This window comes from Pseudomonas sp. NBRC 100443 (assembly GCF_030268185.1).
In the GTDB taxonomy this organism is placed as follows: domain Bacteria; phylum Pseudomonadota; class Gammaproteobacteria; order Pseudomonadales; family Pseudomonadaceae; genus Pseudomonas; species Pseudomonas citronellolis.
Genome location: NZ_BSQE01000036.1, coordinates 1 through 55,498, shown reverse-complemented (window position 1 = coordinate 55,498; position 55,498 = coordinate 1). Strand labels below are relative to the sequence as shown.

Genomic DNA, 55,498 nt, shown 5'->3' with positions numbered 1-55,498 from the left:
GATTCGGGATATTCGACCGATGGCTTTTCTGACTGGAATGCGTTCATGGGAGCCCTCGCTGCAGCAACCTGCGTGTGCAGACGACTCTAAGGACTGGCCCTGCGCATGACGAACGATGATTTCTGTCACACGATTAAGCCCTACTTAACCATCATGACTGGACACCGGTGTCACCTGGGAACGAATCCAGTCGAAGGCATCCCTGAGCAGTTCAGCCTTTCCGTTGTCAGGACGGAATACGAAGTAAGCGCTGAGTGGCGTCGTCAGCGGCGGCAGCACTGCCACCAGGCGGTTGTCCGGCCAGAGTTTCGAAAACGGTGTCCCCGCCGGCAGGAAGCCCAGCGCGATCCCCAGACCCCGTTCCGCCGCATGCAGGGCAGCCAGGTCGGAATCCACCAGCAGGTCCCCTTTGCTCGGGACGGTGGGAACCTTGGCGAGACTCGCCAGAGACTCCCAGCCGAACTGCTCATGCCTGCGGCGGATCAACGTGTGGTGCTCCAGGTCTTCCAGTCGGTTCACCGGATGCCGCGCCAGCAGAGAGGGGACCGCGAGCAGCACTGCCTCGCATCCGCACAGCAGCCAGGATTCCAGTCCGGGCCAATGGCCGTGGCCGACACGGATGGCAGCATCGACCGACTCCTTTTCGAAATCGACCAACTCCATGCTGGCTTCGAGCGAAAGGCTCACCCCCGGATGGCGGGCCTGGAAAACCTCGACGTGGGGAAGCAGGAACTCATGTGCAATGAGGGGCGTCATGCTCAACCGCAGCGTCGGCCTGTCGAAACGATGGGCGAATTCGGCGTGCCCCTGTCGATATGTCGCCAGCGTCTGCGAGGCTACCCGAGCAAACTGGTGGCCCGCATCCGTGAGTTCCAGGCGCCGAGTCAGGCGCCGGAACAGTGGCAGCCCCAACTGATTTTCCAGCTGTTTGATCTGCTGGCTGATCGCCGAAGTCGTCAGGTGCAGTTCCTGGGCGGCCTTGCTGAAACTCAGAAGTCTGGCCGAGGCTTCAAATGCCGGAAGAAGTTGAAGCGGAGGCGGACGTCGCATCGATGTCATGGAGAGCTGCTTCAGAAGGTTCGGCTATGGAATGGATGCCTTGTTCCCGCGCATCGGAAACAAGGTCAGCCTACGTTGGCATCGGAACCGCAGGCAACCAGTCAAGACCATCAACGCTGGATTGAGACTGCTCTGGGTCGCAATCCATCACTACCGTTAACGGGCCCAACGAGATGGAGTCAGAGCGTGGTCAGCACGTTCCGACAAGCTGGTCAGGCGCCCCAAGCGAAGACACCTGGCTCCCACTGGCTTCACTCGCAAAGACTGTCCGTCCTCGATCAGGTAGTGGCAGGCGTCGACGACGTTCTGCTTACCTGTACTGTCGCGATGCTTGAACATCCCTACCCCGCACCGCTCCTTGTACCGTGCCTTGTCATGGTTGCAGCTGTGGAAGTACCCCCAGCCATCCGTGATCCTCTCCCACAGCTTGCCAATCGCTTTAGCCTTGGCGATGTCCATGAGCACCTTCCGGCCATCGAAGAAGAAGGCTGCATGGATGTGATAGCCCATGTCCTCCCCTTGCTCCACAGCGCAGATATAGCCCGTCTCGTGTTGGAAGACCGGATCGTATTCCCTAGCTCGGATCAGCCTGTCCAGGTCCTCGAAGACGTCCTCTACCTTCAGGCGAGCACGTGCTGCTTCCCGGTAGTACAGATTCACCCTCACCACTACGGTACGAGAGCGGCTAGCCATCACCCGCTCTACGTACTCGATGACTGCTTGCCGATTGCGTTTCTCCCGGCATACACGGTCATGCTTCCCACGCTTGAACCACTTGGTCTGCACGTGCTCCCGGATCCTCTCCACGAGCCAATTGTAGGTCTGGGCCTCTGACAGGAGCCCTCCCTCGCTCTCATCCATGCACGTCATCCCGAACATCCCGAACTCGATGCCGATGTCGTAGCACGCTTCCTTGAACGCAAGCAGGTGTTCACTCAGGGCATACGTCTCGTCATGCACCAGGTGATACATCTGCCGAATGTGGTCGAAGTACCGAGAGAGCCTGGTTCTCTCGACAACCTCATCCCCCTGTGCGTCGTAGCTGATCCTGAATGCAGGACAGTCATGACGGATGACTGCATTCACGAGTCGTTCGATCTGGATAGCGATGTCGGATTGGGAGAGGTGTTTCGCTGCTTGATTGGTCATGGTGTGTACCTGGTTGGTTTAAGGCATACCAAGTACGGAGTGGGTATTTTTAAACTGGAGAGGTGGGTAGCTAGGTTCCTGTTGTAGCTAGCCATTAGTGAGTAGAGGTGGATGGATTAGTGATAGGTTATTGGAGATGGTTAGCGATGGAGTAGATGAATGGATTAGATAGATTGATAGAGATGGTTAGTAGCTATCTATATCAATAAACCCCACTATCCTGCTTGCAAAACACCAAGCGCCATCGAGCATCCAGACGAAGAATGTCAAGCGTAGTCGGGAGAAATCACAGAGCCGGGCACTGGGAGTTATCTGAGAGATAGCACCAGTCCAACAGGTGCTTGCTGCTCCCCTCGATGCCGTCCAGAGCCCCTACAGGCAGGAGATGCTATTGCTCTATGGTGTAGTGGGCATCCGAGCCTATGGGTAGAAATCTAGAGATAGAAAGATCAGGAGTGGCTCAAATCCAAGGGTAGTGAATAGCTAGTAAAAGCATATTACCCACACCGCACAGGATCCTTTCAGCTACGCCGTGATCGAAGGGTGTTTCTCACCGGGCACACCGGGAAATTCTTCTCTGCACTTACTCCGGAAATAAACCATCGACCATCCATCTTGATACAGCCAGCAATCAAACTGCGTACCCTCCCGATGGCCCCGGCAATGAGGAGCAACATTGACGGCCCACCAGGAGGGCTAAGGCATACTGCCGCCCATTCGGCATAAACGCCATGACCAGCCGCAGCCGGTCATGGCGCCGATGCTTAATGATTAGCCGGCCACACCCAAGCGGCCAAATCGGACGGGAGAGTCACTGACCGAGTCGCGCTCCTCGATCCTGGCCAAGATCCAGTCGTAAACTTCGCTATCGACCCAACCGACACAACGGTCACCCAGAGAGACGGGTTTCGGGAAGGTGCCCTCCCCGATGTACTTGTAGATGGTCGACCGTGCCAGGCCGGTCGAATCGATGACTTCTTTCAGGCGGATGATCCTCATGAGCAGGCTCCTCTATTAGCTCAGAAGATCTGCACACCGGGGATTTTTTTACTGCGCCCGAACCTTTCTCGCCTTGGGCGGCAAGGTGGCCAACCCGAACCGCAATCGACTCTTCAGGGTTATTTCGGTCTCATCATTCGCCAGCCCTACTTTCAAACTTCCCCGAGGGCCCTCGAAAAACACCGTGAAGCGGCCGAGATCCACAGGCGCCGGCTGGAGCATGAGCGTAATGGCTCTGTATCCGGTCCGCCGCTTCGCCGGAAGAATTCGAACATCCGCCGACTCGAAGTCCACCCAGTTAGCCTGGCCAAATCGCTCCCGGTACTCACGTGCGATATCCATCGCCAGCGAGTAGATGCTCTCGCAGGTTTGCTCGGCATCACCACCTGCTCCATCTTTCAGCTTACTCGGAGCTTCGCTGCTGGCTCCCTCCTCTGACTCAATATCGGTTTCACTTACCGCCCCAAGCTGTGGCTCCCTGATGAAGTCCTTCTTAATAGACGTCATCAGCTCCGCGTCTTCAATCTGCACCCCAGAACCCAAATCTTGCCAGTGGCGAGATAGCAGATGAGAGGCGTACCTGGAGAGCAGATGTTGGAACAGGGAAAAGACTCCCCATTCCTGCCCAGCCAAGAGCTGGAGAAGGCTGCTGGGTGTCCTTACTCCGTCGGACTCGCCCCTCATGGCTTTCGCACAATCGCCTTGAAGAAGGTCAGCATGGATAAACCTCTTAGCCTCCGGGTCACGTGCGATGTGTATGGCAATACTTCCCTGCGGCCCGAGGGCATCGATATTCAGGAAGTAGGTGCTGTTGACTTTGCGCAAGGCGAAAACCTTGCTCGAAAGCCCCGCCACATAACGACGAATCAGCCCAAGGTGCATCAGGCGAAAGAGGCGATTTTTAACTTGCGTAGGCTTCATGCCCGTGAGCTGGGCCAGTTCAGGGAATCCGATCTGTACCTCACCAAACTGATCAGAGCGAGAGAGCAAAACCGCAAAAAGCAGACGATTACGGATGCTCAGCCGCCCACGACCACCTGGCGGCGGATGCCTCTTCTTTTTAGGCTTCTCCGCAGCCATCTTCCCCCCTCCTTTTTCGTCTTTTTCGTCTTGCTCGCCTTGTTCGTCTTGTTCGTCTTGTTCGTCTTGCTCGCCTTGTTCGTCTTGCTCGTCTTGTTCGTCTTGTTCGTCACCCTCATCAGGCTCACGTCCGAGCACAGGAAAAGCCATGTCCGCGCCCGAGAACAGCACCTGCAACAGCTCGGCATGTTGAGGGTAGGAGTCATCCCCTATCAATGCGTCCACATGACACGAACCTAGCGTGTAGGCAACCGATGCCCGCCCTGCGCTTCCCGCTCGTGGGACAACATGACGCTTCATGACACCGGCATCGACTAGCTCGTTCAACGCGGCAGAGACGACTTTCTCCTCCACATGGAGCGTCTTCGCAAACGGCTTCACGCTCCGCTTTCTCGCTGAATCTCGCCAGTACCCTGGATCTCTGGCTATGACTTCTAATATGAAGCGAGTATCAGGTGAAAAAGAAGAATCTGCATCCAATAGGCTTTCGAAGAGAAGAGCCATTTCAAATTTCTCTCCAATTCACGGTTTTTACACCCTGTATTATTCATACATACGAGCAGTATCAACTCATATAACACATCAAAACACAACCGACTAAACATCAAAACGTTACTAATAACGGTTTTGTATCGTATTGCATATCGAAACCGTAACGGTTATTTTCAAAAATTCTAGCTAGGCGTGAGTCGCCCTCTTTGGAGGATGTAATGTCAGAGAATGAGAAACCGCTGAGGTGGCTGCGCCGGCAGGATGGTGAGTGGGAGTGGGCAGCTGACTACCTGGTGCAACGACTCGATTCCGAGTACATAAAGTCGATAGCGCCCAATCCGACCAATCGACTGGGAACCTACGAAAACGTGGTTTCTGCCATCGGAAAAATCCGGAAGAATGACCCTGAGCTTGTCATCAGACTGCAGGGCGCTGTACGGCAACGTCGGTACCGGTCCGATAGCAACGGCAGGAAGCCGCTGACGTTCACCCTTAGCAAAGAAACCATCTCTAGGTTGAAGCATCTTGCCAAGCGGCATGAGACAAGCGAAACGGCCGTAATCACCGCGCTTATAGATAAGGCAGGGCAAGCGGCCGAAGCCGAGAAGAACTACGAAAAACAGCTCAAGGAATCAATTTCAAGGGAGCGCAAAATTGCCGGCCAGATAACGGCGTCCATGAGCGCTCAACGGGACGAAGCACTAAAACACGTAGAGCGATACCTGAGGCTTCTCGCCCAGTGGGAGCGGAAGTACCCTGACGGAATACCCTCTTCTGACAGCGACGACGACATCAACGAGCGTATTGAGGCCAGAATGAAGGACCTTAAAAGCGCGCTGGCCTACATGGACCTCAGAGACCGCCTGACCACTGAACGCCCGACCTAACGAGCCGTGAAAGCTAGAGACCTGCACCAAGCCGTGTCAGGTGCCTCCAGTTCAAATCCAGCTAAGAGGTATTCCAAATGGCATTCCACAGAATTTCTTAACCGGGTTTTTTATTTAAATTTCATGCAGATAGAAAGTCATTTCAGATTACCCCGGCCCACCAAACAGACAGATCAGGCACTTGGCGACTCACGCAAGTGCCTTTTTTGTGCCTGCGATTCTTGCTCTGGCTGGTCCGTCGACGACATTTCGTCCAACAGGGCCTTGGCTTTGGCCTCAAGGCGGGCCTGAGCTTGCTGCGACATCTTAGCCTTGAGCTCAGAAAACTTTCTGGCCATCAGAACCTCCTTCCACACCACTTCCTGACAGACGCCGATTAGCGCTGCTTGCTAATCAACACTTTCACTTGGCCGGCAAACCTTGTCGTTGAAGCGTTCGGCGTTCAGCCGCCCCAAATCGACCAAGCGAATGCCAGCGATAGTCCGGCTCGGCAACACCCCAGCCTCGATCCACTCGGCTACCACCTCATCAGGCAAAACACACATCCCGCCAAAGGCTTCGATGGTGCACAGGTCGAGATTCAGGTCTGGTTGGTTCATAGCACTCCCCCTTGTGGGCGTTCTTCCATCTCCATGGCTTTTTGCTGCACTATTCGGGCGTGATTCAGCGGCGCCGGGCTCCTCAACCCAGAAGGCTTACCTCACCCGTTTTTGTAATATACGAAAGGTACAGAGGTATTTGTATATTACAAATGTAAAATACCATTTCACATGGATTCGATAGACGACCGAGTGAGAGCGCTTGTCGACAGGACAGGCCTGGACGAACTGGTGAAGCGCACCGAGATCAGCGGCACCCGCTGGCGAACGGTCCGCTACGACAAGCGAACCCGGATCAGCACCCAAGAGGTAGAGGCGCTGGTGCGTTTGTATCCGCAGTACGCACTTTGGTTGGCGAGTGGGCAGGTAGCGCCTGAGGTTGGGCAGACGAGGCCGAATGGCGAGGAGTTTGAGCGGAATGCATGAGTTACTGGGGTCCGAGGGAGTTGCAAGAACCAGAATAGAGAAAATAAATCCTTTCAGACAGTTCCAAGGAGAGGCTCTCACTGATGCTGGAAAAGTTTATTTATTTCTGGACGTCTTCATTAATCCAACGACCTCATTAATTATTCCCCTACATGCAAGCAACCATCAATCTCAGAATATCTATCCACGCTCATAATTTTTAGAAAAACGAGTCAACTTAATTAAATTTACAGCCCTCAAAACGGCACATAGAAAAATGATCAAAGCTATTACCACGGCCGAGTCCGGCGATGAACTTCCATTCGAAGTAAACTTCATCGAACAAGCGGAGTACATTGATACCGAAAGCTTCGCGGAACTTACCATTGAGCATCCTAGAGAAGAGTCAATTTTACGCAAACTGATGGGGGGTGGTGCAAAGCTGCTCATTGGCCCTCGTGGTTGCGGCAAAAGCACTCTCATGCTTAAAGCATTCCATCAAATGCTGAATGCAGTTGGTCCGCAGGCATTGCCTGTCTATGTCAACTTCAAATTAGCCTTAAAAATAGAACCATTATATAGCAAAAGCGCAAACGCCCCATTCTGGTTCAAAGGGTGGTTAACATTGAAGGTTATTGAGGCCCTTCGATCGACGTTAGATAAGTTTGAGAGTATAAGCCTTCCAGAGTCGCTCCCCAAAAAAGACTTCATCGAACGAACGTTGGTTAAGATCGAGGCTGGTGCTATCGACAGCATTGAAATTGAGAGCTTTAGCATCGCATTCCTTCAACACACAATCCATGAAATTTTAGATCGAAACAATATAAACCGATGCGTTCTTCTTATCGATGACGCAGCGCACGCGTTCTCAGAAAAACAGCAGGAAGATTTTTTCGACTTCTTCCGCGCAGTCAAATCAAAATCAATATCCCCTAAAGCCGCAGTTTATCCAGGCATCACCTCACACTCTCCCTCATTTCAAGTTGGGCATGATGCGGAACAAATTGATGTTTGGGTGAAACCTTCAGGCGAAGACTATGAGACTTTCATGCTAGAACTAGCAAGAAAGCGTTTTAAAGGAACTCAAATCAGCCTTATAGATGAGAATAAAGATGACATAGCCTTCCTTGCGTACTGCTCCTTCGGTATCCCTCGAGCTTTTCTCGGAATGCTGCGAGCCATCTATAACTCTCCCGAATCTTACTTCAATACTGACGGATCTCTTTCAAAAGCAAAAGTTCTATCCTTGTCTCGAAGCGGTAAAGAAATGTCCCATAGGGTCTACTCCTCGCTGGAGGCAAAACTCCCTTCACTAAAAAGCTACGTCCAAAATGGCGACTTCATATATCGGACCTTATTAGATAGCATCAAGGATTTTAACGCGGGCAAAGACAGGGCCGAACAGACTATGCAGTTCGGGATTAGGAGTCCTCTAGACCCAAATCTTGAAAAAGTCATGAGCTTCTATCAATACGCAGGCCTTATAATGCCTATTGGCGAGTTCTCAAGAGGAGAAAACGGCATCTTTTCAGTTTATGAACTACACATTGGGGACCTTGTAACTGATAATGCCATTGTTAGCAGAAGAACTAAATCTATCTCTCTCTTTTTGGAAGTATTGAGAGCTAAAAAGCACTCTCTTTGGCCAAGGACATTTTCTAATAAGATACTAGAAGCCTCAAAACTTAGCGGCTCTGACTTCAAGATATCCCTCCCTCAATGTCAAGCTTGCGGGAAGGAGCGGTCTACCCCTGAAGCACATTTTTGCTCTTATTGCGGAGCACGTCTGAAGTCATCATCAGCGTACGAGCATCTTGCAGACCAGGACATATCCGTACTAGATATTTCCACGGCAATCAAAGACCGGATTAAAAAGCACTCACAAATAAGGAAAGTTAGAGATATTCTAATTGATAGCAGCAGAGAGCAGTTGATGTCAATTAAGTACATCAAAAAAGCCAGAGCAGTGAAAATCGTCGGCGCCGCCGAAGAATACGTATCGTAATGGTGCAATTATGAATGTAGAGGATTACGTTTGTAGTGCCCCCCCGACCGCAACGCTATCTAATTTAGCAGTTTGCATGCAGCAAGTGGAGATACCCTCTCCAATAGATTATTACTTCAAGAGCTCTAGAGAAATACTTAACTATGGAACCATAGCAAATCTAAGCCAAATGAATAGACTTGGTGGACTCCTTCTATTAGGGCTAATATCTTCAGTCGAAGGATATTTTCGATCCATTCTTTCTGCTGCACTAGACATTTGTCCTGTTTGCAAAAAAACTTCCGCCGAAAAACAGATTAATTTAGGCGGTGCCCTATGGCATGGAAAGGATGAGTTCAGACGAAGTGCATTCGAACATATGTCCTTCGCCTCTGCAAAAGAACTAACTTCAGCTGCCAAAAGCTATCTTGGATACGACATGAAGGGAAGCACCTTCAACAGCATACTTGATGAGTTTGATGTCATCTGCCATCTCAGACATGGCTTAGTACATAACTCTGGAATACTTCCAGGAAGAAATGCTGTACAAATAAAAATCAAATCTTGCGCCAAACCAGTAGAAATTCAAATTGATTTCGCATTTCTTCAAAGTGCTGCTGCCACGCTTGAATCGTTAGTTTTCACTATGAACAGAGCACTATTTTCAGAAATGTGCAGTAGGTGGGCAGGCCCTTGGCGTAGTCATCCAGACTGGGATCCAGCAGATGAAAGGAAAAAATTTCTACAAATATGGAATATCTTTGCGTGCAAGCAAGAACTACAAACCCGAGCAGGGAAGTCTAGAATAACGCCCGCCAACTGCATGGCCCGGGTGAAAGCCGATCATAATATATAATTGGATACGAAAACTGATAACGGAACAGCCCGACGGCTACTCGGGCTGGCTCAGTATGACGTCAACAAAAATTTCGAAATTATTGAAACGATAAGAGATAAACCTAAGTTCTTCATCCGCGGCTAGTGTTTGGGAAGCTCTAGAACGACGCTATACATGATTCAAATCCCCCTAAACAGATCAAGCACTTGGTGACTCTTACAGGAACCTTTTTGTGGCTGCTCTATCGCTGGCCTCCTCCTCCTCCCACCTAGTTCCCACATGCTGAAACGCTCTGCTTGCCGCTGAACTGCGCAGCGAAAAGCCTCCTCAGATCGACCAGACAGATACCGGCAATGCTCCGACTCGGCAACACGCCAGCCTCGATCCACTCGGCTACCACCTCGTCAGGCAAAACACACATCCGACCAAAAGCTTCGATGGTGCACAGGTCGAGATTCAGATCTGGTTGGTTCATAACACCCACTCCCTAATGGCTTTCTTCCACACCCATAGCCTTTGCTGCACTATGGCGGCTTATGGACGACTTATTTCATGAACTATGTTCATGCACATAGTCAAAATACCTTCCAGGCCTATGATTTGTACATAGTCCAAAACAATCAGTTACCAATTGAATGAGCATCACCGAGAGAGCACTTCGACTGATAAGCCAGAGCAACCTGAGCGAACTGACGCGCGCAGGCGACACGGACTACAACCGCTGGGTCAGCATCAAACGCGGGAGGGCGCGGGTTGGCGCCGATGAGGTGGAAATCCTCGGTAAGGTCTACCCGCACTACCGCTGGTGGCTGAGCACCGGTGAGGTGCTTCCGGAGATCGGGCAGACAAGTCCCGATCACGACCAGGCCAACCCTGCGGGCTAGGGATTTCCACAAGGTTCGATCACAGGAAGTGCAGCAAGGAACGCAGTTGGTATGGCAAAGCGCGAAATCGACGAGCAACTGAAAAGCCTCAGCCTCGACATGGACGAGGAAATAGACGATCGCAACGAACGTCTTGGCCGCAGGCTGGCTCCTACCCGCCGCGCCCATCAGCCGATGGACCCCAGCCACGCCATCATCCTGGCCGCCTTAATCATCGTGGGCGGTATCTGGGGCGGAAAGCTGCTTTACGACTACATCCAGGAGCAGCGCATCAAGGCCGCGCTCAATGACGCCGGCCTCTACCTGCAGCAAGCCATGCGCCAGGCCGAACGGGATTCGCAAAGAGCCCAAGCCGAGTTGCGCCAACGAGTAGCGCAGGAAGAAGAGGCGCTGCGACAGCAGAAAGCCGAACAACTCGCCCAGGCTCAGGCGGAACAAGCCAGGGTGGCGCAGGAGAAACGCTTCGCCTCAGCGCAGTGTCAATTCTGGTGGCAGCAGCATGAGCAGCATCCAACCGAGAGAACTGCGCAGAAAAAGGCTGAGGCGTGCGCAGGCGGTAATTGAAAGCGGACGTACTTCGGCATCGAGTTCGATCCACATGAATCGGCCGCCCTCCTCTTCCGCTTTCGCGCCCTTCTCGAACGAAGTATCCGAACCGATACCAAGCCGCTAACAAACCCCACTAAAGGTTTCCCCGCGAAGGCCGCCATGCCGGGTATCCATTACGATCCGGAGCCTTTCGATGTCCAGCATCTCGTCCGTCAGCAACATGAATCTCCGCTTCACTTCCAACTCAAACTCATCCACCGCCACCGCGTCGACGAGTGACGACAGCAGCACCGCCTCCAGTGCAACGAGCACATCCCAAACCAATGCAAGCGGTTCGGCGCAGGGTGCTGGCGGGGCCGGTGGCGCCGGGGGGAGCGGCAGCAGTTCCAGCAGCACCTCGGATAGCACGCTGGAGAAACTCAAGGAGGCTGTGGAACAGGCGCAAAAGGAGCTGCAGGAAGCCGAACAGGAACTAGCCAAGGTCAGCCAGAGCGGCGGCAACCAGACCGAGGAGGAGAAGCAGGCCCGCCAGGTTCAGGAGCAAGCTGCCCGGGCGCGGGTTGCGACCGCCAGCGCTGCGGTGGCGACGGCCTATGCCGCCTACTCCGAGGCGCTGACGGAGTCCGGCAGCAGCACCAGCGGGACCGGGGTGAATACCACGGCTTGAAAGCGAAAAAGGGGGGAGTATTCCCTTCTGGCACAGCCTGGGGCAGCGACACCGCCGCCAGCTCTGGCATAATCCCCCCATTCAGCCGATGGACTCGGCGCTCGCTTTCATCAACGACACGGAGGTCGCCATGCGCGCCATCAAGACCGTTCTGTTCCACCTGCTCTACACCTTCCGCGGCCTGGTACGGCTGGTCTGCAAGCTCCTTTCCGGGCTGTTCCTGTTCGGCTTCATCTTCGGCCTGTTCGCCATCGCCGACCGCGACGGCATGGTTGGCGGCACCTTGAGCATGCTGGTGTTCTGCGTCGGCTTTGGTGCGCTGGCGTTCTACTACGACGTGCTGCTGCTCAAGCTGAAGCCTGAAGGCATCGACCTGGTGCTGCTGCAGTAAGCGCTGCGCCGCTTCCAGAAGCCCTCGCCTCGTCGGGGGCTTTTTGTTGCCGGGCCTGTAATTACACACTGTGTTCCATCCCTCCCCCGCCACGAGGCAAGGCCATGGAAGTGCTCTGCGTCCTCATCCTGCTTTCGACGAGCTACTGGTATTTCAAGACCGCGCCCGCCGGCACCCCGATGGCCTTGCGGCTGATTTCGTCTGCCCATGGGGCGTGCGCGCTGTTGCTGTTTTTGCTCGCGCTCGTCATCGGGTTCGGCGGTTGGCATCGGGAGGTGAATGGGCAACTGTTCGCCTGGCTGCAGTTGCTTCCCCTGGCCTTGATAGCCTTGTCCTTCTGGTCGTTCCGCGGCCCCAGGACGCTTCATTGGCTGCAACTGCTCAACATCCCGGCCACGCTGTGGCTGGCGCTGATCGACGGCATGCTGGTCAGCGGGAAATGGCTTTAGGCGTAGCCACCGACCTCAACGCATCCGCTTCACCACCTCCATCAACTGCCCGCGCAGCCACTGGTTCCCGGCCTCGCCATCGGCGTGCCGTGACCAGTAGAGGTTCAGCGTCACCGGCGGCAGTTCCAGGGGCATTGGCAGCAGGCGGTTGCCCAGGCCGCGGTTGAGCAGTTCGGCGTAGCGCCTGGCCATGGTCAGCAGGCAATCGCTTTGCGACACCAGCAGCGCGGCCGACAGGTAGTGTTGGCAATGCTGGCGCACCTGGCGGGTCAGGCCGAGTTGGCCGAGCGCCAGGTCTTCTATGCAGATGCCGCGGCGCCGCGAGGTGACGGCGACGTGTTCGGCGGCCAGGTAGCGTTCCGCCGTCAATTCGCCGGTGAAGGCCGGGCCGGCCATTACGCACAGGTCGTCGCGCCACAGTTGCCGGTGGCGCAGGGTGGCGTCGGTGGGGCGGGCGATTTCGATGGCGAAGTCGATGCGGCCGGCGGCCAGTTCCTGTTTCAGCTCCGCCCAGTGCACGCTGCTGCTGCGCACGCCGACCTGCGGGGCAACGCGCTGCAGGTGGTCGAGGATGCTCGGCAGCACCACCGGCTCCAGTTGCTCGGGCATGTTCAGGTGGAAGGTGCGCTGGTCGCGCTGCGGGTCGAAGTCCTGGCGGCGGATCACGCTACGGCGCAGGCCGTTCAAGGCGTGCTGGATGTCCGGCGCCAGTTGCTCGGCCAGCGGCGTCGGCGCCACGCCGCGGCCGTGGCGGACGAACAGCGGGTCGCCGATCTGCTCGCGCAGGCGCGCCAGGGCGTGGCTGACCGCCGACTGGCTCAGGTGCAGGACGTCCGCCGCGCGGGTCAGGTTGCGTTCGCGGTAGACCACCTCGAAGACGCGGAACAGGTTCAGGTCCAGACGACCGAGCGTCGACCATTCATGTGCTTGATTCATGCCGATCACCCTCTATCCCCAGCCGCTCCAGCCTAGCAGTGATCCCCACCGGCACAACCATGCATAGCGTTCATGGATATCGATGAATAGGCGTCAGTTCTTTCGCTCCCCCCGGCTTTTTAAGATGCGGCTCAACAAGAACGACAAGAGTGCCCGCCATGAACGAAGCCCGTTACCTCCAGGCGCTGCATCGCCTCCAGGCCGCCGCCTGGCCAGCCGGCACGCCGCGTGAGCCGCATTACCCGCATGGGCAGCAGCCGCTTGGCGAATACCTGCGCACCTGGGCGCGCCTGAAGCCGGAGGCGCCCGCGCTGGACTTCTACGGCCACAGCCTGGCCTGGGCCGAGCTGGACCGCCTGGCCGACCGCTGCGCCGCGTTGCTGGCCGAGCTGGGCGTGCGCCCCGGCGAGCGCGTCGCCGTGTTCCTGCCCAATTGCCCGCAGTTGCACGTCGCCTTCTACGGCATCCTGCGCGCGGGGGCGGTTTACGTGCCGGTCAGCCCGTTGTCGAAGGCGCTGGAGCTGGGCTACCAGCTCAACGACAGCGGCGCCGAAACCCTGCTGTGCTTCGACCAGTTGCTGCCGGTCGTGCGCCAGGTGCGTGGTGAAACACCGTTGCGCCGGCTGCTGGCCACCAGCCTCAGCGAGCTGTGCCCGGCCACGCCGAGCCTGCCGCCGCCCGACATGCTGCTGGCGCCGAAACTGGCCGGGGATGACTTCATCGACTTCCTCCCGGCCCTGGAGGCCTGCCGGGGACCGGTGCCGCAGCACCAGGCGCGGCTCGACGAGGTGGCGGCGCTCAACTACACCGGCGGCACCACCGGCCTGCCCAAGGGCTGCGTGCATACCCACGGCGACATGCTCTACACCTGCGCCAGCTACCTGTCGGTGGCGAACCGGCTGGAGCAGGACAGCGTACTGCTGAACTTCCTGCCGGAGTTCTGGATCGCCGGGGAGAACGGCGGCCTGCTGTTCCCGATGTTCACCGGCTCCCGCCTGGTGCTGCTGGCGCGCTGGGACGCCGAGGCCTTCATGACCGCCGTGCAGCGCTACCGCGTCAGCCACTGCACCCTGCTGGTCGACAGCGCGGCCGAAGTGCTGGAGCACCCGCGGGTCGGCGAATACGACTTCTCCTCGCTGCGGGTGTCGGGCGCCATTTCCTTCATCAAGAAGCTGACGCCCAGCTACCGCCGACGCTGGCGCGAGCTGACCGGCACCACGCTGGTGGAAACCAGCTTCGGCATGACCGAGACCCACACCTGCGACACCTTCATCGTCGGCTTCCAGCAGGACGATTTCGACCTCAACAGCGCGCCGACCTTCGTCGGCCTGCCGGTGCCGGGCACCGACTTCAAGGTCTGCGATTTCGAAACCGGGGAGCTGCTGCCCCTGGGCGCTGAAGGCGAGCTGTGCATCCGCAGCCCGTCGCTGCTCAAGGGCTACTGGAACCGCCCCGAGGCCAGCGCCGAGGTGCTGCGCGACGGCTGGCTGCACACCGGCGACCTCGGCCAGATCACCGAGCAGGGCTTCATCCGCTACCTCGGCCGGCGCAAGGAGATGATCAAGGTGAACGGCATGAGCGTGTTCCCCAGCGAGCTGGAGGCGCTGCTCGGCCAGCACCCGGCGGTGCTCGCCAGCGCGGTGCTGGCCCGCCCCGACGCGCGCCGCGGCCAGCAGCCGGTGGCCTTCGTGGTGCTCAAGCCGGGCGCCGGCGAAAGCGCCGAGAGCCTGCTCGCCTGGTGCCGCGAGGCCATGGCCGTTTACAAGGTGCCGGAGGTCCGCGTGGTCGCCAGCCTGCCGATGACCGCCACCGGCAAGATCAAGAAGAACGAACTGGAGCCTCTGCTGTGACCCCGCCCTTCGCCAAGCTGCTGATCGCCAACCGCGGCGAAATCGCCATCCGCATCGCCCAGGCCTGCGCCGACCTGGGCATCCGCAGCGTCGCGGTGTTCGCCGAGGACGACGCCGCCAGCCTGCACACGCGCAAGGCGGACCTGGCCGTGCCGCTCAAGGGGCGCGGCGTGCCCGCCTACCTGGACATGGAGCAGTTGATCGCCATCGCCCGCGAGCAGGGCTGTGACGCGGTGCACCCGGGCTACGGCTTTCTCGCCGAGAACCCCGGGTTCGCCCGCCGTAGCCAAGCCGCCGGGCTGACCTTCGTCGGGCCGGCCGCCGAGGTGCTGGAGCTGTTCGGCGACAAGGCCACCGCCCGCGCCCTGGCCGAGCGCTGCGGCGCCCCGCTGGTGGCCGGCCTGAACCACGCCATCGACCTGGCCGAGGCGCAGGCGTTCGCCGCGCAGCACGGCGCGGTGATGCTCAAGGCCCTGGCCGGCGGTGGCGGCCGGGGGATGCGCGCAGTACGCGAGCCGGCGGAATTGGCCGAGGCCTACGCCCGCTGCCAGTCCGAGGCGCAGGCCGCCTTCGGCAATGGCGCGCTGTATGTGGAGCAACTGCTGGAGCAGGCCCGGCACATCGAGATTCAGGTGCTCGGCGACGGCAGCGGCGCCGTCAGCCACCTGTGGGAGCGCGACTGCAGCCTGCAGCGCCGCCACCAGAAGCTGGTGGAAATCGCCCCCAGCCCCGGCCTGGACGCGGGCCTACGCGAGGCCATCATCGCCTGCGCCCTGCGCCTGGCCGGCGAAGTGAACTACCGTGGCCTGGGCACCTTCGAATTCCTGGTGGCCGACGGGCGCTTCTACTTCATGGAGGCCAACCCGCGGATCCAGGTGGAGCACACGGTCACCGAGCAGGTCACCGGCGTCGACCTGCTGCACACCCAGCTGCGCCTGGCCGCCGGCGCCACGCTCGGCGAACTTCATCTGGACAAGCCGCCCGCCGTGCAGGGTTGCGCCATACAGCTGCGGCTGAACCTGGAAACGCTCCAGGCCGACGGCAGCGCGCGGCCGGCCGCCGGCGTGCTGAGCGCCTACCAGCCGCCGTCCGGCCCCGGCCTGCGGGTAGACGGCTACGGTTACGCCGGCTATGCGGTCAGCCCGGCCTACGACTCGCTGCTGGCCAAGCTGATCGCCAGCGCCGGCGACTATCCCGGTGCCCTGCGCCGCGCCTACCGCGCGCTGTGCGAATTCCGCCTGGAGGGCGTGGCGAGCAACCTGCACCTGCTGCAGAACCTGCTGCAACGCGAGGAGGTCGCCGCCAACCAGGTCGACACCCGCTTCGTCGAGCGCCACCTGGGCGAGCTGCTCAGCGCGCGCGGCGAAAGCCACCCGCACCGCTATTTCAGCGGCGCCGGCAGCGTGGCCGAAACCCGGCGCCAGAACGTCGATGCGCCGCCCGGCACCATCGCCCTGAACGCGCCGAGCACCGGTGTGGTGGTGGCCCTGGCGGTCGCGGAGGGCGACAGCGTGGCCGCTGGCCAGACCGTCGCCGTGCTGGAGGCGATGAAGATGGAGTTCGAAGTCAAGGCCACAAGCGGCGGCATCGTCCGCTTGCTGGCGGTGGCCCCGGGCGACGCGCTGGCCGAGGAGCAGCCGCTGCTGTTCCTCGAACCGGCCGAGGTCGAGGGCGGCGTGGTGCTGAGCGAGCAGGCCATCGACCTCGCCCACATCCGGGCCGACCTGGCCGAGGTCAGGGAACGCCACGAGCGCCTGACCGACGCGCGCCGCCCCGCGGCGGTGGCCAAGCGGCGCAGGACCGGCCAGCGCACCGCCCGGGAGAACCTGGCGGACCTGCTGGACGAAGGCAGCTTCAGCGAATACGGCGCCATGGCCCTGGCCGCGCAGCGCCGGCGCCGCTCCACCGAGGAACTGCTGGAGCTGAGCCCGGCCGACGGTCTGGTGGCCGGCATCGGCACCGTGGGCGCCGCGCGGTTCGGCGAGCAGGCGGCGCGCTGCATGGCCATCGCCTACGACTACACGGTATTCGCCGGCACCCAGGGGGTGATGAACCACAAGAAGACCGACCGCCTGCTCGCCCTGGCAGCACAGTGGCGCCTGCCGGTGGTGCTGTTCGCCGAGGGCGGCGGCGGCCGCCCGGGGGATACCGATTTCGTCGGCGTGGCCGGGCTGGACTGCCACACCTTCGTCAGCTTCGCGAAGCTCTCGGGGCGGGTGCCGACCGTCGGCGTCGTGTCCGGCCGCTGCTTCGCCGGCAACGCCGCCCTGCTCGGCTGCTGCGAGGTGATCATCGCCACCCGCAACGCCAGCATCGGCATGGCCGGCCCGGCGATGATCGAGGGCGGCGGCCTGGGCAGCTACACGCCGGAAGAGGTCGGCCCGACCAGCGTGCAGGGCCCCAACGGGGTGATCGACGTGCTGGTGGAGGACGAGGCCGAGGCGGTGCGGGTGGCCAAGCAGTACCTGGCGTACTTCCAGGGCGAGACGGGCGACTGGCAATGCGCCGACCCGCGCGAGCTGCGCCATGTGATCCCGGAAAACCGCCTGCGCGTCTACGACATCCGCCGGGTGATCGAACTGCTCGCCGACCAGGGCAGCGTGCTGGAGCTGCGCCGCCAGTTCGCCCCCGGGCTGGTCACCGCGCTGGTGCGCATCGAGGGCAAGCCGTTCGGCCTGCTCGCCAACAACCCCGCGCACCTGGGCGGCGCCATCGACGCGGTGGCCGGCGACAAGGCCGCGCGCTTCATGCAGCTGTGCCAGGCGCGCGGCCTGCCGATCGTCTCGCTGTGCGACACCCCCGGCTTCATGGTCGGCCCCGAGGCGGAAAAGCAGGGCACGGTGCGCCACGTCTCGCGCATGTTCGTCACCGCCGCCAGCCTCAGCGTGCCCTTCTTCACGGTGGTGCTGCGCAAGGGCTATGGCCTGGGCGCCCAGGCGATGGCCGCCGGCAGCTTCCACGCGCCGCTGTTCACCGCCGCCTGGCCCAGCGGCGAGTTCGGCGCCATGGGCCTGGAGGGCGCGGTGCGGCTGGGCTTCGCCAAGGAGCTTGGCGCGCAGCCGGACGAAGCCGCGCGCCAGGCGCTGTTCGACAAGCTGGTGGCCAAGGCCTACGAGAGCGGCAAGGCGCTGAACATGGCGAGCTACCTGGAGATCGACGCGGTGATCGACCCGGCGGATACCCGCGCCTGGCTGCTGCGCGGCCTCAACGCGGCCTCCGGCGCCGCGCCCGCGGACGCCGGCGGGCGGTCGTTCATCGATACCTGGTGACGACGGCAGCGGGGCGAAATCGCGCCGGTGGTTCCGGTTATCGAGGACAAGGGCACGGCCTCTCGTAGGATGGCGTTGAGCGAAGCGATACCCATCGCCATGGCAGCATGGGTTTCGCAAGCTCAACCCATCCTACGAAGAGCACCTCGGCGCAGCCTGCATGACCGCGCTCTACGACGCTGTCGTAGGATGGCGTTGAGCGAAGCGATACCCATCGCCACGGCAGCATGGGTTTCGCAAGCTCAACCCATCCTACGAAGACCACCTCGGCGCAGCCTGCATGACCGCGCTCTACGACGCCGTCGTAGGATGGCGTTGAGCGAAGCGATACCCATCGCCACGGCAGCATGGGTTTCGCAAGCTCAACCCATCCTACGAAGACCACCTCGGCGCAGCCTGCAAGACCGCGCTAGGTGGAGGAGAAACACCGTCGCAAAAAAAAGCCGCCCCTGGCGGAGCGGCTGGAAGGACGTTGAATTGAGCAATCACGATTTAATCAACGTCAGGAGCAGGGATTCGGGAATAACCGCTGTGCGGCGGGCCGAATCGGATGGGTAATACATTAACGACCAGCCGGCGTCAGATAAATTCCCTGCCCTGGGAAACACCTTCAGCGAAAACGTAACAATCTGCGGGGAACTCTTGGGGAAGCTGCGTTCATCGCGCGGCAACTTCCCCAAGAAAGAGGCGCCTCAGAGGATCGACAGCGGGTAGTCGACGATCAGCCGCAGTTCGTTGTTGTCGTCCTCGGCCTGGTCGGCATTGCTGCGGTGGAAGGCCTGGCGCAGGCGCAAGGACAGGTCCTTGGCCGGGCCGGACTGGACCACGTACTTGGCTTCCAGGTCGGTTTCGTGGTGGCTGCCGTCGCGGCCGTATTCGTAGCCGCGGTACGAGCTGTCGGCGGCCATGTGCTCGCCGTTGATGTTGGTGCCGTTGATGTAGCGGGCCATGAAGCTCAGGCCGGGCACGCCGTAGGTGTCCATCGCCAGGTCGTAGCGGGCTTGCCAGCTGCGCTCGCCCGGGCCGTTGAAGTCGGAGTACTGCACCGAGTTGGCCAGGAAGATCGAGTCGCCGGCAGCGCCCGCGCCGTTGTCGCCGAAGCCCACGTAGTCGAACGGGGTGTCGCCCTGCACCTTCTGGAAGGCCAGGGTCAGGGTGTGCGCCTGCAGGAAGGAGTAGGCGGTGGCGAACGACCAGGCGGTGTTGTCGATGCGCCCGGCCTTGGCCTGGCCGTAGTCGTTGGTGCGGTAGATGTTGAAGTCGAAGCCCAGCGACTGGTCGCCGCCCAGCGCCAGGCTGTAGTTGGCGTTGCCGTAGTACTGGCGCCAGATGTCTTCCAGCTCGGCGGCGTAGAGCGACACGCTCAGGTCCGGGGTAATGGCGTAGCGGCCACCGACGAAGTCGGCGCTGTCGGCCTCGACGTTGGCGTAGGTGGCCCAGATGCCGCCGGTGTGGCTGGTGGTCACCGGGCTGGTGCCGGCGGTGTAGTGGCCGGCTTCCAGGTCCAGGCCCTGCAGCTCGCTGCTCATCAGCGCGAAGCCCTTGGCGGTCTGCGGCATCAGGCGGGTGCCGCCGGCGGCGAAGACCGGGGCGGTGGGCTGCATGTCGCCGAATTTCAGCTCGGTCCTGGAGATGCGCACCTTCAGCGCGCCGCCGGCCTTGCCGTAGTCGTCCTCGGGGTTGCCGTGGCGGTCCACCGGAAGGTTGCCGCTGTCGGCGGTGCCGGAGCCGCCGTCGAGCTTGATGCCCAGGTAGCCGAAGGCGTCGACGCCGAAGCCGACGGTGCCCTGGGTGTAGCCGGAGCTGTAGGTGGCGAAGATGCCCTGGGTCCAGTCGCGCTGGTCGTCGGCGCCGTTCTTGCCGTCGTGGTTGTAGTAGAAGTTGCGCAGCAGCAGGTCGAGGTGGCTGTCCTCGAGGAAGCCCTTGGCGTCGGCCTGGTCGCTGACGAAGGGTTCGGCCTGGGCCAGTTGCATGGCGGCGGTGGAAACGGCGAGCACGAGCATGCTGCGTTTGAGGTGCTTCATGGAGTTGCCCCTTGAGTCTTGGAGTGCCGGCCAGTGGTAAGCGTGATGGCCGACTTTTCTTGTAGGCAGGAACAAATGTTCGGCCATGCGTAACAGTCATGGTCGAGCGAACGTAAGTTTCTGTAGTGGAAGTACTTCCGCGCCCCGCTCTATTCCCCTGGCGGAGTGGGGACATGATGCCGGATCGAAGCGCTATTTGAATCCGGATATGGACAAAGGTCTTTTAACAAATACGTAATAATTGTCAGACCTTGTCCGCGCACCATACGGCGCGCCTCAGCTCAGGCCGAGGGCCTCCAGCTGGCGCTGCAGGCGCCAGTCCATCACCTGGGCGGCGCCCATCGGGCGGCCGAAGTGGTAGCCCTGGGCGATGTCGCAGCCCAGCCGCGCCAGGGCGGTGGCCGTGGCCGCGTCCTCCACGCCTTCGGCCACCACCTGCATGCCGAAGTTGTGCCCGAGGGCGATGGTCGACTGCACGATCATGGCGTCGGAGAAGTTGTCGGCCATGCCGGAGACGAAGGTGCGGTCGATCTTCAGCACCTGCACCGGCAGGCGCTTGAGGTAGGCCAGGGACGAGTAGCCGGTGCCGAAGTCGTCGATCGACAGCGTCACCCCCAGGTCGCGGATCGCCTGCAGGCTGCGCAGGGCCATCTCCGGGTCTTCCAGCAGGGTGCCTTCGGTGACTTCCAGCTCGACCAGGGAGCCGGCGATGCCGTGGCGGGCCAGCAGGCCCTGCAGTTCGCTGACGAAGTGCGGGTTGCGCAGGTTGTTGGCGCTGATGTTCACCGCCATGCAGGTTTCCAGGCCGTGCTCGCTCCAGGCGCGCAACTGGCGCAGGGCCTCGTCCAGCACCCAGCGGGTGAGCGGGTGGATCAGCTCGGTGGACTCGGCCATGGGGATGAATTCGCCGGGCGGGATCATGCCGCGCTCGGGGTGCTCCCAGCGCAGCAGGGCCTCGAAGCCGATCACCTGGCCGTCGGCCAGGCTCACCTTGGGCTGGTAATGCAGCTGCAGCCCGCCCTCGCGGATGGCCCGCCCCAGCCCGGTGTGCAAGGCCAGGCGCTCGGGGGTGTAGGTGTCGTCGCAGCGCTGGTAGAGCAGGAAGTCGCGGCGCCCGTGCTTGGCCTGGTACATGGCGATGTCGGCGCAGCGCAGCAGGTCGCCGGGGGTGTCGCCGTGGTCCGGGTAGAGGGCCACGCCGATGCTGGCCGACAGCTCCAGTTGGATGCCGCCGGCGGACAGCGGCTGGCGCAGCACCCGGGCGATGCCCTGGCACAGCCCGGGCACGCCGCGCTCGTCGTCCAGCTCGCGGGTGATCACCGCCATCTCGTCGCCGCCCAGGCGGGCGATGCCGGCCTCCTGGGTGCGCAGCCAGGCGCCCAGGCGCGCGCCCACCTGCTGCAGCACGCTGTCGCCGTGCTGGTGGCCGAGGGTGTCGTTGACTTCCTTGAAGCGGTTCATGTCCAGCAGCAGGATGGCGAAGCGCCCGCCGCCGCGGGCGATGCGCTGCTCGATGTGGCGGCCCAGCCAGTAGCGGTTGGGCAGGCCGGTGAGCGAATCGTGGTTGGCCAGGTATTCCTGCTCGGCGAGGTAGCGCTTGCGTTCGGTGATGTCGTGCAGCACCACCAGCAACAGGGCGTTCTGCTGCCAGCTGAAGCGCGTGACGTGGGCCTCGCAGTCGAACGGCAGGCGGGTGTCGCGGCGCAGGAACTGCCACTCGCTGTCCACCTCGCGCAGCTCGCCGCTGAGCAGCCCTTCGAGGTTGGCGCGGCTGGCCACCAGCGACAGGCGCCCGTCCGGCTGGCGCTCCGGCGACAGCTCCGAGGGCAGCAGGCCGATCAGGCGCTCCGGCGAGTCGACGCCGAACATGCTCGCGGCGCGTTCGTTGGTGGCGCGCACCCGGCCGTCCACGCCGATCAGCAACACGCCATCGTTGATGTTGGTGAACAGCTGGCGGTAGAAGCGGCCGTTCTGGCTGATCTCGCCGATCAGCCGGCGCAGCTGCCAGGCGGAAAGGCCCAGGGCCAGGGCGCAGATGGCCAGCAGCACGGCGCTGAAGCCGGCGCGCTTGAGCCAGGGCAGCAGGTAACTGGCCGAGGCCTGGCCGACCACGGCGTGGATCGGGAAGCTCGCCGAGGGCGCGTCGGCGAACAGCGACGGCTCGCCGCCGATGCTGCGGCCCTCGACCAGGGCGAAGTCCGAGCGGCCCAGGCGCGGGAACAGCGGCGACCACTCCGGCAGGCGGCGGCCGACGGAATTCAGGGTGTCGGGGGTGCGGTAGAGCACGGTGCCGAGGTTGTCGAACATGCCGGCGTTCATGTGCTCGGCCAGGCCCAGGCGGCGCAGCAGGTCGCCGACGCGGTCGGTGTCGATCAGCGCGCCGACGCGCTGGGTGCGGCCGTCGGCGCCGCGCTGGCCGACGTACATCGGCAGCAGGAAGGCGCCGTTGGGGCCGCGCAGCGTGTGGCCGAAGGCCGGGCGCTCGCTGGCCGGCAGGTCGCCCAGGGCGAGCAGCGGGCGCAGGTGCTCCTCGGCCGGCTGGCCGTGGCCGTCCACGGCGTAGAGGTGGCCGTCGCGGAGCACGAACAGGTAGGTCGACACCGGGTCGTAGCGCATCGCCTGCGCCAGCTTCCCGCGCACCAGGCCGGCGTCGGCGACCTCGCCCAGGCCCTGCAGGTCTTCCGACACCGCGTAGATGCTGCCGTAGCTCTGCAGCAGCAGCGCGCTGATGTAGCCCTCCAGCGAGCGGGCCAGCGCCGAGAGGTTCTGCCGCACCTGGTCGGTGCTGCTGCGGTAGTCGCGGTACACGCTCCAGCCGCTCAGCCCGACCAGCAGGGTGAGGACCAGCAGCACGCCGGCATAGAAGAGCACGCCGATGCGCTGCCGGCGCGAGCCTCCCCGGGCGTGGGTGAAGACATCGAAATTGCTGGTCATGTAGATCCGTCTGTGACTGCAGCGAGAGTGTCGAACCCGGTTATGTCACTTAGCCATCATCCGATCAACCACCGGGCGGGTACCTGATGCCTATCGGCAGACCGGCGGCATTCCCCAGTACCGGCCGTCGAACGATGGGCGGGGCGCTCTGCAACGCGCCCCGCCGGCCGTGAAACAGGGCGACCGCAAGGCCCGGGAAATGAAGCGCGGCGGCAGCGGACGCAGCGAGATCGGCAGAAATACCCTGTGCATGCTTCAACTGCTCTCGCGCACCATCAGTTCGAAGCCCAGGTCCTGCACCGGCTCGGCGATCGGCCGCCCGGCGATCAGCGCCAGCAGCGTCTCGGCGGCGCGGCGGCCGATGGCCTCGCGCGGGGTGCGGATGCTGGACAGGCGCGGCACCATGTAGGCCGAGCTGGGCAGGTCGTTGAAGCCGACCACGGCGACCTGCCGCGGCACTTCGATGCCCTGGCGCAGCGCCTCCAGCAGCGCGCCCTGAGCCAGGTCGTCGTTGCCGAAGAAGATGCCTTCCACGTCCGGCCGCGCGGCCAGCAGTTGGCGGAACAGCTCGCCGCCCAGGCCCACCGAGGACGGCCGCGGCGTCAGCATCTCCAGCGCCGGGTCGTAGCAGCCGGCCTTCTGCAGGGCGCGGCGGAAGCCCTCGCCGCGCAGCAGGGTGCGCTGGTCCAGCTGCGCGCCGACGTAGGCCAGGCGCTTGCGCCCGCCGGCCAGCAGGTGCTCGGCGGCGGCCATGCCCGCGGCGATCTGCGAGAAGCCCACGCAGTGCAGGCCGGGGCTGTGGTCCAGGTCCATCATGTAGACGCAGGGCACGCCGCTGGCCTCGACCATCCGTCGCGCGCTCTCGGTGCGCTCGAAGCCGGTGAGCAGCAGGCCGCGGGGCTGGTAGGCCAGGTAGTTGCGGATCAGGTCTTCCTCTTCGTCGCGCGAGTAGTGGAAGTTGCCGATCAGCACTTCCAGGCCCTGGGGCCGCAGCACGCCGTGGATGGCCTCCAGGGTGTCGACGAACAGCTGGTTGGACAGCGACGGCACCAGCACCACCACGCTGTGGCTCTGCGCCGAGGCCAGCGCCCGCGCCGCGGGGTTGGCCACGTAGCCCAGCTCGGCGGCGGCCTCGCGGACCTTCAGCACCAGCGCCTCGGCGACGCTGCTGACGCCGCGCAGGGCGCGGGAAGCGGTGATGGGGCTGACGCCGGCGCGCTGCGCCACTTCGTTCAGGGTGGGGCGGCCGCTGGCGCGGGAGTGCTTGTCGTTCTTCTTCTGCGAGGGCATCGGCTGGCTTGCCAAACGAAAATCGAGGCACTAAGGTAGCGCTGTCTCGCGAACCCGGCAATTGCCTGAAAGCCCCGGATCGCGCTGTGGCGGAAAAACCGCGGACACCATACGCAAGCACTAGAATGACAAGAAAGCGGAGGCAGCCCCATGCTTTTGGCTTCGACTTTTAAAGACAGCGCTGTCTCCCCACCGAGGTGCGATATGCTCCCCCCCATCCACGCCCTGCTGATCATGGGTGTCTCCGGTTGCGGGAAGACCAGCGTCAGCCAGGCGCTGTGCCGCGCCAGCGGCGCCCACGAGATCGAAGGCGACACCTTCCACCCGGCCGAGAACATCCGCAAGATGAGCGCCGGCATCCCCCTGACCGACGACGACCGCGCCGGCTGGCTGGCCACCCTGGCCGAGCTGCTGCGCCAGGCCGTGGCCGCCGGCCAGCGCCCGGTGCTGACCTGCTCGGCGCTCAAGCTGGTCTACCGCGAACGCCTGCGCGAGGCCGTGCCGGGCCTGGGCGTGGTGTTCCTCGAACTGCCCCGCGAGGAAGCCGCGCGCCGCGTCGCAGAACGCCCCGGGCACTTCATGCCGGCGACCCTGGTGGACAGCCAGTTCGCCGCCCTGGAGCCGCCCCACGACGAACCGCTGACCCTCGCGGTGGATGCCACCCTGCCGGTGGAACGCATCGTCGAGCAGGCCCTGGCCTGGTGGCGCGCCCACGAGCCGGCCTGAACCGATTTTTGCCGCGCGCTGAAGACAGCGCTATCCCAAAACGCCCGTAAAAACAAAGACAAGGGAGCCCCGCCATGTTCGGTCTGTCCCACGACACCTACCTGCTGCTGGATGCGCTGGTCACCATCATCGGCCTGATCGTGCTGATCACCCGCTTCAGGATCCACCCCTTCCTCGCCCTGATCATCGCCGCCGGCTTCCTCGGCCTGACCTCGGGCATGCCCGTGGCGCAGATCGTCAAGGCCTTCCAGGACGGCTTCGGCGGGGTGCTCGGCTTCGTCGGGGTGATCCTCGCCCTGGGCACCATGCTCGGCAAGATGATGGCCGAGTCCGGCGGCGCCGACCAGATCGCCCGCACCCTGATCGACGCCTTCGGCGAGCGCAAGGTGCACTGGGCGATGATGCTGGCGGCCTTCCTGGTGGGCATCCCGTTGTTCTTCGAGATCGGCTTCATCCTGCTGATCCCGCTGGTGTTCATCGTCGCGCGGCGCAGCGGCGTGTCGCTGATCAAGATCGGCATCCCGCTGCTGGCCGGGCTTTCCGCAGTGCACGGCCTGGTGCCGCCGCACCCGGGGCCGCTGCTGGCCATCGGCGTGTTCGGCGCCGACATCGGCAAGACCATCCTCTACGGCCTGATAGTCGCGCTGCCCACCGCGGCCATCGCCGGCCCGCTGTTCGGCGCCTGGATCGCTCGGGTGATCCCCGGCAGCCCGTCCGAGGAACTGGTGGCGCAGATCGCCCATGAACCGGAAACCAACAACCTGCCCAGCTTCGGCATCACCCTGCTGACCGTGCTGCTGCCGGTGTTCCTGATGCTGCTGAAGACCTTCGCCGACGTGCTGCTGCCCGACGGCCACGCCTTCCGCGCCTGGATGGACATGATCGGCCACCCGATCACCGCCCTGCTGCTGGCGCTGCTGCTGGCCCTGTACACCTTCGGCTACGCCCGCGGCTTCGGCTCGCAGCAGATTCTCAAGCTGCTCGACCAGAGCCTGGCGCCCACCGCGGCCATCGTGATGATCATCGGCGCCGGCGGCGGCTTCAAGCAGATGCTGGTGGCCAGCGGCGTGGGCGACGTGATCGGCCACCTGGCCGTGCACGCGCAGATTTCGCCGATCCTGCTGGCCTGGCTGGTGGCGGCGGTGATCCGCGTGGCCACCGGTTCCGCCACGGTCGCCACCATCACTGGCGCCGGCATCGTGGTGCCGGTAGTGGGCATGATCCCGGGGGTCAACCGCGAGCTGCTGGTGCTGGCCACCGGCGCCGGCTCGCTGATCCTCTCCCACGTCAACGACGCCGGGTTCTGGCTGGTCAAGCAGTACTTCAACATGAGCGTCGCCGAGACCTTCAAGACCTGGACGGCCATGGAGACCATTCTCTCCGTGGTCGGCCTGGTGTTCATCCTGCTGCTTTCGCTGGTGGTCTGAGGACCACCGGCTTCCCCCGTGAAAGGAGTACCGCCGATGTCCACCCGAGCCCCCGGGCGCAAGCCTTCCCCCGCCAACGACTGGCCGCGCGACTTCGACGTGCGCGAGCGCTATGCCGAGCAGCAGGAGCTGCTCGGCGAGGCCCGGGCGCCAGCCGCTCCCCGGCCGTCCGGCCGCGCCCGCTGAAAGCCCCTCGCCGGGCTTTCCGACGAACGCAGGCTGAAACGATTCACCTTCAGGCCGATCCAGGCTAAAAACAACATTCCGGGCGCCCTTCCCTTCTGCCCCAGCGGCGCCCGTTCCTGAGGGAGGAACCATGAGCCACAACCTCGACACCCTGTTCCCCGCCATCGACGACATCCCCGAGGCCTGGCGCCCCGACGCCCCGGTCGAGCAACGCGACTACCTGGTGAACGGCCAACTGCGCCGCTGGGACGGCCCGCTGGCGCCGGTGCGCAGCCCGATCTTCCTGAAGACCGCCGAGGGCGAGCGCCAGGTGATCCTCGGCAGCACCCCGCTGCTGGACGCCGACGCCGCGCTGGCCGCCCTCGACGCCGCCGTGGCCGCCTACGACAACGGCCAGGGCCTGTGGCCCAACCTGCGGGTGGCCGAGCGCATCCAGCACGTGGAGACCTTCCTGGCGCGCATGCGCGAGCAGCGCGAGGCGGTGGTGCGCCTGCTGATGTGGGAGATCGGCAAGAACCTCAAGGATTCGGAGAAGGAATTCGACCGCACCTGCGACTACATCGTCGACACCATAGACGCGCTCAAGGACCTGGACCGCCGCTCCAGCCGCTTCGAGCTGGAACAGGGCACCCTCGGCCAGATCCGCCGCGTGCCGCTGGGCGTGGCGCTGTGCATGGGCCCGTACAACTACCCGCTGAACGAGACCTTCACCACGCTGATCCCGGCGCTGATCATGGGCAACACCGTGGTGTTCAAGCCGGCCAAGTTCGGCGTGCTGCTGATGCGCCCGCTGCTGGAGGCCTTCCGCGACAGCTTCCCGCCGGGGGTGATCAACATCATCTACGGCCGCGGCCGCGAAACCGTCTCGGCGCTGATGGCCAGCGGCAAGGTCGACGTGTTCGCCTTCATCGGCACCCACAAGGGCGCCGCCGACCTCAAGCGCCTGCACCCGCGCCCGCACCGCCTGCGCGCGGCCCTGGGCCTGGACGCGAAGAACCCCGGCATCGTCCTGCCGCAGGTGGACCTGGACAACGCCGTGGAAGAAGCCATCACCGGCGCGCTGTCGTTCAACGGCCAGCGCTGCACCGCGCTGAAGATCCTGTTCGTCCACGAAAGCGTGCTGCAGGGTTTCCTCGACAAGTTCAGCGCGCGCCTGGCCCAGCTCAAGCCGGGTATGCCCTGGGAGCCGGGCGTGGCTCTGACGCCGCTGCCCGAGCCGGGCAAGGTGGACTACCTCAACGGCCTGCTGGCAGACGCCCTGGAAAAAGGCGCCAAGGTGATCAACGCCGGCGGCGGCCAGTCCCGCGAGAGCTTCTTCTACCCGGCGCTGCTCAGCCCGGTGACGGCGCAGATGCGCCTGTACCACGAGGAGCAGTTCGGCCCGCTGGTGCCGGTGGTGCCGTACCGCGAGCTGGAGGAAGTGATCGACTACGTGCTGCAGTCCGACTACGGCCAGCAGCTGAGCCTGTTCGGCAGCGACCCCGAGCAGGTCGGCCGGCTGGTGGACGCCTTCGCCAACCAGGTCGGCCGCATCAATATCAACGCCCAGTGCCAGCGCGGCCCGGACAGCTACCCGTTCAACGGCCGCAAGAACTCCGCCGAAGGCACCCTGTCGGTGCACGACGCGCTGCGCACCTTCTCCATCCGCACCCTGGTGGCGACGCGCTTCAATGCCGCCAACAAGGCGCTGATCAGCGAGATCATTCAGGGCCGCGAGTCGAACTTCCTGACCACCGACTACATCTTCTGAGGCCTGCGCAGACGCCGCCCTAGATACGGATCAGTGTCTCGGTCGGCGGCGCCTGCTCGTTCAGTTCCTCCATCTGCAGCGCGTAGGAGCGGCGCAGGCGCAGCCGCTCGGCATCGCAGAGCAGCGGGCCCTGGGCGTCCTCGGCGCCAAAGGGGTCGTCGCGCAGCACGCCGGTGATGCGCCCCTGGCGGAACAGCTCGCGGATCGCCAGCAGGTTGTTCTCGCGCTGCCCGCTCAACTCGGCGAGCGAGCGCGGCTGGCTTTCGGACAGTTGGCACAGCACCGACACCAGCAGCGCCTGCGTAAGTCTGGGCCCCATGGAAGCTCCCCTGTGCAGCCATGAAAACGGTCCTGGCACTATGCGGACGAATTCTTAAAGAATGCTTATCCGGCCGTTTCCATGGCCATCGTTGGTTTCAGTCCAGGCCGTTGTCGCGGTCCTGTTCCAGGCGCGCCAGGCGTTCCTCCAGGGCGGCCACGCGGGCCTCCAGTTCGAGGATGCGCGCCTCGTCCTGCACGCTCTGCTCGCCGCGCGGTGCCGAAGCGCCACGGCCGCTGGCGGCGATGGCCGCCTCGCGGTCGGCGGCGCTGCCCAGCAGGTGCATGTAGCGGTCCTCGCGCTGGCCGCTCTGGCGCTCCAGCTGCATGGCGAAACCGCGGGCGGCCAGGCGTTCCAGCTGGTGGCGGACTTCCTCGGTGTCGTCGAAGTCGTGCATGCGCATGCTGCGGGTGAGCAGCTCGTTGAGCGTCTGCGGGCCGCGCAGGAACAGCAGGCCGAGCAGCACCCACTGCGGCTTGACCAGCTCCAGCGCCTTGTCCAGGCGCTGCTCCCAGCGGTCGGCGCGGCTGCCCATCACCAGGCGCACCATCTCCAGGCCCTCCAGCCTGCGCAGGGCCTGGCCGACCTGGCCGGGGTTGAGGTCCATCACCGGCTCGCGGCTGGTCTTCTGGTTGCAGGCGGTGACCAGGGCGTTGAGCGTCAGCGGATAGGCTTCCGGGGTGGTCAGTTGCTTCTCGATCAGGCTACCGAGCACGCGGATGTCCACCGCGCTGAGGGGCTCACGCTCGGGCAGGCTTGTGGATTCTTCGTTCATGTTGTTTCCAGGGGTCGCGTCGAGGCCCTTAGCCTAGCCGCGTCCGTCGGCTTTGGCACCCTCCATGGCGTCGCGCCTCATGCCGGCCCGGCCTGCAGGCGGCTGACCGATAGCGCTTCGCAGGCGACTATTGGCACTGGCGAGGGCTTAAGATATGGTCTCATATGTATTATTCGGCTCGCCTCCCCGGCGGCCACCCACACCACAACAACGATCAGGAGCGACCCCACCATGACCCAAGCGACCCGAGCCGACTGGGAAGCCCGCGCCAGCCAACTGCGCATCGAAGGCCGCGCCTTCATCGACGGCCAGTACCGCGATGCCGCCGACGGCGCCACCTTCGACTGCATCAGCCCGGTGGACGGGCGCCTGCTGGCCAAGGTCGCCAGCTGCGACGCCGCCGATGCCGAGCGCGCCGTGCGCAGCGCTCGCGCCGCCTTCGAGGCAGGCACCTGGTCGCAGCAGGCGCCGGCCGCGCGCAAGGCCGTTCTGGTGCGCTTCGCCGAGCTGCTGGAGGAGCACGCCGAGGAACTGGCGCTGCTGGAAACCCTGGACATGGGCAAGCCCATCGGCGATTCGCTGAACGTCGACCTGCCCGGCGCGGTGGACAGCCTCCGCTGGAGCGGCGAGGCCATCGACAAGGTCTACGACGAGGTGGCCGCCACCCCGCGCGACCAGCTCGGCCTGGTCACCCGCGAGGCGGTGGGCGTGGTCGCCGCCATAGTGCCGTGGAACTTCCCGCTGATGATGGCCAGCTGGAAGCTCGGCCCGGCCCTGGCCACCGGCAACTCGGTGATCCTCAAGCCGTCCGAGCGCTCGCCGCTGACCGCCATCCGCATCGCCCAGCTGGCGCTGGACGCCGGCCTGCCCAAGGGCGTGCTCAACGTGCTGCCGGGCTACGGCCACACCGTCGGCAAGGCCCTGGCGCTGCACATGGACGTGGATACCGTGGTGTTCACTGGCTCGACCAGGATCGCCAAGCAACTGCTGGTCTACGCCGGCGAATCGAACATGAAGCGCGTGTGGCTGGAGGCCGGCGGCAAGAGCCCGAACATCGTCTTCGCCGACGCCCCGGACCTGCAGGCGGCCGCCGAAGCCGCGGCAGCTGCCATCGCTTTCAACCAGGGTGAAGTCTGCACCGCCGGCTCGCGCCTGCTGGTGGAGAAGTCCATCAAGGCGCAGTTCGTGCCCATGGTGGTCGAGGCCCTGAAAGGCTGGAAAGCCGGCCACCCGCTGGACCCGGAAACCAATGTCGGCGCCCTGGTGGACGGCCGCCAGCTGGAGCAGGTGCTGGGCTACATCGAAGCCGGCAAGGCCGAGGGCGCCCGGCTGATGACCGGCGGCCGCCAGGTGCTGGAGGAAACCGGCGGCACCTACGTGGAGCCGACGCTGTTCGACGGCGTGAGCAACGCCATGAAGATCGCCCGCGAGGAAATCTTCGGCCCGGTGCTCTCGGTGATCAAGTTCGAAGGCGCCGAGGAAGCCATCCGCATCGCCAACGACACCCAGTACGGCCTGGGCGCGGCGGTCTGGACCCGCGACATCACCAAGGCCCACCAGACCGCCCGCGCCCTGCGCGCCGGCAGCGTGTGGGTGAACCAGTACGACGGCGGCGACATGACCGCGCCCTTCGGCGGCTTCAAGCAGTCGGGCAATGGCCGGGACAAGTCGCTGCATGCGTTCGACAAGTACACCGAGTTGAAGGCGACTTGGATCAAGCTCTGACTGTCCCTGCGCCGGCGTCTTTCGTAGGAGCGAGCTTGCTCGCGAAGGGAGTCTGCCGGTGACTGTGGTGTGTGGGGTTGGCTCCGTTCCCTCTCCCCAGCCCTCGGCTGCGCGCCCCGCCCTGAAGGGAGAGAGGGCTATCCGTGCGGCCGGGAAACATGGTTTACGCCGGCTCCTCCGGGGTAGCCGGCTAACGCCAGCACAGCCAAGCGCACCGAATGGTCCCCTCTCCCTCTGAAGAGGGGACTGTCCGTGCGGCCGGGAAACATGGTTTACGCCGATACCTCCGGGGCAGCCGGCTAACGCCAGCACAGCCAAGCGCACCGAACGGTCCCCTCTCCCTTCAGGGCGGGGCGCGCAGCCGAGGGTTAGGGAGAGGGAACGGAGCCAACCTCACACACCGCAACCGCCGGCAGACTCCGTTCGCGAGCAAGCTCGCTCCTACAACAAGCAACACCCCCCCAATCACAACCGCCCCAGAAAATCCCCCAGCAACGCCCGGCAATTCCCCTTGTTCACCCCCTCCCGCTCGGCAATCTCCGCACGAATCCGCTCCGGCAAATCCCCCGCCTCGGCCATGAAGCGCCGACCCTCCTCGCTGCGCCGCCAGTAGGCGATCCAGGTATCGAACATCGCCGTGTCGATCTCCGGGTGGAACTGCACGCCCAGACTGCGCCCATGGCTGTAGGCCTGGGCCGCCAGTTCGGTGGCGCCCAGCAGGGTGGCGCCCGGCGGCGGGATGAAGGCGTCGAAGTGGAAGTTCAGCCAGGGGCCGCGGAAGGCCCAGTCCGCCTGCGGGGTGTCGATGGGCGTCCAGCCGATCTCGGGCTGGCGGTTGCGGTACACCTCGCCGCCCAGGGCGCGGGCCAGCAGTTGGCTGCCGAAGCAGATGCCCCAGGTCGGCACGCCGCGCGCCTGCACGGCCTTCAGCCAGGCCAGTTCGCCGCCCAGCCAGGGCACGCGGTGGTCGTAGGCCGACTCGGGGCTGCCCAGCACCAGCAGCAGTTCCAGGCTCTCCGGCGGCGGCAGGCCTTTCTCTACGCAGCGCAGTTCCAGGTCGATGCCCTGCTCGGCGAACAGCTCCGGCAGGCAACCGGCGACGTCGGCGGCATCGTGCAGCACGGCGATGGCACGGGATGGTTTCATGGCGCTTTCTCCTTAAAAGATTTTAAAACAGATTTTTTATTTGCCTCATCCGCTGCACTGAAACCCGCATGAAACCTGGACTCTCACTTTCACGATCAACCAAGCCCCAGCCAAAAGGCACCGGAAAGGCGAAAAAAGCCTGTTGAAAACTATGAAACCATATTTTAAATTCAAATCCATCCCCCGCCGCCCATCGACGGCGGATGGCGGCGCCGCCCGGCATCGCCCATCACAACAACAGCGCACCGCCCACTGGCGGCAAGCGCCAGAACGGAGGTGTCCGAATGACCACCAGCGCCCCTACCCGCCTCGATGACGCGCCCTACATGGATGTCAGCGACCCGAGCTTCTCCATCCGCTCCCAGGCGGTGATGGATGCCCGCACGCAAAGCTGGTTCGCCCGCACGCCCTATGGCATCGCCGTGCTGCGCTACGACGAGGTGAACAAGCTGCTGCGCGACCAGCGCCTGCGCCAGGGCAGCTACGCCTGGCCCGCGCACAACAACGCCAGCGGCAGCTTCGCCGACTGGTGGATGCGCATGCTGCTGAGCAAGGAAGGCGCCGACCATTCGCGCCTGCGCCGCCTGGCCAACCCGGCCTTCGCGCCCAAGCTGGTGAAGCAGATGATGCCGGACTTCCAGCGCCTGGCCGGCGACCTGATCGCGCAGTTCGAAGGCCGCGGCGAGTGCGAGTTCGTCAGCGAGTTCGCCGAACCCTACGCCACCCAGGTGATCTGCCTGCTGCTCGGCCTGCCGATCAGCGAGTGGAAGGGCCTGGCCGACCTGGCGGTAGAGATGGGCCTGGCCCTGGGCGTCACCTTCAAGCGCGACGAGGCGCGCATCAACGCCGCCACCGACAAGCTGTTCGGCTACGCCCGCCAGGCGGTGGAAGCGCTCAAGCGCAACGGCCTGGGCGAGGACTTCCTCAGCAGCCTGGTGCGCGCCAACGAAGAGGACAAGAACGCCCTCAGCGACCAGGAGCTGTACGACATGATCGTCCTGGCGATCTTCGGCGGCATCGACACCACCCGCAACCAGCTCAGCCTGGCCATGGACACCTTCCTCCAGCACCCCGCGCAATGGGAGCTGCTGGGCAACGACGCGGAACTGGCCCGCGCCGCCGTGGAAGAAGTGATGCGCGTGCGCCCGACCGTGACCTGGGTCACCCGCGAGGCGCTGGAAGACTTCGAATACCAGGGCCTGCACATCGCCAAGGGCACCACCGTGCACCTGTTCAGCCAGGCCGCCGGCAGCGACCCGCACGCCTTCGAGGACGCCAGCTTCGACATCACCGCCAAGCGCCTGCCGCACTTCGGCTTCGGCGCCGGCGCGCACCACTGCATCGGCCACTTCATCGCCCGCGGCGACATGACCGCGGCCCTGGCCCTGCTCGCCCAGCACCTGAAGCACCCGGCGCCCAACGGCGAAGCCGAATGGCTGCCGGACAGCGGCAACACCGGCGCCACCCGCCTGCCGATCCGCTTCGACGCGGTGCCGGCGAAATGAACGCGCCCAGCGTAGCCATCGTCGGCAGCGGGCCCTCGGCCTGCTACCTGGCCCAGGCCCTGCGCAAGCACTGGGCGGACGCGCAGATCGTGCTGCTCGAGCGCCTGCCCGCGCCCTTCGGCCTGGTGCGCTACGGCGTGGCGCCGGACCACCAGGGCACCAAGGCGGTGTGCCGGCAGTTCGAGCGGCTGTTCGAGCGCGAAGGCGTGGCATTCCTCGGCAACCTGGAGATCGGCCGCGACCTGTCCCTGGAGCAATTGCGCGAAGCCTTCGACCTGGTGGTGCTCGCCACCGGCCTGTACGGCGACCGCCGCCTGGGCATCCCCGGCGACGAGCTGCCCGGCGTCTACGGCTCCGGCCGCGTCACCCGGCTGTTCAACGGCCACCCGGACGAACAGGGCTTCGCCCCGGCATTCGGCCGCCGCGTGGCCATCGTCGGCAACGGCAACGTGGCCATCGACGTGCTGCGCCTGCTGGCCAAGTCGGCCGAGGACTTCGCCGGCTCCGACATCGCCGAGGCGCCGCTGCAGGCGCTGCTGGCCGAAGGCGTGGAGCGCATCGACATCCTCGGCCGCTCGCCCGCCGCCCAGGCCCGCTTCGACCCGGTGATGCTGCGCGAGCTGGGCAAGCTGGCCGGGGTGCGCATCCGCATCGAGGACCTGCCGCCGGAAGACGCCCCCTGTGCCGACGCCACCGAGCAGGCGCGCCTGGACGTGCTGCGCGCGCTGGCCGCGCAGGAGCAGCCGGCAGCCGGCCGCGAACTGGTCTTCCGCTTCGGTTGGACACCCCAGGCCATCCACGGCGCCGCAAGCGTCGAAGCCCTGGAACTGCGCCATGCCGACGGCCGCGAACTGCGCCTGGAGGTGGACAGCCTGGTCAGCGCCATCGGCTTCGAGGAAGCGGCCGACGGACTGCTGCAACGCGACGCCCTGCGGGGCGCCAGCGCCGACCTCGAACGTGGCCGCCTGGACCACGGCCTGTACTGCGTCGGCTGGCTGCGCCGCGGCCCGCGCGGGACCATCCCGGAGAACCGCCAGGACGCCCGCCTGGTCGCCGAAGCCATGGTCGCCGACCAGCAGGCCGCGCCGCGCAACGGCCGCCCCGGCCTCGCCGCCCTGCCCGCCGGGCTGCGCGAACGTGCCGTCGGCTACGCCCAGTGGCAGCGCATCGACCACGCCGAAACCCGGGCCGCCGCCCCCGGCCGCGTGCGCCGCAAGATCACCGACCGCGCCGGCATGCTCGCCATCGCCCGCAGCCCCCAGGAGAACCCCGCATGAACATCCTCATCCTCTTCGGCACCGAGACCGGCAACGCCGAGATGGTCGCCGACGACCTCGCCGACGCTATGGGCGCCGACTACCCCACCCAGGTCCGCGACATGGCCGCGTTCGACCCGGCCACGCTGAACCCGCAGGACTTCCACGTCATCGTCTGCTCCACCTACGGCGACGGCGAGCTGCCCAACAGCGCCCAGCCCTTCCACGCCGCGCTGCAAGGCCAGCGCCCGGACCTGGCTGGCCTGCGCTTCGCCACCTTCGGCCTGGGCGACAGCTTCTACGAGACCTTCAACCGCGGCAGCCGGATCATCGCCGACGCCCTCGTGGAGCTGGGCGCGCAGCAGGTCGGCGAACACGGCCAGCACGACGCCTCCAGCGGCGAGCTGCCCGGCGACGCGGCGCTGGCCTGGGCCAAGGGCCTGCTCGGGCAGATCTGAGGAGAACGCCATGCGCCTGTGCATCATCGAGAACGGCCTGATCCCCGAGGAACTGCAGGAGGCTTTCGGCAGCTACCCGGCGATGATCGAAAGCTGGCTGGCCCCGGCGCTGCCCGAGGCGGACTTCACCTACGTCTCGGCGGTGCGCGGCGAGCCGCTGCCCGAGGCCACCGCCTTCGACGGCTACCTGCTGACCGGCTCGCGCCACAGCTGCTACGAACACAGCCCCTGGATGCTGCATCTGGTCGCCCTGCTGCGGCGCCTACGCAGCCTGCGCCGGCCGGTGTTCGGCATCTGCTTCGGGCACCAGATCATGGCCGACGCCTTCGACGGCCGCACCACCCGCGCCGAGGTCGGCTGGGGCGTCGGCGCCCAGGCCTACCACTATGACGCCGAGGGCCTGGAGGACGCGGCCACCCTGGTGTTCCACCATGACCAGGTCAGCAGCCTGCCGCCGCAGGCGCGGGTGGCCGGCGGCTCCGCCCATTGCCCGCACGGCGTGCTGGAGTACGCCTTCCCGGCGCGCTCGGTGCAGTTCCACCCGGAGTTCAGCGTGGACTACCTGGCCGCCCTGCTCGACCGCTACGGCAACGGCCTGCTGCCGGCAGACGTCACCGCGCGGGCCTGGGAATCGCTGCGGCAGCTGAGCCCGGACAACCGGCAGATCGTCCGCTGGGCCGCCGCCTTCTTCCGCGAACACGCCGGCCCGGCCTGTTCCCCGTTCATCCCCTAGCCCGGCGCTTCGCAGAGAGGTTCCGTTCTTCGCTCTAAAACATATAAACACAGTTTACAAATTTAATTTCATCCGCCATCGCAGCGTGCCTTGCCTGCCGCTGCCCGAGGAGAACCCCGAAATGACAGCGCTCGATCTACACAAGGAATACAACACCAGCTCCGCCGTCGCCCAGGACCTCGCCGCGCGCATCCGCGAATCCGGCGTGGAGTACCTGTACTACCAGGTGGTCACCCTCAGCGGCCGCGTGCTGGCCAAGGTGGTGCCGGCCAAGCACCTGCTGCGCAACCTGGAGAAGGGCGTGCAGTTCCACCGCACCGCGCTCTCCGACCTGCAGAGCACCCGCGCCGGCGTGCTGCTCGGTGGCGGCGCCCAGGCCGCGGAATTCACCGCCATCCCCGACGTCGGCAGCTTCAACGTGCTGCCCTGGGACAAGTCCATCGGCAGCTTCTTCTGCCGTCTGTACGAGCCCGACCACCGCCAGGAAGTGGCCGGCCAGGTGCTCGCCACCGACGCCCGCGGCCTGCTGATCGACAGCCACAAGGCCTTCACCGCCGACACCGGGCTGAGCCTGAAGACCGGCTGCGAGCCGGAGATGACCTGGTTCGGCGACAAGCTGGAAGTCAAGGTGCGCCCCGGCGCCAGCCCGGCCTACCACCTGGGCAACCTGGAGACCATGCGGCCGATCTTCCAGCGCGTGATGCAGTATGCCGGCGCCATGGGCCTGGACATGATCGAGGGCGACTACGAGGACCCGGGCCAGCTCGAACTGAACTGGATGTTCGACGACTGCCACCTCACCGCCGACCGCCTGGTGACCTACCGCCTGATCTGCCGCCAGGTGGCCAACGAGTTCGGCGTGCGCGCCAGCTTCATGCCCAAGCCCACCACCGGCAGCATGGGCAGCGGCTGCCACCACAACTTCAGCCTGTGGCGCGGCGAGCAGAACGTGCTGGCCGAAGCCGGCCGCCGCGAACTGCACCTGACCGACACCGGCCGCCACGCCCTGGGTGGCCTGCTGGCCCACGCCCCCGGCTCGATGCTGGTGATGGCCTCCACCGTGAACTCCTACAAGCGCTTCTGGGATGCCGGCCTGTTCGCCCCCAACCGCCTGAACTGGGGCATGGACAACAAGACCTGCACCGTGCGCCTGTCGGCCAACGGCCGCCTGGAATACAAGCTGCCCGACGCCAGCGTGAACCCCTACCTGTCGCACACCCTGCTGCTGGCCGGCATCCGCGACGGCCTGGCCAACCGCACCGACCCGGGCGCCCCGGACAACAGCGACAGCATCCCCGCCGCCCGCGAGAACGTGCGCATGCCGATGACCCTCGGCGAAGCCGTGCAGGCCTTCGACGAAGACGCCGTGGTGCGCGGCGCGCTGCCGCCGGCGATGGCCGAGCTGTACCGCGACCTCAAGGCCGACGAGTGGGCGCGCTATTGCTCCATCGTCACCGAGTGGGAAGCCAAGATGTACATGGACTACCTGCCATGAGCGGCGTATTGCGCGTTCTCTGCGCCGACCTGCCGGCCCCGCCGCTGTTCCACAAGGACGCCGAGGGCTACCGCCACGGCTACGAGTCCGACGTCGCCCGCGCCCTGGCCAGGCGCCTGGGCCGCGAGGCGCAGTTCGTCTACCGCAACTGGGCGGACTTCTACCCGGCGCTGCAGGCCGGCGACGCCGACATCCTGCTGTGCGGCCAGGGCATCTCCAACTACCGCCTGACCCTCGCCGACTTCACCGCGCCCTACGCGGTGTTCGACGAAGCGGTGATGGTGCTGCGCGGCAGCCTGGTGCGCAGCCCGGCGGACCTGGTCGGCAAGCGCGTCGGGGCGATCGCCAACAGCCTCAACATGGCCCTGGCGGAAACCTTCGAAGGCTGCATCACCGTGCCCTTCGGCGGCGACACCGACGACGTGCTCGGCGACATGGTCCGGGCCCTGCGCGAAGGCCATATCGACGCCCTGGTGGACGACGATGTGGCACTAGTGCCGCTGGCCGAGGAGCCCGACCTGGCCATCGGCTTCAGCGTGCCCACCCACAACCGCTGGGGCATCGCGGTGAAGCGCGGCCAGGGGCCGTGGCTGGACGAGGTGGACAGCGCCCTGGCGGCGCTGAAGGCCGACGGCGAACTGCAACGCATCTGGCAGCAGTGGATGCCGAGCCTGGCCTACCCGTTCTGACACAACTCGCGGCAATCGGCCGCCCCCTGGGGCGGCCGCTTTCTACATTGAACTCTGAGTATGAGGTTATACTGCGCCAGCCCCTCACCCCCTCCGGCCCTTACAGGAGTTCTGGCTCCGGCGCCCAGCACCCGCCGCGGCCGCAACGCAGTATGAATGGATCCTCACCCACCGCTCCCGGCCCCTTCATCCGCCTGCGCCAGGAAGGCCGCACCGAAGAGGTCGTGCGCCGGCTGATGGACGCCATCGACCTCGGCCTGTTCGCCGAGGGCCAGCAACTGCCCAGCGAGACCGAACTGGCCATGCAGTTCGGCGTGGCCACCGTGACCCTCCGCGAAGCCTTGGCCTACCTGCGCCAGCGCGGCGTCATCGAGACCCGCCGCGGGCGCAACGGCGGCAGCTTCATCCGCGCCATCGAGGAAATCCCCGCCGAGATCGTCTTGAGCCGCCTCGACGAGCTGAGCACCATCGACCTGCGCGACCTCTGCGACGAACACATCGCCATTTCCGGCACCGCCGCGCGCCTGGCCGCCCGCCGCGCCTCCCGCGAGCACCACCAGCACCTGGCGCAGTACATCGAGACACTGGGCAAGGCCACCACCCGCCACGAACGCCGCCGCGCCGACGCGCGCTTCCACATCGAGATAGCCGTGGCCTCGCAGTCGGTGCGACTGACCCACGCGGAAATCCGCCTGCAGGCGGAGATCGGCGAGCTGCTCTGGCTGCCGGTGCCCGGCGCGCCCAGTGTGGAAACCATCCAGCAGGAGCACACGGCGATCCGCGAAGCGATAGTCGCCGGCGACCCGAACCTGGCCGGCGCCCTGGTCGAGGCCCACGTCAACCGCGGCATCAAGCGCCTGATCGACATGAAGCTGGAACTCCTGGCCCAGGAAGCGCCCTAGGCCGAACGGCCCCATGCAGGAGCGCGCCCTGCGCGTGTATCGCGGACAAGGTCCGCTCCTACGGTTCCAGGAAACACGGCTTTTCGTAGGATGGTGTTGAGCGAAGCGATACCCATCGCCAAGGCAGCATTCACAGCTCAACCCACCCTACGTGGAAGTCGACTGCGTACACCTGTAGGAGCGGGCCCTGCCCGCGATTCGCGCGCAGGGAGCGCTCCTACAGGTGGATTCGGAGCCGGGCGTTGTAGGCGCGGAATCCGTTCGCGAGCAAGCTCGCTCCTACGAGAAGCAGCCTCAGCCGCGTTGGCACAACCCTTGCCCTGTTTTTCCCGTGCAAACCTCTGATTTAGGATTTTTATCCGCCGGAGGTCCGCTTCCCCTTAGAACAAGAGACTCCAGGCCATGGCGAGCGCAGTGTGTGAAACCCCGTTGGACGAGTGCGCCCAGCGCATCGACGTGTCGATCAGTAACATCTTTGCCCAGATCGACACCCTGGCCAACGCCATCGACAGCATCTGGCGCGAGGCCGACGGCAGGCCCGTGGATTCCGCCGACCTGGCCAGCCTGCGGCCGCTGATCGAAGGCTGCCTGACGCAGCCCGGCGCCTGCCTGCAGGGCTGTGGCGTGGTGCTGCAGCCGGGCGTGCTGCGCGACAAGGAGATGTACCTGGAGTGGCGCCAGCTGGGCGCCGGCGGGCGCACCGTGCCGCTGAGCCTGAACTTCAACCGGCGCAGCGAAAACTTCTACGACTACTGCGCCATGCCCTGGTTCGCCATCCCGCGCGACAGCGGGCGCAGCAGCGTGGTCGGTCCCTACGTCGACCTCTACGGCCAGGACATGTACATCCTCACCTTCTCCCGCCCGCTGCTGCTGGAGGGGCGCTTCCTCGGCGTGGCCGCCGCGGACATCGCGCTGAACCGCTTCGAGCGGGTGGTCACCGCCAAGCTCATGCGCCTGGAGCACGAGGCGCTGATCCTCAGCGGCGAGGGCCGGGTGGTGGCGGCCAACACCGCCAACTTCATCGCCGGCGAGATAGCCAGCCTGGGGCTGGCCAGCGATACCCGCTGCCAGCGCGCCAACCTGGCCGAGCAGTCCGCCCACTGGACCCTGGTGCAACTGCCGGAGAAGCGCCACCGCGCAGCCTGAGCCCGCCAGTGCTCCCGAAGGGAGCAATGCGGCGTTACTCCGCCCCATTTTCGTTCCCCGCCGGGGTGCTGCGCTGCCCTGGCGGCCCCGTCGCCCGGGCCGTTGCGCGCAAGAGCCCGCCGCTCTAACTCCAGCCTTCCCACCCTCCAGCGCAGAGAGCCCACTAAAACATTTTAAATCATATGTAATATGGCATAGGCTGTGCTTGCTCCACGCAGGCGGCCGCCGCTGTTACCCAAGCCCGGCCGCCCCGGTTTTCACTGCTGCCGCCACACGCCGTGGGCAGCGGGCTCCCAGTCCCGATCCATCTGTTCAATGCCGACGTGCATAGCCATACAGGAACAATAACGATGAACAGTCCGATCCAACCCGGCATCGCCCCGGGTCGACCGCGACGCGGAACAGCTCCGCGCGCTGGGCTATTCCTCCAACTTCGAACGCAGCATGAGCCTGTGGCAGAACTTCGCCCTGGGCTTCACCTATCTTTCGCCGGTGGTCGGCGTGTACAGCATCTTCGGCCTGTGCCTGGCCGCCGGCGGGCCGCCGATGTTCTGGTCGTACCTGCTGGTGGGCCTGGGGCAGATGCTGGTGTGCCTGATCTTCTGCGAGGTGGTTTCGCAGTTCCCGATCTCCGGCGGCGTGTACCCCTGGGCCCGACGCCTGGTGGGCAAGCGCTGGGCGTGGATGGTCGGCTGGATCTACTCGGTGTCGCTGTGCGTGACCATCGCCGCGGTGGCCCTGGGCGCCGGCCCCTACGTCGCCACGCTGCTCGGCTTCGAGGCCGACCCGGCGACCAACACCCTGATCGGCCTGGGCCTGACGCTGGTCGCCACGCTGCTCAACCTCAGCGGCACCAAGCTGCTGGCGCGGGTGGCCATGTTCGGCTTCCTCTGCGAGCTGATCGGCGCCATCGTCATCGGCGGCTACCTGCTGATCTTCGAACGCCACCAGCCGATCTCGGTGCTGTTCGACACCTTCGACATCCGCATCGACGGCGCCTACTGGCCGGCGTTCCTCACCGCCTCCCTGGCCGGCATGTTCCTCTACTACGGCTTCGAGGCCTGCGGCGACGTCGCCGAGGAAACCCCGAACCCCAGCCGGCGCATTCCCAAGGCCATGCGCATGACCATCTGGATCGGCGGTGGCGCCTCGATGTTCGCCGCCCTGGCGCTGATCCTCGCGGTGCCGGACATAGGCGCGGTGATCTCCGGCGCCGACAAGGACCCGATGACCACCATCTTCGACGGCGCCTTCGGCCCGCTCGGCGCGCGCCTGGTGATGCTGGTGATCCTGGTGTCGTTCGTGTCCTGCGTGCTCAGCCTGCAGGCCGCCGCCAGCCGCCTGCTGTACTCCTACGCCCGCGACGAGATGGTCATGGGCAGCCGCCTGCTGCAGCGCCTGTCGCCCAACACCCACGTGCCCACCGCGGCCCTGGTGGTGTGCGGGGTAATCCCGGCGGCCATCGTGTGCATCGGCTTCTACCTGCAGAACGCCATCGGCACCGTGGTCAGCTTCGCCGCCATCGGCATCTACCTGGCCTTCCAGATGATCGTCGGCGCCGCCCTGTTCGCCCGCCTGCGCGGCTGGAAACCCAGCGGCGCCTTCACCCTGGGCAAGTGGGGCTGGCCGGTGAACATCGCCGCCCAGGTCTACGGCCTGCTGGCGATCGTCAACATGTCCTGGCCGCGCACCCCGGATGCGCCCTGGTACATCAACTACGGGATCATCCTGGTGGGCGCCATCGTGATCGCCGTGGGGCTGGTGTACATGACGGTGTTCAAGCCCTACGACAAGGGCACTGCGCCGGCTGGGGATGCCTGGAAGCTGGCCCGGCATTGAGGGTGGGTTGTTGAGAAGAGCGCCCGGTGAATGCCGGGCGTTTCTTTTTGAGCGGGGTTAGGAGCTGAAGAGCCCCTCTCCCCAGCCCTCTCCCTGAAGGGAGAGGGGGCTTGTCCGTGCCGACGGGTAGTCCCGTGTACTCCTGAAACAGCGGAGTTTCCGGCTAACGCCAGAACACCCGAGCACACCGAACGGTCCCCTCTCCCTTCAGGGCGGGGCGCGCAGCCGAGGGTTAGGGAGAGGGCGCTCTCATGCCCGGCACCGGCATGCCCGGGAAACTCTGTTCGCGAGCAAGCTCGCTCCTACAAAAGCAACTGCCACACCTCAACCAACGATCGCCTCGAACCCCTGGCGGATCTGCTCCTCCGGCAGGTTGTCGCCGATGAACACGATCACGCTCTCGCGCGCGTCATCGCCCCAGGGCGTGTCCCAGTCGAAGCCGTACAGCCGCAGCACGCCCTGGAACACCAGGCGGCGTTCCTCGCCCTGGATATTCAGCACGCCCTTGTAGCGCAGCAGCGAGTTGCCGTGCCATTGCAGCAGGTCGTCCATGAACTCGCTCAGGCGCTCGATGTTCAGCGGCTTGTCGCTGCGCAGCACCAGGGTGCGGATGCGGTCGTCGCTGGCCGCCACCGGGCGCAGCGGTTGCAACGGGCGCAGGCCGAGGTCGGCGTTGAGATTGAAGCCGCGCACGTCGAGCAGGCGCTCCAGCTCGATGCGGCCGTGGTCCACCGGGTACAGCTCGGCGCGGCGGTTGATGCGCTGCAGGCGCTCGGCCAGGGCCTGGTACTGCTCGGCGCTGACCAGGTCGCGCTTGCTCACCAGGATGCGGTCGCCGAAGCCGACCTGGGCCTGGGCGATGGCTTCCTGCAGGTGGCGGTCGGCGTTGGCGGCATCCACCAGGGTGATGATGCCGTCGAGCAGGTAGCGCTCGCGCAGCGTCTCGTCGACGAAGAAGGTCTGCGCCACCGGCGCCGGGTCGGCCAGGCCCGTGCATTCGATCACCAGGCGGTCGAAGGCGATCTCGCCGCTGTCGCGCTGCTCCAGCAGCAGGTACAGCGAACGCTCCAGGTCGTTGTTGATGGTGCAGCAGACGCAGCCGTTGGACAGCGTCATGACCTGCGCCGGGGCATCGCCCAGCAGCTGGCCGTCGATGGGGGCGTCGCTGAATTCGTTCTCGATCACCGCGATCTTCAGGCCGTGCTCGGCCTGCAGGATGTGGCGCAACAGGGTGGTCTTGCCGGCGCCGAGGAAGCCGGTGAGCACGGTCACCGGAATCTGCGCGGGCACTACGGAATCACTCATGGGAACCATCCGGGGAGGAAAATGAAAACGGGCCGCTCGCTGGCGGCCCGTCCGTTTATACACCCATCCGCGGCTTCAGCAGCAACGGATCGGTCGCCCCTTGCCGCCGCCGTAGCGTGCCTCCTGGCGTTCGCGGAAGAACTCCTTGTAGCTCATCACCGGCTTGTCCGGGTGCTTGTTGCGCATGTGCTCGACATAGGTGTCGTAGTCGGGCATGCCCACCAGCATCCTGGCGGCCTGCCCGAGGTACTTGCCCATGCGGCTGAGGTCATTGAACACGTGTCACCTCCTGCCTCAGGCCTCGGGAATGGGCTGGAACGGCGCTTCCTTGTCGGTGCGCTCCTTCTTGGTCCAGGCCTTGGCGCCGACCTTGATGGAGTACACCAGCACGCTGAACACCACCAGCAGGAACAGCACGGTGAGGCCGGCGTTGATGTAGGCGTTGAGCATCACCGTCTTGACCTGGGCGAGGTCCTTGGCCGGGGCCAGGACCTGGCCGGCGTCCAGCGCGGCGCCGTACTTCTGCGCCAGGGCGACGAAGCCCACCGCCGGGTTGCCGTCGAAGATCTTGATCAGGCCCGCGGCGCTGGTGCAGATCAGCAGCCAGGCCGCCGGCAGCGCGGTGACCCACACGTACTGCTGGCGCTTCATCTTGATCAGCACCACGGTGGCGAGCATCAGGGCGATGCCGGCGAGCATCTGGTTGGAGATGCCGAACAGCGGCCACAGGGTGTTGATGCCGCCCAGCGGGTCGACCACGCCCTGGTACAGCAGCCAGCCCCACAGCGCCACGCAGCCGCCGGTGCCGACGATGTTGGCGCCCCAGGAGTCGGTCTTCTTCAGCGACGGGACGAAGTTGCCCAGCAGGTCCTGCAGCATGAAGCGCCCGGCGCGGGTGCCGGCGTCCACCGCGGTGAGGATGAACAGCGCCTCGAAGAGGATCGCGAAGTGGTACCAGAAGGCCATGGTGTTCTCGCCCGGCAGCACCTGGTGGAGGATGTGGGCGATGCCCACGGCCAGGGTCGGGGCGCCGCCGGCGCGGGCCAGGATGGTGGTCTCGCCGATGTCCTTGGCGGTCTGGGTGAGTATTTCCGGGGTGATGGCGAAGCCCCAGCCGCTGACGGTCGCGGCCACCGCGGCGACGTCAGTGCCGACCACCGCCGGCGGGCTGTTCATGGCGAAGTAGATGCCCGGCTCGATCACCGAGGCGGCGACCATGGCCATGATCGCCACGAAGGACTCCATCAGCATGCCGCCGTAGCCGATGTAGCGGGCGTCGGGCTCGCGGTTGAGCAGCTTGGGCGTGGTGCCCGAGGAGATCAGCGCGTGGAAGCCGGACACGGCGCCGCAGGCGATGGTGATGAACAGGAAGGGGAACAGGCTGCCCTTCCACACCGGGCCGGTGCCGTCGGTGAACTGCGTCAGGGCCGGCATCTTCAGCTCCGGCATGACGATCAGGATGCCGATGGCCAGGGCGACGATGGTGCCGATCTTCAGGAAGGTCGACAGGTAGTCGCGCGGGGCCAGCAGCAGCCACACCGGCAGCACCGAGGCGATGGCGCCGTAGCCGATCAGCATCCAGACGATCTGCACGCCGTGGAAGGTGAACACCGGCGCCCATTCGGGGCTGGCCGCGACCTGCCCGCCGAGCCAGATGGAGCCCAGCAGCAGGGCCACGCCGACCACCGAGATCTCGCCGATGCGGCCCGGGCGGATGTAGCGCATGTACACGCCCATGAGGATCGCGATCGGGATGGTGGCCATCACCGTGAACATGCCCCAGGGGCTTTCCGCCAGGGCTTTCACCACGATCAGGGCAAGCACCGCGAGGATGATGATCATGATCAGGAACGCGCCGAACAGGGCGATGGTCCCCGCCACCTGCCCCATTTCCTCGCGCACCAGTTCACCCAGCGAACGCCCGTTGCGGCGGCTGGAGATGAACAGGATCATGAAGTCCTGCACCGCGCCGGCCAGGACCACCCCGGCGATCAGCCAGAGGGTGCCAGGCAGGTAGCCCATCTGCGCGGCGAGCACCGGGCCCACCAGCGGGCCGGCGCCGGCGATGGCGGCGAAGTGGTGACCGAAGAGGATGTGCTTGTTGGTCGGGACGTAGTCCAGGCCGTCGTTGTTGAGCACCGCGGGGGTGGCTCGGTTGGGGTCCAGTTGCATCACCTTCTCGGCGATGAACAGGCTGTAGTAGCGGTAGGCGACCAGGTAGATGGCGACCGCCGCTACCACGATCCACAAGGCGTTGATGGCTTCGCCGCGGCGAAGCGCCACGACTCCTAAGGCACATGCTCCGACTATCGCCACGATCGCCCAGGCGAGGTGACGTAGCAGGCTGTTGTTATTGTTCATGGCGATGCTTCCGACTGTTGAAGGGCGAGAATTCGCAGGAAAAATTCTAGTCCTTTCCGGCGAGTCATTCATACGACCTTAGTCTAGAGCCGTTGCAACGATATTGCCGCCTGAAAAGGGGCGGTCTGGTGTCGCGGCCAGCGCCGCGCAAACCGCTCTGCGTCGAGGGTTTGCGCACGGGCCGGCGCGGCCTGGGAAGCTCAGGCGGGTTGCTTGGCGTAGCGCGCCAGAACCCAGAGGATAAGCCCCTTTCCCGGAATCTTGTTGTCCATGCTCCGCTGCGCCTTGGTTTGATGGGGAACCGCCCTAGCAGCTTTGGCGACGCCCGGACGGCTGTCAAACCGCCGGCCGGCGATGCGACGGGCGACAGGGGCTTGGCTATAGTGAGGCGAACGCAAATCGGCCGGAGAGCCCACCCATGAGTGACGATCACGCTGAACGACGGCGCTTCAGCCGCATCGCCTTCGACGCCAGCACCGAGGTCGCCCAGGACGGCCAGCGCTGGAAGGCCGAATTGCAAGACCTGTCGCTGCAGGGCCTGCTGGTGACCCGCCCGCCGGGCTGGAACGGCGACCCGGGCAAGCCCTTCGAGGTGCGCATCTACCTGGGCTTCGACGCCAACATCTACATGGAGGCGGACCTGGCCTGGGAACGCGAGGGCCTGCTGGGCTTCATCTGCCGGCACATCGACCTGGACTCCATCAGCCACCTGCGCCGCCTGGTGGAACTCAACCTGGGCGACGCAAGCCTGCTGGAGCGCGAGCTGACGGCGCTGGGGGAACAGGCGTAGGGCGTACAACCGTTCGCGGTTGTACGCCGTTTGACCCAGGGTACGGCCCGCGCCCAGGTCAGCCTCGGGGCTGCCGGGAATCACGGTTAACCGGCGGATAACGTCGAACATTATCCGCCCTGCGCCGCCCCACCCACGCCATTCCCCTGTAGGAGCGCGCCCTGCGCGCGATTCGCGGGCAGGGCCCGCTCCTACAAGGTTGCCGGGGAGCACGGCATTCCTCCCCCGTAGGAGCGGACCTTGTCCGCGATAGCCGGAACTATCGGCGCGATTCGCGGATGAGATCCGCTCCTACGCCGCCCCACCTGCGCCATTCCCCTGTAGGAGCGCGCCCTGCGCGCGAAATCGCGGGCAGGGCCCGCTACAGGTTGCCGGGGAGCACGGCATTCCTCCCCCCGTAGGAGCGGGCCTTGTCCGCGATAGCCGGACGTCCCGGCGCGATTCGCGGATGAGATCCGCTCCTACGCCGCCCCACCCACGCCATTCCCCTGTAGGAGCGCGCCCTGCGCGCGAAATCGCGGGCAGGGCCCGCTCCTACCGTAGGGCGGGCACGGTGCGCGCTATTCGAACAACGCATCCAGCGCCTGCTCCAGGCGCGTCACCGGGATCACCTGCAGCCCCGGCGGGGCCTCCTTGGGGGCGTTGCCCTGGGGCACGATGGCGCGCTTGAAGCCGTGCTTGGCGGCTTCCTTCAGGCGTTCCTGGCCGCTGGGCACCGGGCGCACCTCGCCGGACAGGCCGACCTCGCCGAACACCAGCAGTTGGTGATCCAGCGGCCGGTTGCGCAGGCTGGACATCACCGCCGCCATCAGCGCCAGGTCCGACGCGGTTTCCAGCACCTTCACCCCGCCCACCACGTTGAGGAACACGTCCTGGTCGTAGGTGGGGATGCCGCCGTGGCGGTGCAGCACCGCCAGCAGCATGGCCAGGCGGTTCTGGTCCAGGCCCAGGGTGACGCGCCGCGGGTTGGCCAGGTGGCTGGTGTCGACCAGCGCCTGCACCTCCACCAGCATCGGCCGCGAGCCTTCCCAGGTGGCCATGACCACGCTGCCGGGCACCGATTCCTGGGCGCGGGTGAGGAAGATCGCCGAAGGGTTGGAGACCTCCTTCAGGCCACGGTCGGTCATGGCGAACACGCCCAGCTCGTTGACCGCGCCGAAGCGGTTCTTCACCGCCCGCAGCAGGCGCAGGCGGCCGTCGGACTCGCCCTCGAAATACAGCACGGTGTCGACCATGTGCTCCAGCACCCGCGGGCCGGCCAGGGCGCCTTCCTTGGTGACGTGGCCGACCAGGAAGATCGCCGTGCCGCTCTGCTTGGCGAAGCGCACCAGCAACGCGGCGCTCTCGCGCACCTGGGCGACGCCGCCAGGGGCCGATTGCAGCTGCTCGGTGAAGATGGTCTGGATGGAGTCGATCACCATCACCTTGGGCTGCTCGTGGCGAGCGGTGGCGATGATGCTTTCGATGCAGGTCTCGGTCATGACCTTGAGCTTGTCTTCCGGCAGGCCCAGGCGCCGCGCGCGCATGGCCACCTGCTGCTGCGACTCTTCGCCGGTGACGTAGAGCGCTGGCATGCGGTTGGCAATGCTGCACAGAGTCTGCAGGAGGATGGTCGACTTGCCGATGCCGGGGTCGCCGCCGATGAGCACGACGGAGCCGTCCACCAGGCCGCCGCCGAGGACGCGGTCGAGTTCATTGGAGGCGGTGCTGAAGCGCGGCATCTCCTCGACGCTGACTTCCGCCAGGGTCTTGATGTTGGCCTGCTGCCCGGCCCAGCCGCCGCGTCCGGAACTGCCGGAGCCGCCGGTGGGCGTGGTGTCGACGACGGTCTCCACCAGGGTGTTCCAGGCGCCGCAGTCGGCGCACTGGCCGGCCCATTTGGGGAAGGTGGCGCCGCACTCGGTGCAGCCGTACATGCGCTTGGCCTTGGCCATGGGCGGACTCCGTCGAAGACAAAGCCCGCATCATAGCGGTTCGCGCCTGGCGCTTCAGCCCGCTGCGACAGTGGCCGACGGATGCGGCCGAAGGATCAGCCCGCCAGCAGGCGGTACTGGCTCTCCATGTCGTAGCGCAGGCCTTCGCGGCGCATGATCAGCGCGGCCAGGGTGCCGTCCGGACGCTCGATGCCCTCCTCCACCCGGCTGATGCGCTGGTCCAGCAATTCGTACTGCAGTTTCAGACGTACCAGACGCTCCTGGGCCCGGTGCGGGTCGAACGAGGTCTTGGCCTGCTTGCGGAGGGTCTTGCCGAGGGGACGCTGCTCTTTACGCATGGCTGATCACCAGCAGTAGAAAAAGTTGTCCGAAGACTACGCCCGACCTCGGCGAGCTCCCTTGATATCGATCAAGCTCAGCTTGAACGCTGCAGCAGCTCGGCGATCTCGTCCTTCAGGGCGACGCGCTGCAGCTTGAGGTTGTTCAGGGCCAGGTCATCCAGCGGCTCGCGGCCGTCCTCGATGTCGTAGATGCGCCGGTCCAGCTCCTCGTAGGTGCCGGCCAGGCGGGTGAAATGGCTGTTCTCGCCGATAAGCTTGGCGATCTTGGCGCGCTGATCGGGAAACTCACGGGCCAGGGGATGGTGCTCCAGCGGCATGGCGGTCCTCCTTCTGCGTGGGTGGATGATTCCCTTCAGCCTAGACCACCACCGAATTTCGCCCAGCGCCGCCGGTCATGCCGGAACTTTTGCGCTGGCGGCTGTCCATGGCGGCTCGGGGGAGTGTTCAACACCGGCGCGGCCGCTAAACTCCCCCCTGTCCCCTCTATCCCTACAAGGAGTCTGTGCATGAGTCTGCTTAGCGAGTTCAAGGCCTTTGCCGTCAAAGGCAACGTGGTCGACATGGCCGTCGGTATCATCATCGGGGCCGCCTTCGGCAAGATCGTCTCGTCCTTCGTCGGCGACGTGATCATGCCGCCGATCGGCCTGCTGATCGGCGGGGTCGACTTCTCCGACCTGGCCATCACCCTCAAGGCCGCCCAGGGCGACGCTCCGGCGGTGGTGCTGGCCTACGGCAAGTTCATCCAGACCTGCCTGGACTTCCTGATCGTCGCCTTCGCCATCTTCATGGGCGTGAAGGCCATCAACCGGCTCAAGCGCGAGGAAGCCGCCGCCCCCGAGGCGCCGCCGGCGCCGACGCCCCAAGAAGTGCTGCTGACCGAGATCCGCGACCTGCTGAAGAACCAGCAGAACCGCAGCTGAACCGGCCCCGCGCGCCGTCAGGCGGCGCGCGGCGGCTGCAGCAGCAGGCGCTCGACGCGCCGTTCCTTCACCTCCAGCACCCGCAGGCGCCAGCCGCGGTGCTCCAGTTCGTCACCCGCCGCCGGCAGGCGGTCCAGCAGGTGCAGCGCCAGGCCGCCCAGGGTGCGGCAATCCTCCGGCGCCTGGCCGCGGAAGCCGATGCGCTCGGCCAGCAGCGCCAGGGTGGTGGCGCCGCGCACGCGCCAGCCATCGCTGCCCTTCTCGATGTCCGGGCCGGTCATCTCGCTGGCGTCCGGCAGTTCGCCGGCGATCGCCTGGAGGATGTCGGTCAGCGTCAGCAGGCCCTCGAAACCGCCGAACTCGTTGACCACGAAAGCCACGTGGGTCGAGGCCTGGCGCATCTGCTCCAGGGCGCCGAGCACGCTGCAGCTGTCCGGCAGGTTCAGCGGCGCCCGCAGCAGCGGCTCGATGTCCGGCTGGCGGCCGGCGAGGATGGCCTTCAGCAGTTCCTTCTTGTGCACGTAGCCCAGCGGCTCATCGACCTGGCCGGCGCGGATCACCAGCAGGCGCGAGTAGGGCGAATCCAGCAGCACCTGGCGCGTCTGAGCGGCATCGGCGTCCAGGTCGATGCGCTGCACCTCGGTGCGTTCGGTCATCACCGAGCGGATGGAGCGCTCGGCCAGCTCCAGCACGCCGCTGATGAGCACCCGCTCGCGGCGGTCGAAGGGCGCGTCGGCCGGCTCTTCGCCCAGCATGTCGGCGATTTCCTCGCCCACCTCGTCGGCCTCCACCTTGCCGCCCAGCAGGCGCAGCACCGCGTAGCGCGTGCGCTCGCGCGGGCCGCGGCTGCCCTGCAGGCTGCGCCGGCGGCGCCAGCGCACCGCCTGGTTGGCCAGCTCGATGAGGATCGAGAAGCCGATGGCGGCGTACAGGTAGCCCTTCGGGATGTGGAAGCCCAGGCCTTCGGCGGTGAGGCTGAAGCCGATCATCATGAGGAAGCCCAGGCACAGCATGATCACCGTGGGGTGGGCGTTGACGAAGGCGGTCAGCGGCTTGCTGGCGACCATCATCAGGGCCATGGAGAAGACCACGGCGATCATCATCACTTCCAGTTGCTCGACCATGCCCACGGCGGTGATCACCGCGTCCAGGGAGAACACCGCGTCGAGCACCACGATCTGCGCCACCACCGGCCAGAACGCGGCGTAGACCCGCGCGCCGCCAGCCTTGTGCACGCGGCCTTCCAGGCGCTCGTGCAGTTCCAGGGTGGCCTTGAACAGCAGGAACAGGCCGCCGAACAGCATGATCAGGTCACGCCCGGAGAAGGCCTTGCCGAACACCTCGAACAGCGGTTCGGTGAGGGTCACCAGCCAGGAGATGCTGGCCAGCAGGCCCAGGCGCATCAGCAGCGCCAGCGACAGGCCGATCAGCCGGGCGCGGTCGCGCAGCTGCGGCGGCAGCTTGTCGGCGAGGATGGCGATGAACACCAGGTTGTCGATGCCCAGCACCAGCTCCAGCAGGATCAGGGTGAGCAGGCCGAGCCAGGCCGTAGGGTCCAGGAGCCACTCCATGGTCAGCTCCGGGGCGCGCGCTGGGGCGCGGCGAGGGTGTGGGGGAAGGTATTACCGAGGGGGTCGTCGGCCGCCGGGGGCGGCTCGCTCGTGTGGCAGTCCATGGGGTTCCAGGGGCTATGGATGGACGGCCATCCTAAGGGCAAAGACGCCCGCGGCTTAAGCGGGCAATCTTTTCCAAATCTTGCCTACCAGTAGTTCTCCACGGCGATCTGCCCGGGCTTGCGCGTCAGCGCCAGGTTCATGCCGCGGGTCTTCAGCACCGCGCGGGTGTCCTCGATCATCTGCGGGTTGCCGCAGAGCATCACCCGCGAATGCTCGGGGGACAGCTCAAGGCCGGCGGCGCGCTCCAGCTCGCCGTTCTCGATCAGCGTGGTGATGCGCGCGCCCAGGCAACCGGGCACCTGCTCGCGGGTCACCACCGGGATGAACTGCAGCTTGTGCGCGTGCTCGGCCAGGTAGTCGCGCCCGGCCAGGCCGGCGATGAGGTCGCGGTAGGCCAGCTCCTTTTCCTCGCGGGCGCTGTACACCAGCTTGATGGTCTCGAAACGCTCCCACACCTCGAAGTCCTGGAGGATCGACAGGAAGGGCGCAAGCCCGGTGCCGGTGGCCAGCAGCCAGAGGTCGCGGCCGTCGGGGAAGCGGTCGAGGGTGAGGAAGCCGAAGGCCTGGCGGTCGACCAGCAGCTGGTCGCCCTCGCGCAGGCGGCTCAGCTCGCTGGTGAACTCCCCGCCCGGCACCACGATGGAGAAGAACTCCAGGTGCTCGTCGTGGGGCGCCGAGACCATCGAATAGGCGCGCCAGACGATGCTGCCGCTGGGCTTGTACACGCCCAGGCGGGCGAACTGCCCGGCGCGGAAGCGAAAGCCCGCGTCGCGCGTGGTGCGCAGGGTGAACAGGCTGGGGGTCAGCGTCTGCACGTCGAGCAGCGTCTGACGGGTGAACTTCTCTTCGCTGGCGGTCATACTCCGCTCCCGATCCAATCTCTGCCTACAGTTTCTCCCATCGCAAGAGCGAGAAACACCGTCAGATATCAGGGCCTTTGCCGCAGACCGCGGCCGGCCTGACCTGGCGCAACGAAAAAGCGATGCCCATGCCGACCTTCCACACGCCCTTCGCCGAACTCGACCTGATCCGCCAGCCGGAGCAACGCAACGACCCGCTGCAAGCCTTCGACGCCGCCGACGAATACCTTCTGCGCCAGGTGGCCGCCGACGGCCTGGCCGGCGATTGCCGGGTGCTGGTGCTCAACGACGCCTTCGGCGCCCTGGCCGCGGGCCTGGCCGGGCACGCGCAGGTGACCAGCAGCGGCGACTCCTTCCTCGCCGCCCTGGCCCTGGGCAAGAACCTGGTGCGCAACGGCCTGGCGGAGGACGCGGTGGCCTTCGTGCCGGCCAGCGAAACCCCGGCGGGCCCCTTCGACCTGGTGCTGCTGCGGGTGCCCAAGACCCTGGCCCTGCTGGAGGAACAGCTGATCCGCCTGCACGGCCGCCTGGCGCCGGGCGCGCGGGTGATCGCCGGGGCCATGGTCAAGCACCTGCCGCGCGCCGCCGGCGACCTGCTGGAGAAATACATCGGCCCGGTGCAGGCCTCGCTGGCCGAAAAGAAGGCCCGCCTGCTATTCGCCACGCCTGTGGATAAAGCTCCGGTCGCCTCGCCCTACCCCAGCCGCTACACGCTGGACGAGCCGAAACTGGAACTGCTCAACCACGCCAACGTGTTCTGCCGCGAAGGCCTGGACATCGGCACCCGCGCCTTCCTCCCGCACCTGCCGCGCGGCCTGGGCCACGCCAGGGTGGCGGACCTGGGCTGCGGCAACGGCGTGCTCGCCATCGCCAGCGCCCTGGCCAACCCGGAGGCCCACTACAGCCTGGTGGACGAATCCTTCATGGCCGTGCAGTCGGCCCGGGAGAACTGGCGCGCCGCCCTGGGCGAACGCGAGGCGGAATTCCGCGCCGCCGACGGCCTGGCCGGGCAGCCGGAAAACTCCCTGGACCTGGTGCTGTGCAACCCGCCCTTCCACCAGCAGCAGGTGGTCGGCGACTTCCTCGCCTGGCGCATGTTCCAGCAGGCCCGCCACGCGCTGGTCAGCGGCGGCCAGCTGTGGATAGTCGGCAACCGCCACCTGGGCTACCACGCCAAGCTCAAGCGCCTGTTCCGCGGCGTCGAACAGGTGGCGGCGAACCCGAAGTTCGTGGTGCTCAAAGCGAGCAAGTAGGACCGACGGTCATTGCCTTCCATGGGGCGACGGCGCAGGATACACACATAGCTGTACACACATGCCTGTGGAGGTCCTTGCCATGTCCTCGCCCACACTCCCCAGCCGCGTCTTCATGAACGGCAACAGCCAGGCGGTGCGCATTCCCCAGGAGTTCCGCCTGGACGCCAGCCGCGTGGAAATCCGCCGCCAGGCCAATGGCGACCTGGTCATCCACCCGCTGCCCGAGGACCGCGGCGAGGCGTTGCTGCAGGCGCTGTCCGGCTTCGACGACGAGTTCATCGAAGCACTGGAGGAAGGGCAGCGCGAACAGCCGCCGATGCAGGAGCGGGAAGAGCTGTGAAATACCTGCTCAACACCAACATCCTCATCTACCTGCTGAAGAACCGCCCGGAATCCGTGGCCCGACGGGTCAATGCCCTGCCTGCCGACGCCGGCCTGTGCATGTCCTTCTTCACCTATGCCGAACTGCTCAAGGGCGCCGAACGCAGCACCCGGCGCAGCGAGGTCCTGCGCCAGCTGGAGCGCCTGACGCGCCAGGTGACGGTGGTCTACGACGGCACTCCGCGCCTGTGCGAGCACTACGCGACGCAGTTCACCCGCCTAAAGCTGGCCGGCACGCCGATCGGCGCCAACGACCTGTGGATCGCCTGCCACGCCCTGGCGCTGGAGGCGACCCTGGTGACGCACAACACCCGCGAGTTCGAACGCATCGACGGGCTACGCCTGGAAGACTGGGCGGCCGAGTAGGGCATCGCGGACGGAGTCCGCTGCTACGCGGCCCCACCTGCGCCATTCCCCTGTAGGAGCGCGCCCTGCGCGCGAATCGCGGGCAGGGCCCGCTCCTACAAGTTGCCGGGAGGCACGGTATTCCTCCCCCGTAGGAGCGGACCTTGTCCGCGATAGCCGGACGTATCGGCGCGGTTCGCGGATGAGATCCGCTCCTACGCCGCCCCACCTGCGCCCGCTCCTACAGGTTGCCGGGGAGCACGGTATGCCTCCCCCGTAGGAGCGGACCTTGTCCGCGATAGCCGGACGTATCGGCGCGGTTCGCGGATGAGATCCGCTCCTACGCCGCCCCAGCCGCTCCTACAGGTTGCCGGGAAGCACGGAATTCCTCCCCGTAGGAGCAACTGTCTTTCACTGCTGCACGGTACCTGTTCTCCAGCAGGTACCGTCCCTGACCATGGCGTTCAACCGCACGATGAGCACACGCATGCAGGCCACCAGGGCAACCTTGGCGCAT

Annotated in this window: 52 protein-coding genes and 1 pseudogene; 30 read left to right on the top strand and 23 right to left on the bottom strand. The window is 65.3% G+C overall.

The genetic code is table 11. The features are described 5' to 3' along the window. Nucleotides 1-144 precede the first annotated feature (144 nt). The 4 genes from QSJ95_RS31025 to QSJ95_RS31010 form a co-directional block, all read right to left on the bottom strand. Entirely contained in the window at nucleotides 145-1,059 is a 915-nt protein-coding gene (locus QSJ95_RS31025) for a LysR substrate-binding domain-containing protein (protein ID WP_058488351.1), read from the bottom strand. 156 nt (nucleotides 1,060-1,215) lie between these two features. Next, on the bottom strand, nucleotides 1,216-2,208 hold the full coding sequence (locus tag QSJ95_RS31020) for a YagK/YfjJ domain-containing protein (protein WP_058488350.1): 993 nt from the start codon (nucleotides 2,206-2,208) through the stop codon (nucleotides 1,216-1,218). A 771-nt stretch (nucleotides 2,209-2,979) separates the two neighbouring features. After that, a complete protein-coding gene (locus tag QSJ95_RS31015; protein WP_023082732.1) occupies nucleotides 2,980-3,207 on the bottom strand; it encodes a helix-turn-helix transcriptional regulator in 228 nt (75 codons plus the stop codon). A 48-nt stretch (nucleotides 3,208-3,255) separates the two neighbouring features. Beyond that, nucleotides 3,256-4,791 (bottom strand): hypothetical protein, encoded by a 1,536-nt coding sequence (locus QSJ95_RS31010; protein ID WP_160329399.1) that lies wholly within the window; start codon nucleotides 4,789-4,791, stop codon nucleotides 3,256-3,258. Nucleotides 4,792-4,997: 206 nt separating this feature from the next. Between QSJ95_RS31010 and QSJ95_RS31005 the strand changes: the two genes are divergently transcribed. After that, nucleotides 4,998-5,666 carry a hypothetical protein gene (locus QSJ95_RS31005; protein WP_023082734.1) on the top strand — a complete coding sequence of 223 codons (669 nt, stop codon included), beginning with the start codon at nucleotides 4,998-5,000 and terminating at the stop codon, nucleotides 5,664-5,666. 173 nt (nucleotides 5,667-5,839) lie between these two features. Here the strand turns inward: QSJ95_RS31005 and QSJ95_RS31000 are convergent, their stop codons facing one another. Then, nucleotides 5,840-6,004, bottom strand: a complete 165-nt coding sequence (locus tag QSJ95_RS31000; RefSeq protein WP_159458823.1) for a hypothetical protein — start codon at nucleotides 6,002-6,004, stop codon at nucleotides 5,840-5,842. Between the two features lie 51 nt (nucleotides 6,005-6,055). After that, the gene (locus QSJ95_RS30995; RefSeq protein ID WP_043318627.1) at nucleotides 6,056-6,265 is read right to left on the bottom strand and encodes a hypothetical protein; all 210 of its coding nucleotides are present in this window, start codon (nucleotides 6,263-6,265) and stop codon (nucleotides 6,056-6,058) included. A gap of 171 nt (nucleotides 6,266-6,436) precedes the next feature. On the opposite strand from QSJ95_RS30995, the gene QSJ95_RS30990 reads away from it, so the two are divergent. From QSJ95_RS30990 to QSJ95_RS30980, 3 genes are all read left to right on the top strand, one after another. Beyond that, complete coding sequence (locus tag QSJ95_RS30990; RefSeq protein ID WP_285647511.1) at nucleotides 6,437-6,691, top strand: hypothetical protein; 255 nt, start codon at nucleotides 6,437-6,439, stop codon at nucleotides 6,689-6,691. Between the two features lie 256 nt (nucleotides 6,692-6,947). After that, a complete protein-coding gene (locus QSJ95_RS30985) occupies nucleotides 6,948-8,675 on the top strand; it encodes a zinc ribbon domain-containing protein (RefSeq protein WP_285647509.1) in 1,728 nt (575 codons plus the stop codon). 76 nt (nucleotides 8,676-8,751) lie between these two features. Beyond that, nucleotides 8,752-9,510, top strand: coding sequence for a hypothetical protein (locus tag QSJ95_RS30980; protein WP_285647507.1), 759 nt, complete (start codon nucleotides 8,752-8,754; stop codon nucleotides 9,508-9,510). 250 nt (nucleotides 9,511-9,760) lie between these two features. On the opposite strand, the gene QSJ95_RS30975 is transcribed toward QSJ95_RS30980, so the two are convergent. Then, nucleotides 9,761-9,967, bottom strand: coding sequence for a hypothetical protein (locus tag QSJ95_RS30975; protein WP_285647505.1), 207 nt, complete (start codon nucleotides 9,965-9,967; stop codon nucleotides 9,761-9,763). A gap of 160 nt (nucleotides 9,968-10,127) precedes the next feature. Between QSJ95_RS30975 and QSJ95_RS30970 the strand changes: the two genes are divergently transcribed. From QSJ95_RS30970 to QSJ95_RS30950, 5 genes are all read left to right on the top strand, one after another. Further along, nucleotides 10,128-10,376 (top strand): hypothetical protein, encoded by a 249-nt coding sequence (locus tag QSJ95_RS30970; RefSeq protein WP_009613099.1) that lies wholly within the window; start codon nucleotides 10,128-10,130, stop codon nucleotides 10,374-10,376. Between the two features lie 51 nt (nucleotides 10,377-10,427). Continuing rightward, on the top strand, nucleotides 10,428-10,940 hold the full coding sequence (locus QSJ95_RS30965; RefSeq protein ID WP_285647502.1) for a hypothetical protein: 513 nt from the start codon (nucleotides 10,428-10,430) through the stop codon (nucleotides 10,938-10,940). Nucleotides 10,941-11,118: 178 nt separating this feature from the next. Beyond that, nucleotides 11,119-11,592, top strand: a complete 474-nt coding sequence (locus QSJ95_RS30960) for a hypothetical protein (protein ID WP_285647500.1) — start codon at nucleotides 11,119-11,121, stop codon at nucleotides 11,590-11,592. 130 nt (nucleotides 11,593-11,722) lie between these two features. After that, complete coding sequence (locus tag QSJ95_RS30955) at nucleotides 11,723-11,983, top strand: hypothetical protein (protein ID WP_009613102.1); 261 nt, start codon at nucleotides 11,723-11,725, stop codon at nucleotides 11,981-11,983. A gap of 104 nt (nucleotides 11,984-12,087) precedes the next feature. Further along, on the top strand, nucleotides 12,088-12,432 hold the full coding sequence (locus QSJ95_RS30950) for a hypothetical protein (protein WP_285647497.1): 345 nt from the start codon (nucleotides 12,088-12,090) through the stop codon (nucleotides 12,430-12,432). Between the two features lie 15 nt (nucleotides 12,433-12,447). On the opposite strand, the gene QSJ95_RS30945 is transcribed toward QSJ95_RS30950, so the two are convergent. Then, entirely contained in the window at nucleotides 12,448-13,368 is a 921-nt protein-coding gene (locus QSJ95_RS30945; RefSeq protein WP_285647495.1) for a LysR family transcriptional regulator, read from the bottom strand. Between the two features lie 158 nt (nucleotides 13,369-13,526). On the opposite strand from QSJ95_RS30945, the gene QSJ95_RS30940 reads away from it, so the two are divergent. Then, complete coding sequence (locus QSJ95_RS30940) at nucleotides 13,527-15,218, top strand: AMP-binding protein (protein ID WP_285647493.1); 1,692 nt, start codon at nucleotides 13,527-13,529, stop codon at nucleotides 15,216-15,218. Then, nucleotides 15,215-18,487: a carboxyl transferase domain-containing protein gene (locus tag QSJ95_RS30935; RefSeq protein ID WP_285647491.1), complete on the top strand. Its 3,273-nt coding sequence runs from the start codon at nucleotides 15,215-15,217 to the stop codon at nucleotides 18,485-18,487. The genes QSJ95_RS30940 and QSJ95_RS30935 overlap by 4 nt, the downstream gene beginning before the upstream one ends. 692 nt (nucleotides 18,488-19,179) lie before the next feature. Here the strand turns inward: QSJ95_RS30935 and QSJ95_RS30930 are convergent. The 3 genes from QSJ95_RS30930 to gntR all read right to left on the bottom strand — a co-directional run bounded on the left by QSJ95_RS30930 (nucleotide 19,180) and on the right by gntR (nucleotide 24,735). Continuing rightward, nucleotides 19,180-20,511 carry an OprD family porin gene (locus QSJ95_RS30930; protein ID WP_043268906.1) on the bottom strand — a complete coding sequence of 444 codons (1,332 nt, stop codon included), beginning with the start codon at nucleotides 20,509-20,511 and terminating at the stop codon, nucleotides 19,180-19,182. A 276-nt stretch (nucleotides 20,512-20,787) separates the two neighbouring features. Further along, nucleotides 20,788-23,445 carry a bifunctional diguanylate cyclase/phosphodiesterase gene (locus QSJ95_RS30925; RefSeq protein ID WP_285647489.1) on the bottom strand — a complete coding sequence of 886 codons (2,658 nt, stop codon included), beginning with the start codon at nucleotides 23,443-23,445 and terminating at the stop codon, nucleotides 20,788-20,790. A gap of 255 nt (nucleotides 23,446-23,700) precedes the next feature. Continuing rightward, the gene (gntR, locus tag QSJ95_RS30920; RefSeq protein ID WP_009613113.1) at nucleotides 23,701-24,735 is read right to left on the bottom strand and encodes an HTH-type transcriptional regulator GntR; all 1,035 of its coding nucleotides are present in this window, start codon (nucleotides 24,733-24,735) and stop codon (nucleotides 23,701-23,703) included. A 204-nt stretch (nucleotides 24,736-24,939) separates the two neighbouring features. On the opposite strand from gntR, the gene QSJ95_RS30915 reads away from it, so the two are divergent. The 4 genes from QSJ95_RS30915 to QSJ95_RS30900 all read left to right on the top strand — a co-directional run bounded on the left by QSJ95_RS30915 (nucleotide 24,940) and on the right by QSJ95_RS30900 (nucleotide 28,824). After that, nucleotides 24,940-25,461, top strand: a complete 522-nt coding sequence (locus QSJ95_RS30915) for a gluconokinase (RefSeq protein ID WP_285647486.1) — start codon at nucleotides 24,940-24,942, stop codon at nucleotides 25,459-25,461. A gap of 74 nt (nucleotides 25,462-25,535) precedes the next feature. Then, nucleotides 25,536-26,888, top strand: coding sequence for a GntP family permease (locus tag QSJ95_RS30910; protein WP_285647484.1), 1,353 nt, complete (start codon nucleotides 25,536-25,538; stop codon nucleotides 26,886-26,888). 36 nt (nucleotides 26,889-26,924) lie between these two features. Further along, complete coding sequence (locus QSJ95_RS30905; protein WP_253392552.1) at nucleotides 26,925-27,074, top strand: hypothetical protein; 150 nt, start codon at nucleotides 26,925-26,927, stop codon at nucleotides 27,072-27,074. A gap of 130 nt (nucleotides 27,075-27,204) precedes the next feature. After that, nucleotides 27,205-28,824 carry an NADP-dependent glyceraldehyde-3-phosphate dehydrogenase gene (locus tag QSJ95_RS30900; protein WP_285647481.1) on the top strand — a complete coding sequence of 540 codons (1,620 nt, stop codon included), beginning with the start codon at nucleotides 27,205-27,207 and terminating at the stop codon, nucleotides 28,822-28,824. 19 nt (nucleotides 28,825-28,843) lie between these two features. On the opposite strand, the gene QSJ95_RS30895 is transcribed toward QSJ95_RS30900, so the two are convergent. After that, a complete protein-coding gene (locus QSJ95_RS30895; RefSeq protein ID WP_009613119.1) occupies nucleotides 28,844-29,143 on the bottom strand; it encodes a hypothetical protein in 300 nt (99 codons plus the stop codon). Between the two features lie 97 nt (nucleotides 29,144-29,240). Next, complete coding sequence (locus QSJ95_RS30890) at nucleotides 29,241-29,918, bottom strand: YceH family protein (protein WP_285647478.1); 678 nt, start codon at nucleotides 29,916-29,918, stop codon at nucleotides 29,241-29,243. Nucleotides 29,919-30,149: 231 nt separating this feature from the next. Here QSJ95_RS30890 and QSJ95_RS30885 point away from each other — a divergent pair, with 231 nt between their 5' ends. Next, nucleotides 30,150-31,643 carry an aldehyde dehydrogenase gene (locus QSJ95_RS30885; protein ID WP_285647476.1) on the top strand — a complete coding sequence of 498 codons (1,494 nt, stop codon included), beginning with the start codon at nucleotides 30,150-30,152 and terminating at the stop codon, nucleotides 31,641-31,643. A gap of 465 nt (nucleotides 31,644-32,108) precedes the next feature. On the opposite strand, the gene QSJ95_RS30880 is transcribed toward QSJ95_RS30885, so the two are convergent. Next, entirely contained in the window at nucleotides 32,109-32,789 is a 681-nt protein-coding gene (locus tag QSJ95_RS30880) for a type 1 glutamine amidotransferase (RefSeq protein WP_285647475.1), read from the bottom strand. Nucleotides 32,790-33,073: 284 nt separating this feature from the next. Between QSJ95_RS30880 and QSJ95_RS30875 the strand changes: the two genes are divergently transcribed. From QSJ95_RS30875 to QSJ95_RS30835, 9 genes are all read left to right on the top strand, one after another. Then, nucleotides 33,074-34,294, top strand: a complete 1,221-nt coding sequence (locus QSJ95_RS30875; RefSeq protein WP_285647474.1) for a cytochrome P450 — start codon at nucleotides 33,074-33,076, stop codon at nucleotides 34,292-34,294. Continuing rightward, a complete protein-coding gene (locus tag QSJ95_RS30870) occupies nucleotides 34,291-35,571 on the top strand; it encodes an FAD-dependent oxidoreductase (RefSeq protein WP_285647473.1) in 1,281 nt (426 codons plus the stop codon). The genes QSJ95_RS30875 and QSJ95_RS30870 overlap by 4 nt, the downstream gene beginning before the upstream one ends. Next, nucleotides 35,568-36,008, top strand: a complete 441-nt coding sequence (locus QSJ95_RS30865; RefSeq protein ID WP_285647472.1) for a flavodoxin domain-containing protein — start codon at nucleotides 35,568-35,570, stop codon at nucleotides 36,006-36,008. Before QSJ95_RS30870 ends, QSJ95_RS30865 begins: the two co-directional genes overlap by 4 nt. 10 nt (nucleotides 36,009-36,018) lie before the next feature. Then, entirely contained in the window at nucleotides 36,019-36,741 is a 723-nt protein-coding gene (locus tag QSJ95_RS30860; protein WP_285647471.1) for a type 1 glutamine amidotransferase, read from the top strand. A gap of 121 nt (nucleotides 36,742-36,862) precedes the next feature. Further along, nucleotides 36,863-38,236: a glutamine synthetase family protein gene (locus QSJ95_RS30855; protein ID WP_285647470.1), complete on the top strand. Its 1,374-nt coding sequence runs from the start codon at nucleotides 36,863-36,865 to the stop codon at nucleotides 38,234-38,236. Beyond that, entirely contained in the window at nucleotides 38,233-38,925 is a 693-nt protein-coding gene (locus QSJ95_RS30850) for a substrate-binding periplasmic protein (protein ID WP_269962301.1), read from the top strand. The genes QSJ95_RS30855 and QSJ95_RS30850 overlap by 4 nt, the downstream gene beginning before the upstream one ends. A 152-nt stretch (nucleotides 38,926-39,077) precedes the next feature. Further along, a complete protein-coding gene (locus QSJ95_RS30845) occupies nucleotides 39,078-39,827 on the top strand; it encodes a FadR/GntR family transcriptional regulator (RefSeq protein WP_058488328.1) in 750 nt (249 codons plus the stop codon). A 402-nt stretch (nucleotides 39,828-40,229) separates the two neighbouring features. Then, nucleotides 40,230-40,973: a cache domain-containing protein gene (locus QSJ95_RS30840; protein WP_009613135.1), complete on the top strand. Its 744-nt coding sequence runs from the start codon at nucleotides 40,230-40,232 to the stop codon at nucleotides 40,971-40,973. A gap of 444 nt (nucleotides 40,974-41,417) precedes the next feature. Next, nucleotides 41,418-42,812, top strand: a complete 1,395-nt coding sequence (locus QSJ95_RS30835; protein WP_285647463.1) for an APC family permease — start codon at nucleotides 41,418-41,420, stop codon at nucleotides 42,810-42,812. A gap of 324 nt (nucleotides 42,813-43,136) precedes the next feature. Here the strand turns inward: QSJ95_RS30835 and yjiA are convergent, their stop codons facing one another. The 3 genes from yjiA to QSJ95_RS30820 form a co-directional block, all read right to left on the bottom strand. After that, a complete protein-coding gene (gene yjiA, locus QSJ95_RS30830) occupies nucleotides 43,137-44,117 on the bottom strand; it encodes a GTPase (RefSeq protein ID WP_043268876.1) in 981 nt (326 codons plus the stop codon). Between the two features lie 75 nt (nucleotides 44,118-44,192). Further along, entirely contained in the window at nucleotides 44,193-44,396 is a 204-nt protein-coding gene (locus tag QSJ95_RS30825) for a YbdD/YjiX family protein (RefSeq protein WP_009613138.1), read from the bottom strand. Nucleotides 44,397-44,411: 15 nt separating this feature from the next. Next, nucleotides 44,412-46,478, bottom strand: a complete 2,067-nt coding sequence (locus QSJ95_RS30820) for a carbon starvation CstA family protein (protein WP_009613139.1) — start codon at nucleotides 46,476-46,478, stop codon at nucleotides 44,412-44,414. 418 nt (nucleotides 46,479-46,896) lie between these two features. Here QSJ95_RS30820 and QSJ95_RS30815 point away from each other — a divergent pair, with 418 nt between their 5' ends. Beyond that, on the top strand, nucleotides 46,897-47,268 hold the full coding sequence (locus QSJ95_RS30815; protein ID WP_009613140.1) for a PilZ domain-containing protein: 372 nt from the start codon (nucleotides 46,897-46,899) through the stop codon (nucleotides 47,266-47,268). 560 nt (nucleotides 47,269-47,828) lie between these two features. Here the strand turns inward: QSJ95_RS30815 and radA are convergent. The 3 genes from radA to QSJ95_RS30800 form a co-directional block, all read right to left on the bottom strand. After that, the gene (radA, locus tag QSJ95_RS30810) at nucleotides 47,829-49,202 is read right to left on the bottom strand and encodes a DNA repair protein RadA (protein ID WP_009613141.1); all 1,374 of its coding nucleotides are present in this window, start codon (nucleotides 49,200-49,202) and stop codon (nucleotides 47,829-47,831) included. Between the two features lie 95 nt (nucleotides 49,203-49,297). Beyond that, nucleotides 49,298-49,540, bottom strand: a complete 243-nt coding sequence (locus tag QSJ95_RS30805; protein WP_043268874.1) for a hypothetical protein — start codon at nucleotides 49,538-49,540, stop codon at nucleotides 49,298-49,300. 77 nt (nucleotides 49,541-49,617) lie between these two features. Beyond that, complete coding sequence (locus QSJ95_RS30800) at nucleotides 49,618-49,860, bottom strand: HP1242/YdcH family protein (RefSeq protein ID WP_009613144.1); 243 nt, start codon at nucleotides 49,858-49,860, stop codon at nucleotides 49,618-49,620. Between the two features lie 189 nt (nucleotides 49,861-50,049). Between QSJ95_RS30800 and mscL the strand changes: the two genes are divergently transcribed. After that, nucleotides 50,050-50,463 (top strand): large-conductance mechanosensitive channel protein MscL, encoded by a 414-nt coding sequence (gene mscL, locus QSJ95_RS30795; RefSeq protein ID WP_043268871.1) that lies wholly within the window; start codon nucleotides 50,050-50,052, stop codon nucleotides 50,461-50,463. Between the two features lie 17 nt (nucleotides 50,464-50,480). Here the strand turns inward: mscL and QSJ95_RS30790 are convergent, their stop codons facing one another. Then, entirely contained in the window at nucleotides 50,481-52,034 is a 1,554-nt protein-coding gene (locus QSJ95_RS30790; protein WP_285647455.1) for a TerC family protein, read from the bottom strand. A 188-nt stretch (nucleotides 52,035-52,222) separates the two neighbouring features. Beyond that, nucleotides 52,223-52,999, bottom strand: a complete 777-nt coding sequence (locus tag QSJ95_RS30785; RefSeq protein WP_285647452.1) for a ferredoxin--NADP reductase — start codon at nucleotides 52,997-52,999, stop codon at nucleotides 52,223-52,225. 128 nt (nucleotides 53,000-53,127) lie between these two features. On the opposite strand from QSJ95_RS30785, the gene QSJ95_RS30780 reads away from it, so the two are divergent. The 3 genes from QSJ95_RS30780 to QSJ95_RS30770 all read left to right on the top strand — a co-directional run bounded on the left by QSJ95_RS30780 (nucleotide 53,128) and on the right by QSJ95_RS30770 (nucleotide 55,002). Then, a complete protein-coding gene (locus tag QSJ95_RS30780) occupies nucleotides 53,128-54,252 on the top strand; it encodes a methyltransferase (protein ID WP_285647517.1) in 1,125 nt (374 codons plus the stop codon). A gap of 82 nt (nucleotides 54,253-54,334) precedes the next feature. Continuing rightward, the gene (locus tag QSJ95_RS30775; protein WP_009613156.1) at nucleotides 54,335-54,595 is read left to right on the top strand and encodes an antitoxin; all 261 of its coding nucleotides are present in this window, start codon (nucleotides 54,335-54,337) and stop codon (nucleotides 54,593-54,595) included. Beyond that, nucleotides 54,592-55,002 (top strand): type II toxin-antitoxin system VapC family toxin, encoded by a 411-nt coding sequence (locus QSJ95_RS30770; RefSeq protein ID WP_285647449.1) that lies wholly within the window; start codon nucleotides 54,592-54,594, stop codon nucleotides 55,000-55,002. The genes QSJ95_RS30775 and QSJ95_RS30770 overlap by 4 nt, the downstream gene beginning before the upstream one ends. A 390-nt stretch (nucleotides 55,003-55,392) precedes the next feature. On the opposite strand, the pseudogene QSJ95_RS30765 reads toward QSJ95_RS30770, so the two are convergent. Then, nucleotides 55,393-55,498 (bottom strand): annotated as a pseudogene (locus tag QSJ95_RS30765) (IS110 family transposase); the annotation flags it as partial.

Coding starts and splice junctions, on each gene's coding strand:
- QSJ95_RS30980 (WP_285647507.1), top strand. CDS start 8,752: ATGCAGCAAGTGGAGATACCCTCTCCAATAGATTATTACTTCAAGAGC.
- QSJ95_RS30955 (WP_009613102.1), top strand. CDS start 11,723: ATGCGCGCCATCAAGACCGTTCTGTTCCACCTGCTCTACACCTTCCGC.
- QSJ95_RS30800 (WP_009613144.1), bottom strand. CDS start 49,860: ATGCCGCTGGAGCACCATCCCCTGGCCCGTGAGTTTCCCGATCAGCGC.
- QSJ95_RS30805 (WP_043268874.1), bottom strand. CDS start 49,540: ATGCGTAAAGAGCAGCGTCCCCTCGGCAAGACCCTCCGCAAGCAGGCC.
- QSJ95_RS31005 (WP_023082734.1), top strand. CDS start 4,998: ATGTCAGAGAATGAGAAACCGCTGAGGTGGCTGCGCCGGCAGGATGGT.
- QSJ95_RS31015 (WP_023082732.1), bottom strand. CDS start 3,207: ATGAGGATCATCCGCCTGAAAGAAGTCATCGATTCGACCGGCCTGGCA.
- gntR (WP_009613113.1), bottom strand. CDS start 24,735: ATGCCCTCGCAGAAGAAGAACGACAAGCACTCCCGCGCCAGCGGCCGC.
- QSJ95_RS30780 (WP_285647517.1), top strand. CDS start 53,128: ATGCCGACCTTCCACACGCCCTTCGCCGAACTCGACCTGATCCGCCAG.
- QSJ95_RS30995 (WP_043318627.1), bottom strand. CDS start 6,265: ATGAACCAACCAGACCTGAATCTCGACCTGTGCACCATCGAAGCCTTT.
- QSJ95_RS30840 (WP_009613135.1), top strand. CDS start 40,230: ATGGCGAGCGCAGTGTGTGAAACCCCGTTGGACGAGTGCGCCCAGCGC.
- QSJ95_RS30975 (WP_285647505.1), bottom strand. CDS start 9,967: ATGAACCAACCAGATCTGAATCTCGACCTGTGCACCATCGAAGCTTTT.
- QSJ95_RS30865 (WP_285647472.1), top strand. CDS start 35,568: ATGAACATCCTCATCCTCTTCGGCACCGAGACCGGCAACGCCGAGATG.
- QSJ95_RS30835 (WP_285647463.1), top strand. CDS start 41,418: ATGAGCCTGTGGCAGAACTTCGCCCTGGGCTTCACCTATCTTTCGCCG.
- QSJ95_RS31000 (WP_159458823.1), bottom strand. CDS start 6,004: ATGGCCAGAAAGTTTTCTGAGCTCAAGGCTAAGATGTCGCAGCAAGCT.
- QSJ95_RS30985 (WP_285647509.1), top strand. CDS start 6,948: ATGATCAAAGCTATTACCACGGCCGAGTCCGGCGATGAACTTCCATTC.
- QSJ95_RS30970 (WP_009613099.1), top strand. CDS start 10,128: ATGAGCATCACCGAGAGAGCACTTCGACTGATAAGCCAGAGCAACCTG.
- mscL (WP_043268871.1), top strand. CDS start 50,050: ATGAGTCTGCTTAGCGAGTTCAAGGCCTTTGCCGTCAAAGGCAACGTG.
- QSJ95_RS30890 (WP_285647478.1), bottom strand. CDS start 29,918: ATGAACGAAGAATCCACAAGCCTGCCCGAGCGTGAGCCCCTCAGCGCG.
- QSJ95_RS30870 (WP_285647473.1), top strand. CDS start 34,291: ATGAACGCGCCCAGCGTAGCCATCGTCGGCAGCGGGCCCTCGGCCTGC.
- QSJ95_RS30965 (WP_285647502.1), top strand. CDS start 10,428: ATGGCAAAGCGCGAAATCGACGAGCAACTGAAAAGCCTCAGCCTCGAC.
- yjiA (WP_043268876.1), bottom strand. CDS start 44,117: ATGAGTGATTCCGTAGTGCCCGCGCAGATTCCGGTGACCGTGCTCACC.
- QSJ95_RS31020 (WP_058488350.1), bottom strand. CDS start 2,208: ATGACCAATCAAGCAGCGAAACACCTCTCCCAATCCGACATCGCTATC.
- radA (WP_009613141.1), bottom strand. CDS start 49,202: ATGGCCAAGGCCAAGCGCATGTACGGCTGCACCGAGTGCGGCGCCACC.
- QSJ95_RS30885 (WP_285647476.1), top strand. CDS start 30,150: ATGACCCAAGCGACCCGAGCCGACTGGGAAGCCCGCGCCAGCCAACTG.
- QSJ95_RS30860 (WP_285647471.1), top strand. CDS start 36,019: ATGCGCCTGTGCATCATCGAGAACGGCCTGATCCCCGAGGAACTGCAG.
- QSJ95_RS30875 (WP_285647474.1), top strand. CDS start 33,074: ATGACCACCAGCGCCCCTACCCGCCTCGATGACGCGCCCTACATGGAT.
- QSJ95_RS30990 (WP_285647511.1), top strand. CDS start 6,437: ATGGATTCGATAGACGACCGAGTGAGAGCGCTTGTCGACAGGACAGGC.
- QSJ95_RS30815 (WP_009613140.1), top strand. CDS start 46,897: ATGAGTGACGATCACGCTGAACGACGGCGCTTCAGCCGCATCGCCTTC.
- QSJ95_RS30785 (WP_285647452.1), bottom strand. CDS start 52,999: ATGACCGCCAGCGAAGAGAAGTTCACCCGTCAGACGCTGCTCGACGTG.
- QSJ95_RS30945 (WP_285647495.1), bottom strand. CDS start 13,368: ATGAATCAAGCACATGAATGGTCGACGCTCGGTCGTCTGGACCTGAAC.
- QSJ95_RS31010 (WP_160329399.1), bottom strand. CDS start 4,791: ATGGCTCTTCTCTTCGAAAGCCTATTGGATGCAGATTCTTCTTTTTCA.
- QSJ95_RS30950 (WP_285647497.1), top strand. CDS start 12,088: ATGGAAGTGCTCTGCGTCCTCATCCTGCTTTCGACGAGCTACTGGTAT.
- QSJ95_RS30930 (WP_043268906.1), bottom strand. CDS start 20,511: ATGAAGCACCTCAAACGCAGCATGCTCGTGCTCGCCGTTTCCACCGCC.
- QSJ95_RS30895 (WP_009613119.1), bottom strand. CDS start 29,143: ATGGGGCCCAGACTTACGCAGGCGCTGCTGGTGTCGGTGCTGTGCCAA.
- QSJ95_RS30820 (WP_009613139.1), bottom strand. CDS start 46,478: ATGAACAATAACAACAGCCTGCTACGTCACCTCGCCTGGGCGATCGTG.
- QSJ95_RS30850 (WP_269962301.1), top strand. CDS start 38,233: ATGAGCGGCGTATTGCGCGTTCTCTGCGCCGACCTGCCGGCCCCGCCG.
- QSJ95_RS30900 (WP_285647481.1), top strand. CDS start 27,205: ATGAGCCACAACCTCGACACCCTGTTCCCCGCCATCGACGACATCCCC.
- QSJ95_RS30925 (WP_285647489.1), bottom strand. CDS start 23,445: ATGACCAGCAATTTCGATGTCTTCACCCACGCCCGGGGAGGCTCGCGC.
- QSJ95_RS30775 (WP_009613156.1), top strand. CDS start 54,335: ATGTCCTCGCCCACACTCCCCAGCCGCGTCTTCATGAACGGCAACAGC.
- QSJ95_RS30960 (WP_285647500.1), top strand. CDS start 11,119: ATGTCCAGCATCTCGTCCGTCAGCAACATGAATCTCCGCTTCACTTCC.
- QSJ95_RS30940 (WP_285647493.1), top strand. CDS start 13,527: ATGAACGAAGCCCGTTACCTCCAGGCGCTGCATCGCCTCCAGGCCGCC.
- QSJ95_RS30915 (WP_285647486.1), top strand. CDS start 24,940: ATGCTCCCCCCCATCCACGCCCTGCTGATCATGGGTGTCTCCGGTTGC.
- QSJ95_RS30880 (WP_285647475.1), bottom strand. CDS start 32,789: ATGAAACCATCCCGTGCCATCGCCGTGCTGCACGATGCCGCCGACGTC.
- QSJ95_RS30910 (WP_285647484.1), top strand. CDS start 25,536: ATGTTCGGTCTGTCCCACGACACCTACCTGCTGCTGGATGCGCTGGTC.
- QSJ95_RS30790 (WP_285647455.1), bottom strand. CDS start 52,034: ATGGAGTGGCTCCTGGACCCTACGGCCTGGCTCGGCCTGCTCACCCTG.
- QSJ95_RS30905 (WP_253392552.1), top strand. CDS start 26,925: ATGTCCACCCGAGCCCCCGGGCGCAAGCCTTCCCCCGCCAACGACTGG.
- QSJ95_RS31025 (WP_058488351.1), bottom strand. CDS start 1,059: ATGACATCGATGCGACGTCCGCCTCCGCTTCAACTTCTTCCGGCATTT.
- QSJ95_RS30845 (WP_058488328.1), top strand. CDS start 39,078: ATGAATGGATCCTCACCCACCGCTCCCGGCCCCTTCATCCGCCTGCGC.
- QSJ95_RS30855 (WP_285647470.1), top strand. CDS start 36,863: ATGACAGCGCTCGATCTACACAAGGAATACAACACCAGCTCCGCCGTC.